The organism is Sinomonas albida (assembly GCF_004919045.1).
GTDB lineage: Bacteria > Actinomycetota > Actinomycetes > Actinomycetales > Micrococcaceae > Sinomonas > Sinomonas albida.
On sequence record NZ_SWDW01000019.1, the window covers coordinates 1 to 56,000 of the forward strand.

The window sequence follows — 56,000 nt, forward strand, 5'->3', positions numbered from 1 at the left end:
CCTCGCACTCGGGCGCACCGCCTACCGCCCGCCCAAGGGCCTGCGACGCTACATCGAATACCGCGACGGGACCTGCCAGTTCCCCGGCTGCGCCCGCCCCGCCCGCACCGCCGAGCTCGACCACCTCGTCGAATGGCAGGACGGCGGCACCACCGACGCCCAGAACCTCCAAGCCCTGTGCGCCAAACACCACGCCCTCAAAAGCCTGCGACTCTGGAACCCCGCCCGCCTCCCCACCGACCCCGACGACACCATCGCCGACACCCTCTGGACCTCGCCCCTGGGCACCCGGACCGTCACGGGACCGACCGGCCACCAACTCCAACCCCCGCCCCCGGACCCACAACCTCTCGAACCACCAGCCCACCAAGTGACTGATCACCATCCGACCTATCAACCGGACGAACCCGAGCCACCCCCGTTCTGAGCCGAGTTCTGAGCCGGGTCGCGGTGGCGGGTGGCCGATGCCTGATGGCTGGTCGGACCTTGGCGCGCCCGGTCGCCCGTCGCCCGGTCGCCCGTCGTCCGTCGTCGCCGGTCGTCGGCCGTGATCGACCCCGGTCGCGGCACTACAAACTTTTGACAACCTTGTACAAGAATTTCATACTACGGGGAGGGCCATTCGAGGCGGTCCGTTAGTCGACGACCCGGAGAACTGATGGCAGCCACCCTCACAGACGTCGCGAAGCTGGCGGGCGTTTCGCTCGCGACGGCGTCGCGCGCGTTCGGTGACCCCGCCCGGCTCGCAGCCGAGACGCGGCAGAAGGTCCTCGCGGCGGCGGAGGGGCTCGGCTACGCGGCAGCCGCGTCAACCGGCTCTCGGACGTTCGCGGTGATTGTCCCGGACATCTCCAACGCCGTGTTCGCGGCCCTCCTCAAGTCCGTGCAAGAGCGCGCATGGCCGGGACGCCACCGGATGGTCCTGGCCGACACGTCGGAGTCCACGGAGCGCGAGCGCGAACACCTGGCCTCCCTCGCGGGTGCCGTCGATGGAATCATCGTGTGCTCTCCGCGCCTCCCCGCCGAGGAAATCCGCCGGCTCGCGGGCCAAACCCCGCTGGTGGTCGTCAACGGCGAGGCCGCCGACGCCGCGCGCGTCCTCATGGACGCGGACGAGGGCCTGCGCCAGGCCGTCGAGCATCTCTACGCCCTCGGCCACCGCCGCCTCGCGTACGTGCCCGGGCCGCCGTCGTCGTGGGCCAACGGTCAGCGGCTCGCTACGGTGAGCAGCCTGTGCGAGGAGCGGGGCGTCGAGCTCACCGCCGTGGGCAACCAGAGCGCGACGGTCGACGGCGGCCTCGCGGCGGCGGCGTCCGTCGTCGCGAGCGGCGCGACGGCCGTCATCGCGTACAACGACCTCGTCGCGGTCGGCCTCCTGGCGGGTGCCCGCAAGCTCGGCGTCCGCTGCCCCGAGGACCTGAGCGTGGTCGGTATCGACGATCTCGACATCGCCGCTGCCGCCGAGCCGGGACTCACGTCGGTGCGCGTCGCGATTGAGCACAGCGGCGCCGTCGGCCTGGACCTTCTTCTCGAGCAGCTCGCCGGCAGGCACCGCGCCACGCAGCCTGTCCACCTAACCTCGCAGCTCATGGTGCGCGGCTCCACTTTCGCCGTACGCGGAGCCAGCCGCCCCTGAACGGAGGCCGGACATGATCCGCAAGACGGCCGCCGTCGACCTCGACCCCACCATGGAGGACTGCTGAACATGACCGAAGTCAAGGCTGCATCTGGGCTTTCCCGGCTTTCCGCCGCGTACGACGGCGCCCCTCGCCGTCGACCGTCGCGTTCGGGCATCGTCCACCTCGGCTTGGGCAACTTCCACCGCGCGCATCAGGCCGTCTACACCCGCGCGGCGCTCGATGCCGCAATGTCCGGTGGTCAGGCGGGAGCGGACGAGTGGGGCATCATCGGCGTGGGGAGCCGGTCCGCGTCGGTGACCGACGCGATGAAGGCCCAGGACCTCCTGTACACCGTCGTCGAGATCTCGCCAGGAGGCGAATCCTTCTCGATACCCGGCGTCCACACCGACGCGTTCACGGCAGCCGCCGAGCCCGAACGCGTAGTTTCCTCGATCGCTGCGCCGAGCACGCGGATCGTATCCCTCACGGTGACTGAGAACGGCTACTTCTACAGCCCGCGCACGGGGCACCTCGCCGTTGACGATCCCGCGATCCAGCACGACCTCGCCGACGCCGCACGGCCCGCGACGCCGATCGGACAGATCGTGCGCGGACTTCAGTCCCGCGCCCGCGCACACGGAGAGCCAATCACGGTGCTGAGCTGCGACAACCTCGCCGACAACGGGCATCACACGGAGCGGCTCGTGAAGGAATTCGCCGGGCTGCTGCCCGAGGCGGAGGCCTCAGGGCTGATCGCCTTCCTCGAGCAGCGCGTCACGTTCCCTTCGACCATGGTGGACCGGATCGTGCCGGCGACGACCGACCACTATCGGCGCCTCGTCGCGGACGGGCTCGGGTACCGGGACGACGTCCCCGTGCCCGCGGAGCCGTTCACGATGTGGGTCCTCGAAGACCGCTTCGCGGCGGGGCGCCCGGCGTGGGAGGCCGGCGGGGCCGTGTTCTCCGACGAGGTCTCACGGTATGAGCAGCTCAAGGTGCGGCTCCTCAATGGGACGCACTCGCTCATCGCCTACCTCGGCGCGCTCTCCGGCGCGGCGACCATCCCCGAGTCCGTGGGCAAGCCGTTCATCGAGGCGGCGGCCCGCCAGGTGCTGCGCGCCGAGTACCTCCCGAGCGTGACGGCCCCGCGCGGCGTGGACCTCGCAGCATACGAGGAGCAGCTCTTCGAGCGCTGGCGGAATACGGCCCTCGGGCATCGCACGAGCCAGGTCGGCACGGACGGCTCGGTCAAACTGCGCCAGCGCATTCCCGAACCCGCGGTCGCCCTGCTCGACGCCGGGACGATGCCGCACCTCCTCGCGCTCACGACCGCCGCGTATCTCGCGTGCCTGGCCCCGCTCGGTGGCTTCGATCCGGGCCCCCACGCGGCCGCGATGGTGGACCCCGCGCGTCCGGCGCTCGCCCGGGCCGCCTCCGAATCCTCGACGGCCCACGACCTCGCGCGGCGAGTGCTCCACGACCAGCACTTGCTCGGCGGGGAGCTCGCGGGCCGCGACGAGTTCATCGACCGAACCGCGGAGCTCCTCGACGCGATCCTTCGCCACGGTGCCATGGCCGCGACGGCCGAAGCGGCGCAGGGCTAAGGGGACGGGGCTCAGTTGGCGGGGGCTGAGGTGACGAGGCTGAGGCGAGGCCAGCCGACGCGGCCACGGCCTAGTGTGAGGCCGCCGTCGTCAGCGCCTCGGTGAGCCGCCCTCCTTCGGACTCGAGCCAAGTGAGGCGACGACGGATGCGCTCCCCCGCACCGTCCCGCCACATGCGGAGCCAGCCGCCGCCGTCGTGCTCGGCGCGATACTTCATGAGATACCAGCTGCGCTCGGTGCGGCGGATCGCAGTGGGCACGAGGCGGGCGCGATCCGCGGCGGAGAGGCCGTAGGCGTCCGCGATGAGGCGCGTGCGCGCGGCGGAGTCGACGCCCCGGAGCGGCCACGTCCGGTCCTCGTCCGGGGCGAACGGGGCCCACCACATGCAGAGGTTGAAGACTTCGTCGACGCGGGTCGCCGGTTTCGCGAGGTCGAAGTCGATGAGGGCGACCGCCTTCCCCTCCCTGAAGACGACGTTCTCCGGCGTGATGTCCAGGTGGCCCACGAACTCCGGCTCGGCCTGCGGGGCGGGCGGCATCCCGGGGATCTCCGGCGCGGCGACCGCTTCAAGCATCGCGGACGACGGCGCGAAGCCGGCCATGGCGTCATCGAGGCGCCGCACTAGCTTGGCCAGGGAGACGAGGCGTTGCTCGTCGGCGAGCCAGGCCGGGTGTGGCCGGCCGGCGACCTCTCCCTCGATGTAGGTCAGGATCTCGCGGCCCTGTTCGTCGAGGCCGAGATAGCGCGGGGCGCCGTCGAACCCCTGGCGTTCGAGGTGCTGCAGGACCCCGTGGACGAGCGGCGAATGCGGGCCGAGTGGCCTCCGCACCGTGTCCCCGACGCGCACGATGCCCTCGGTGACGTCACCGCCGGGGAGGGGTGTTTCAGCTTCTGATCGGGCCACGCCCTCAACGCTAGCTTGTCGGACCAAGGCTTTAGCCTCGAATCAGCAGCCACAGCCAAGGGGGAACAAGTTGGCCCAGCATCAAACCGGTACCACGAAATTCGGCGGCAAAAGCTCGACGGTGCAGGCGTTCCTGTCTGTCCACGCCAGACTCACGGAAGCGATTCACGCAATGTGCGCGGCCCAAGGACCGGACGCCCTCAAGAACCATGCAGCCGACGCACTGGAGTGTCTCTTAGGCAGCGACGCAGCATCCCCTGGCCCCCTTGACCATCTGCTCGGTCTCCGAATACAGGAACACATCTCCTTGTTCGGTCCCATGACCTTCGTCAAGGCCGTAGCTGCAGAATACGAGATCGACGTCAGCGCCAAGGACTCGACTACGGCGACATCGCAGATTACTCGCACTGAGACCAACTAGCTGAGCGCACTAACTAACCATTTTGAACCGGTCCCAGGCCCACTCAAGCAGATCAGACCTTGGACGCTGCGACTTCGAACGAGGAATAGACATCAAGGGGCGTCGATGCATTTCCTGCAGTCCGTAGCGAAACATGGGGCCGTCCACCTCGGTCAATAGGTCAGGTCTAATTTCCACGACTAAGTCTGGTCGGATACCAAGTAGCCGTGAATCAAAAGCTGCGTGGTGAAACTTGCACATGGCCATGCCGTTGACCACTGAAGCAATCCCAAGTTCCTCGCGGTCAGGAACGATGTGGGCAGCATCTAGCAGCGTCGGGTGACCAAGGTTGCAGACTGCACATCGCTGCTGGTAAGCAGCGAGAACCTGAGTCCGAAAAACACCTTGGAAAAGCCGATGCCGCGTCCTTACATCGAGGTAGCGGCGAACATGCTCCTCGGCGAACGAGTCGGTTGCCGCCGAAACGGCTTCTGCGCTCACAAGAAATTGGTGGTGCTCAGGCTCTTCGCCGATGACATAGACCGGAAAGTGAGGTTGAAAAAGCCCCTTCGCGACCCCCACAAACCAAATGAGGGGCACACGCTGCTCCATGGCCGATCGGAGCGCACGGTTCGTGGCGGCATTTGGATCTATACCATCCCACTTGTATCGGAGCAGAACATCCTCGTCGTAAACGCCGTCATCGTACGACCTTTCGATACCCTCAGGCCTGAAAGTCGTCGTGATCGAGAGAGCCGCGCTAAACCCAGCGGGCTTCCTGATGCCTTTGAATCGGTCTTTCAAGGGAAGGTGTTCGCCCTCAAGAACGAAATCATGAAGTTCGGCGTACGAAATAGCACCCGAGCCGTCGTTCGATCGAGCAGCAAGCCACTCCATCACCTGATGTCGAATCTCATCTTCTGAAAGACCGAAACGCGCGATCATGCGACCAGGCTAGTTCATTGCTTCGAAGCGGATGGCACGTGAGCTGTTAGCTAGAGCTAGCTACCCCTTCTCCTGCCGGGCCCGTTCCATCCGCTCCCGACGCTCGCGCTCTTCGCGATGGCGCCGGATCTGCTCGTGAATGAGCTGCTCCTCTTCGGTGAATCGGAGGGCGTTGGCTTCATCGCCCGAGTCGCCGGGGCCGGAGGCCTCCTGCTTGGAGGGGTACTCGACCGGCTGTTCTTCGTCGGCAGAGTCGGGAGCGTTATCGTGCGGCTCACTCATGCGCACACTGTAGACCTGCTTTCGCAAACGCAAAATAGGGCTCGTGAGATAGCTCGGGCGCCGCGAACAATGGCTACATCTAACGGGGATCCAGCGGCGCGATTCCGTCTCGGGCGGGCGGTGATGCGGCTGGACTGGCTGCAGTCTTGAGCATGCTCACCATGAGCCGCACCGCCGCCACGTTGGCGCTCTCTCCAGCGCCGTGTGCAAGCGTATTTCCCAGCGACTCCATGGCATCGCGAGCGGTGAGCATGTGCACGCCATGAGCCGAGGCCCGCTCCGGTCCAACCGAGGTATTGCGGCCGTGGATCATGACGAGCGGAATCACCGCGACGTGGTCCCCCAGCATCGCCTGATAGCGTTCGGCCGCCGTGTGCATCCAATTCGCCGTGCCGCGTCCGTAGCCGTCCGACCTGACGATGAGGTCCCTGAACCCGGCCGAGCGCCATTCGTAGGAACCCCAGCGGTACAGCTTCGAATCGATGAGGAAGACGACATTCCCGAGAACGACGGCGTGATCGACGTCCGCGTCGACGTTGCCGGGGAATTGCAGGCCGTGGAACACCATCGTCCCGGGAATGCAGAGAAGCAATTCCAGAAGCGCCGCGGTGCTTTCCTCGCCTCTCGCCCCGGCCTCGGCAGGCCCTTGTCCGAAGCGAGCCGCGGCCTCACGAATCTGACCCGGCGTGCCGAAGATCCGCGGCGCCCGCTGCTGGCGCACGGCTCGCGAGCGGGCGGCCGCAGTATTTGTCCCTGCCCCGTTCAGTATCCGAATGAGGACCGCCAGCCCGATGGGCACGACAAATGATCCTGCCATCGCCGGAAGTTGGCTTGCCTTGGCTGCAATCTGGACGCTCATCACCATCAGGCCGATCATGATCGCGACATCAAGGCCGACGAGGATCGACGTACTCAGCCAAATCCGGCGAACTGCTGATCGATATTCCGGCGTTGGCTCTATCCGGACCTGTCCGAATCGCCTATACCAGTCCCACTCAGATGGCCGAATCCCGTATTGAGCCATCAATTGCACGGTGTACCCCAAAATGCCCCCTCCCCCAAACGCGCCCTGAGGCGCCTGAGGGGAGAGTCTAGGCAGGGTACACCACCGGCGATAGGGTCAATCGACCCCTCGGTGCGGCGCACGGCACGGACGTAGCCAACGCCGGGGGTTACGGAAGGGGCCTACTGCTCCTTGCCGTGGTGCGCGGGGTCGTCGCTCGAATCGCCCTCGCGCAGGTCCGCGTCCGGCACGTCGATCCCCGCCGCCGCCTGGTCCATGCCGGGCACGCTCGAGGGGACGTCGTCCTTGTCCGGCCGGTCGCCGTGGACCTGCTCGCGGATGAGATGCTCCTCCTCGCTGAAGCGAATGTCGTTCGCCTCGTCCCCGGAGTCGCGCGGCTCGTCGTCGTACTGCCTGCCCTCGAAGTTCTCACTCATGGAGCAGCCCTACCCGGCGCGGAGTCGGGTCAACCATCCCCAGCCGGGTAAGGGCCCGATGACGGCGGGACGCCTCGACCGGCGCCGCGGGACACGGAAGGTACGAGCGACAGGAGGACGCAAAATGAACGTTCTGGACGATTTCACGAGCCGCGTCGAGCGGTGGCCGCTCCTCGACAAGATCGGCGATCCTGTCCGGTCCGTCGTGCAGGCCGCCATCAAGCCGAAGGCGGTCCGCAACACGCTGAGCGGTACCCCGCTGGGCCATCCCCTGCACGCGCTCCTCACCGATTTCCCGATCGGCGCGTGGAGCCTCGCCTCCGTCCTGGACCTGCTCGGCGGCGAACGGGACGAGCACGCCGCCGATCTCCTCGTAGGCACCGGCCTCGTGGCCGCGATCCCGACCGCAGCCGCCGGGCTGACAGACTGGGCGGACACCCACGGCTCGACGAGCCGCCTCGGCGTGGCCCATGCGGCCCTCAACGTCACAGCCCTCAGCCTGTACGGCGCGTCGCTCGTGGCCCGACGGGCCGGCAGCCGCACCGCGGGCAAGGGCCTAGCGTTCACGGGGCTCGGCATCCTCTTGGCGAGCGGCTACCTCGGCGGGCATCTCGCCTACACGAAGGGCGTCAAAGTCAGCCGCACGGCATGGCACGAGGGCCCGACCGATTGGGAGGACGCCCTCGCCGAGTCGGAGCTCGATGACGGAAAGCCCCACCTCGCACACCTCGACGACATCCCGATCCTCGTCATCCGGGACGCCGGACGGATCGTCGCGATCGACAACGTCTGCACCCACGCGGGCGGCTCCCTCGACGAGGGAACGGTCAAGGACGGCTGCGTGACCTGCCCGCTCCACGGCAGCACGTTCCGCCTCGCCGACGGGAGCGTGGTCCTCGGCCCCGCGAGCGCGCCCCAGCCCAGCTACGAGGCGCGGGTCCGCGAGGGTCGCGTCCAGCTCCGGGCGCGGCCGTAGTCAGAGTGCGGTCGGTGCGAGAGCAGACGTTTCATGCGAGAGCGCACGCTTCGTCGCGTTGAGAGGTCCGCTTTCGCAACCAACGTCCGCTTTCGCGGGATGGTGCCCCAGACGGCCGACGACGGCGGCGTAGGTCCGCCGTCGTCGGCCTGCCTGCCGCGTTCCCTAGCCCGCGCTCTCTAGCCGGCGCTCCGGGTGCGCCGCTTGGGTGCCGGCTTGTCCTCGGAAGCCGACTTGTCGCCGTCGTCCGCTGTGCCCTTGGCCGCTTTCCGGCGGCTCTCGACGCTGCGGCGCAACGCCTCCATGAGGTCGAGGACCTCGGCACCCTCGCCCTCCTCGGCGGCCGGGGCGCCGAAAGTGGCCTCGGTATCCACGGAGTCCCCCTGCTCGAGCTTGGCCTCGACGAGCTGGCGCAGCTGGAGCTGGTACTCGTCGGTGAACTCCTCGGGCGTGAAGTCGGTCGAGAGGCTCTCGACGAGCGACGACGACATCTTGAGCTCCTTGTCGGAGATCTTCACGGCCTCGTCGAGGATGGGGAACTCCGCCTCGCGCACCTCGTCGCGCCACAGCATCGCCTGCAGCACCATGACGTTCCCGCGCACGCGCAGTGCCCCGAGGCGCTGCTTCTGCCGGAGCGAGAATTTGACGACGGCGGTGAGCTCCGTCTGCTCGAGCGTCTGCCTCAGGAGCTGGTACGGCTTGACCCCAACCTTCTCCGGCTCGAGGAAGTAGCTCTTCTCGAATAGCATCGGGTCGATCTGCGAGTCCGGCACGAACTCGACCACCTCGATCTCGCGGCTCCGCTCGACGGGAAGCGAGTCGAAGTCCTCGTCAGTGAGGACGACCGTCTGCCCACCCTCCTCGTACGCCTTGGCGATGTCCGCGTACTCGACGACCTCGCCGCAGATCTCGCACCGGCGCTGATAGCGGATGCGGCCCCTGTCCTTGTCGTGGACCTGGTGGAGCTTGAGGTCGTGGTCCTCCGTGGCGCTGTACACCTTCACGGGCACGCTGACCAGGCCGAAGCTGATGGCGCCCTTCCAGATAGACCGCATGAAACCCAGTGAACACCGGAACGCGGGCTTTGGCGAGGAGGCTTTCGGGTAATTCGCGGGCAAGGCTGTTAGACAAGGGAGCGGATGACGACGCGCGGGCGACGTCGCCACTGCCGTCGCCACGGCTGTCGCTGCCCCAACTCGCCACCGAGGAGATCCGATGCGCGTCCTGTTCGTCTCGACCCCCGGGCTGGGGCACCTCTTCCCCATGGTTCCGCTCGCGTGGGCCCTGCGGGCCCGCGGCCACACGATCCTGGTCGCCACAGCGTCTGACGCGCTCGACGGCGCCGCGTCCGCCGGGCTTTCCGCCGTCGATGCGTCCCCCGGCTTCGACAGGCGAGCACTCATCGCGCGCCTCCGGGAGGAGCAGCCCGAACTCGTGAAGAAGCGATTGCAGATGCGGCTCACCTCGCTCGAGGAGGCGAGCGGCTTCTTCGCCCGGATGACCGAACGCCTGGTCGACGGCGTAGTGGACGCCGCCCAGCGCTGGCGCCCCGACGTGATCGTCCAGTCGCAGGTCCAGGGCGCCGGGCTCGTCGCGGCGGGCAGGCTCGGGCTCCCGCTCGTCGAGCACGGCTTCGGCTTCGCCCGCACGCCCAACATCTCGCAGAAGATCTTCGAGAAGGCCACCGGTGCGTTCGAACGTCATGGCGTCTCCGCGCTGCCTGAATCGGCCACGATCGACGTCGCGCCGGCGAGCATGATCGATGGCCACCCGAGCGGCTGGCCCATGCGCTACGTCCCGTACAACGGCGGTCGCGTCCTGCCGGACTGGCTCCTCGAGCCCGAGCGGCGGCCGCGGATCGCGGTGACGCTCGGGACGATCGCCCCCGACTTCGGCGGCGTCGATCCGATCCGCCGGCTCATCGAGCTCGCTCCGTCGGTGCCGGCTGAGTTCGTGCTGGCGACCGGCAGCGCTGACCTCTCGGGGCTGGGCACGCTGCCACCCAACGTCCGCGCCGCAGGGTGGGTACCGCTCAACGAGCTCCTGCCCTCGTGCGCGGGCATCATCCACCACGGCGGCGCAGGCACCACGCTGACGGCCGCGGCGTGCGGGACGCCTCAGCTCGTCATGCCGAGCGGGGCCGACCGACACATCAATGCGGCTGCGGTCGAGCGCCGCGGGGTCGGCATCAGCTTGGAGCCCGAGGTCCCCGTGACCGCCGAGATCCTGCACCGGCTCCTCGATGATCCCGGTCTCATGCGCACCGCTGCGGAGGTCCGCGCGGAGATCGCCGCCATGCCGGCGCCGGCGGAGGTGGCCGAGCACGTCGAACGGCTCGTGTAGCGCGCTGCACCGGGAGGGGAACTTGTTGCGACGCCGCTCGAGAGGGTCAGACGCCGCTCGAGAGGGTCAGCAGGAGGCTCGCGCTGTCGGTGAGGCGCTGTCCGTGAGGCGAGGCACAACCGATGCGCGTTTCCCGGATTTTCGTTTTCCAAACCGCCGTTCGCAGTCTGCAGAATAGGCCCATTCCGGGCTGAATTGGCTTGAATCTCGGGGCCGCGCTGCGAAATATAGACGTAGCGCTTACCCCAGAGCGCCCGGCCCGGGCTACCGCCCGAGCCGTTCCGACAGCGGAGGTGGGTAGCATGCCCGCCGGAACGGAGGACAGCATGGGAGCAGGCGACAAGGTCAGCAACAAGGCCGAAGAGCTGGGCGGCAAGGCAAAGGAAGCCGCCGGACAGGCCACCGACAACCCGCGCCTCGAGGACGAGGGCGTTCGCGACCAGCAGTCGGCCGGAATGAAGCAGGCTGGCGAGAAGGTCAAGGACGCAGCCGAGCACGTCAAGGACTCCTTCAAGAAGTAGTCCAAGCTCGCAAGCCACTGCCGCCCGCGTCGCCGTTTATCCCCTCGGCGACGCGGGCGGCAGTGCGTCTGCGGACGGTGCCGACTGCCGTTCCTACAGCTAGGCATGTCCTACAGCTAGGCGTGGACGATCAGCAGCATTCGGTCTCTTCGCAGCAGCCGTCGTCGCAGCAGCCCGTTGTTCTCATTCCGCCACCTCCCTTCGGTCGGCTCGGGGTATATCAGCTCTGGGGAAGCAGCTCCGCGATCAGGTTCTCGATCCGTCCCCGGATCTCGTCGCGGATCGGGCGGACGGCGTCGACGCCCTTCCCCGCGGGGTCCTCGAGCTCCCAGTCCTCGTAGCGCTTGCCGGGGAAGATCGGGCAGGTGTCGCCGCAGCCCATCGTGATGACGACGTCGGACTCTTTGACCGCCTGGATGGTGAGGATCTTGGGCGTCTCGCTGCGGATGTCGATGCCCTCTTCGAGCATCGCCTGGACCGCGGCGGGGTTGACCCGCTCGGCCGGTTCGGAGCCAGCCGAGCGGACCTCGATTCGCCCGCCGGAGAGGTGAGCCAGGTAGCCCGCGGCCATCTGGGACCTGCCGGCGTTGTGGACGCAGACGAACAGGACAGAGGGCCTGCCTTCAAGGGTTTCTGGGCTCATGAAATGACTTCTTTCTCGGGCGTGGAGGCAGTGATGCCAGCGGGATAGAGCAGACGGATCAGGATGAACCCCAGCGCCCCGCCGATGAGCTGGGCGAGCATGAACGCAGGCGCGGAGGCTGGGGCGATCCCCGCGAACGTGTTCGTCACCGTGCGGGCGAGGGTCACGGCGGGGTTGGCAAAGCTGGTCGAGCTCGTGAACCAGTAGGCGGCGGCGATGTAGCCGCCTACCGCGAACGCCACGCGATCCGCCCGGCCGGAGCGGACCGTCCCGAACACGACGAGCAGCAGCCCGACCGTCGCCACGATCTCGCCCAGCCACAGCCCGGAGCCCGTGCGGGCGTGGGACGACAGGGCGACGGCGTCGAGACCGAACATCGCGTTCGCCACCACGGTCCCGGCCAAGCCGCCAACGAACTGGGCGAGAATCAAGGCCCCCGCCGTGCGCCAGTCGACGAGGCCCAGCATCTTCTCAACGAGCGTCACGACTGGGTTGAACGAGGCCGAGACCGGCTGGAGGGCGACGATGAGGGCCACGAGTGCGGCGCCCGTGGCCAAGCTGTTCTCGAGCAGCGCGAGCCCGGTGTCGTTCGGAGAGAGCCGCGAGGCCATGATCCCCGAACCCACCACCGCGATCACGAGGAACGCCGTGCCCGCGAGCTCCGCGATCGCCCGGCGCGCCAGCAGGCTCACTTCGCCGTCCCGCCGATCATGGCGGCGAGGTTGCCCAGGGCCTCGGTGCGGGCCCGGTAGTAGACCCAGACCCCCCGCTTCTCGCGCTCGAGCAGCCCGACCTCGTGGAGCAATTTCAGGTGGTGGCTGATCGTCGGCTGGGAGAGGTCGAACGCGTCGTTCAGGTCGCACACGCATGCCTCGCCTCCCTCATGCGAAGCGACGAGCGACATGAGCCGCAGCCGCACCGGATCGCCCAGCGCCTTCAGCACGACCGAGACCTGCTCGGCCACCTCCCCCGACATGGGCTCCCGCGAGAGCGGGGAGCAGCATGCGACGGCCTGCACGGGGGTCAGTCCCAAATCCATAGACACAGGTAAATATTTACACCCATCGATGTCTATGGACAAGAGCCCAGAGCCTGATCACAAGAACCCTGCCCGGGGACCGTCCGGGAGCCGGCCCCGAAGATCACCCAGACAACCCACCCCAAGCCCCCTTCACGCGCGTCGCTTCGCGTGACATCGTGGCGCCATGGCAGCCAAACGCGAGAAGGTGACCGTCGAGGGCCGCGAGCTGAGCCTGTCCAACCTGGACAAGGTCCTGTACCCGGACTCCGGTACCACCAAGGGAGACCTGCTCGAGTACCTGCGCACCGTCGCCCCGGCGATGATCCCGGCCGTCCGCGACCGGCCCGCCACCCGCAAGCGCTGGGTCCACGGGGTCGGAACGCCGGAGGAGCCGGGCGAGGTGTTCTTCCAGAAGAACCTCGACGCTTCGACTCCGAAATGGGTCAAGCGCGTCACGCTCGAGCACCGCCACTCGACCAACACCTATCCCCTCATCAACGACCTGCCGACGCTCATCTGGCTCGGCCAGATCGCTTCCCTCGAGCTCCACGTGCCGCAGTGGCGCGTCGACGCGCGGGGACGGATGCGCCACCCCGACCGCTTGGTCATGGACCTCGACCCCGGCCCGGGCGCGGGCCTTCGGGAATGCGTCGAGGTGGCCCTGCTCATCAAGCCGATCCTCGACGAGATGGGCCTCGACTCCGTCCCGGTCACGAGCGGAAGCAAGGGCATCCACCTGTACGCGAAGCTCGACATGAAGCAGTCATGGGAGCAGGTCTCCGCCGTGGCCCACGAGCTCGCGCGATCGCTCGCCGCCGACCACCCCGACCTCGTGGTGAGCGACCAGAAGAAGACGCTGCGCGAGGGCCGCGTGCTCCTGGACTGGAGCCAGAACAGCGGCCAGAAGACCACGATCGCCCCGTATTCGCTCCGCGGACGGGCCCAGCCCATGGTCGCCGCGCCGCGCACGTGGGAGGAGATCGCCTCGCCGGATCTAGCACATGTGCGCTATGACGAAATGCCGGCCCGGCTCGAGAAATACGGGAACCTCTTCGCGCCCGTCCTCGCGGACGACATCCCGCACGACGACGCCAGCCCGGGCGGGAAAGATGCCGGCGAGGACGACGACGGGACCCCCCACCCGCCGTCGTCCGCTTCGGCCGGGGGCACCCGCGGTGGGCAGGACCGACTCACCGCGTACCGCGCCAAGCGCGACGCCTCGGCGACGCCGGAGCCCGTCCCCCTCGAGGCGCCGGAGCCCGGCGAGGGGAACACGTTCGTGATCCACGAGCACCACGCGCGGCGCCTGCACTGGGACCTGCGGCTTGAGCACGAGGGCGTGCTCGCCTCGTTCGCGCTGCCTCGCGGCGTACCCACGGACCCCGGACGCAACCATCTCGCGGTGCACACGGAGGACCACCCCCTCGAGTACCTCACGTTCTCGGGGACGATCCCGAAGGGCGAATACGGCGCCGGCGAGATGTCCGTCTGGGACACGGGCACCTACGAGGTCGAGAAGTGGCGCGAGGACAAGGAGATCATCGTCCTCCTCACGGGGAGGCCGGGCGGCGGCCTCGCGGACATTGAGGGCGGGAAGCCCGTGCGGCTCGCGCTCATCCGCACCGACGGCGGTGTCGGCGGCGAGAAGGACAACTGGCTCATCCACCTCATGAAGGACCAGGCGAAAGGCCACTGGCGGCGTGGGGCGCGGCGCGACCCCGATGGCGCCGGCGCGCCGAACAGCGCCCCGACCGATACCCCCGCCCCGCCCTCCGCGAAGTCCACGGCCCCCGTCGAAGAGCCGGCAAAGTCCGCGGGCGGGCGGCCGCCTTCGGCCATGCTCGCCCAGATCGGCACCGCAGGTCTGGTGCGCGGCGGCGACTGGGCGCTCGAGATGAAGTGGGACGGCGTCCGTGCGATCGTGGACGCGCGCGGCCCGCTCAAGCTCCTGAGCCGCCGCGGACTCGACACGACCGGGACGTACCCCGAGCTCGCAGGCCTCGCCGAGCTGGGCCCCGCGATCCTCGACGGCGAGATCATCGCAACTGACGCCAGGGGCCGGCCCTCGTTCGGGCTCCTCCAGCAGCGCATGGGGCTCACCGATCCGACCGACGTCAGCGCGGCTCGGCGCAAGGTGCCGGTGCGGATCGTCCTGTTCGACCTCCTGGAGTGGGAGGGGCGCGACCTCACTCCCCTTCCGTTCAGCGAGCGCCGCGCCGCGCTCGAGCTCCTCGCCGAGGGCGGCCTGCCCGAGAACGTGCAGCTCTCCCCGCTCTTCGATGACGACATCCAGCACGTCCTCGACGCGTCCGCCGAGCACGGCATGGAGGGCGTCATGGCCAAGCGGCTCGCATCCCGCTACGAGCCCGGGCGGCGCTCGGGCGCGTGGCTCAAGATCAAGAACGAGCACAGCCAGGAGGTCGTGGTGGGCGGGTGGCGCGAGGGCAAGGGCGGCCGCGAGGGCACGGTCGGCTCGCTGCTCCTGGGCATCCCCGAGGACGACGGCGGGCTCCGCTACGTCGGGCGCGTGGGCACCGGCTTCACGGAGCGCGATCTCGCGGACATCGCGGCGAAGCTGCACCCCCTCGAGCGCAAGACCATGCCTTTCTCCGACATCCCGCGCGCCGACACCGCGGACGCCCACTGGGTGACCCCGAAGTACGTCGGCGAGGTCCGCTACGGCGAGTGGACGCAGGACCGGCGCCTCCGGCACCCCGTGTGGCGCGGCTGGCGGCCGGACAAGGAACCGAGCGAGGTGCGGGTGGAATAGCGCCCGAGATCCTGGGCACGGCTGAGCGCCGGAATTCGGCACCACGGAGGTGCGAAAAGCCCACCACTGAATTTTGCTGATACCTCTGCGAATTTCACGGAGGGGCGGCGGGAAATCACCACTGAGTTCGTCGCGGTCGCCACGGAGGCCAGCAAACATGCGGGCGACGGCTCCATCAATTAAGCCGACGTTTCCCCGAACAACATATTCCTGCGGCGCGGCAGACAGCGGAAATTAAGACAAATTCCCGCACAATCTGGTGGCTTCGGCCGAATTCCCCGTTCCCTGCCCCAGGAGAAACCCATGAACGATCCGACGGCCACGGCCGATCGCCCAGCGCCGCAACCCACCGTCTCGCGGCCCGAATTCTTCCGCGCCACGGCCTCGGTCTGGCTCGGCACCACGATGGAGTATGTCGACTTCGCCCTCTATGGGCTGGCCGCTGGCCTCGTGTTCGGCGACCTGTTCTTCCCCGGCACCGATCCCGCGATCGCTCTGCTGTCCGGCTTCGCAACCTACGCCGTGGGCTTCCTGGCCCGCCCGGTCGGCGCGATCGTGCTGGGCCGGGTCGGGGATCGGCACGGCCGCAAGGTGGTGCTCGTCGCGACGATCATCCTCATGGGCGGCTCGACGACCCTCATCGGTGCCCTCCCGACGTTCGCCCAGATCGGCGTCGGGGCGCCCGCGTTGCTCGTCTTCCTCCGGATCTGCCAGGGCTTCGGGGCCGGCGCCGAGCTCTCGGGCGGAGCGATCATGCTCGCGGAGTCCGCACCGAGCCGGATCCGCGGCTTCGTCTCGGCGTTCATCGCGCTCGGCTCCAACAGCGGAACGCTCATCGCCTCGGGGGTCTGGCTGCTCGTCACCCAGCTGCCCAAGGCGGACCTCCTGAGCTGGGGCTGGCGGATCCCGTTCCTCTGCAGCATCCTCGTCACGGTCGTCGCGCTGATTCTGCGCCGCGTCATGAAGGAGAGCCCGGTCTTCCTCGCCGAGAAGGAGCGCCGCGCGCAGCTCGCCGAGGGCGCCCAGACGAGCGCCCAGACGCCGGCGGCGGCTTCTGACGTCCGCGGCTTCTTCGCACGGAATCGGGCCTTCTTCGTGATGCTCGGCCTGCGCATCGGCGAGAACGGGCCGTCCTACCTCGCGCAGACCTTCGTGGTCGGGTACGTCACGAAGGTGCTGGTCCTCGACAAGTCCCTTTCGGCGTCGGCCGTCTTCGTCGCCTCCCTCATCGGCTTCGCCGTGATCCCGCTCGCCGGCTATGCCTCCGATCGCTTCGGCCGGCGCATCACGTACCGCGCTTTCTGCATCGCGCTCGTGGCGTTCGCGTTCCCGGCCTTCATGCTCATGGACACGAAGAACCCTGGGATCGTCTTCGCGACGATCGTGGTCGGCATGGCTCTCGCGAGCCTCGGCATCTTCGCCGTCCAGGCGGCGTACGGCGTCGAGCTCTTCGGCGCCACCAACCGCTACACCAAGATGGCGATTGCGAAGGAAGTCGGCTCGCTCCTCTCGGGCGGCACCGCACCGCTCTTCGCCTCCGCACTGCTCGTGCAGTTCGGACACTGGTGGCCCATCGCGGTGTACTTCGCGGTCACGGCGGCGATCGGCCTCGTGACCACGTTCTTCGCCCCCGAGACGCGTGGCCGGGACTTGACCCTCGTCGCCGACGCCGTCTAGGCAGGCACCATGCGCATCGCGATCGACTGCGACCCCGGGAACGGGGTCCCCGGCGCCAACACGGACGACGGCCTTGCCCTCGGCCTCGCCGTCACGGCTCCCGAGCTGCAGCTCGAGCTCGTGACCACCGTTGCGGGGAACACCCCGGCGGACGTCGGGGCCGCAGTCGCCCGCGAGCTCTTCCGCGAGTGGCGCGTGGACGTGGCGGTGGTTGCGGGGTCCCGCGCGCCCCTCGTGCGGGACCCGGCGCCGTGGCGGCGCCTCCTGGACCGTGAGGACCTGAGCGAGGAGCACCGGCGGCTGTGGGACGGCATCCCTCGGCCGCTAGCGGCGGGCGGGGGCGAAACCGACGACGGCGGCCTTGCCGCCGCGCGCGCTCTGGCGCGCCTCGTGCGCGCGAACCCGGGCGAAATCACCGTCGTCGCCCTCGGACCGCTCACGAACCTCGCCCGCGCGCTCCGGCTTGACCCTGCCTTTGCACGGAACGTAGCGGGGATCGCCATCATGGGCGGGGCGCTCTCCGTGCCCGGGCGCGCCGTCGACACGAACTTCGGCTACGACCCGCACGCCGCCCACGCCGTCCTCACAAGCGGCGCCCGGGTCACGGTCGTACCGCTCGACACGACGATCAGCACGATGCTCACTCCCCGCGACCTCGACCGGCTGCGCCGCATCGGCTCGCCGATTGCGGAGTCGCTTGCGCGGACCACCGCGCCGTGGCTGCGCTACTCGGCCGAAACCCGCGGCATCCCGGGCTGTTGGCTTCACGACGTGCTCGTCGTCGCGATGCTCGTGGACCCATCCATCGTCACGAGGCGACGCGGGCGGCTCTCGGTCTCGCTTGACGAGGGCCCCGCGCAGGGCGCGGCGGCGTTCTTTCCCGGAGACGATCCCGACCGCGACGATCTCGGCGGCGACGATCCCGACCGCGACGATCCCGACCGCGACGATCCCGGGGCGCCCGTGGCGCTCGTCGACGGAGTCGACAACGCAGGGCTGCTCGAGGTCTTCTTCGGTGCCTTGACCCGCTGAAGGGCCGCGGTCAATCGGTTGGCGATGGCGTCGGCTCGCGCGATGCCGTGCCGTGGTCGGTGGGCTGCCCCGCTGCTTGGGGTCCAGCGCCACCGGCGGCAAGTCGTCGGGCGGCCAAGGCCTCAGGCAGCAATATTGCGGCGCATCCGGTCGAGCAGACGGCGGAGCAGCCGGGAGACCTGCATCTGGCTCACCCCGAGCTCGGCGGCGATCTCGCTCTGGCTCATCTCGTCGACGAAGCGCATCTTCACGAGTCGGAGGTCATCCTCGGAGGACCCCTCGAGCGCGGCCGCGACAAGCTGCCGCTGCTCCACGCGCTCGAATCCCGGGTCGGCGACGGAGACGACGCGCGCCATCCGCTCGTCGTCGGAATCGCTCGAGTCATCCAGCGACTCGATGGCCGTGCCGACGAGCGCCGCATCGACGCTGAGCGCCTCGGCGACCTGCTCAGAGGGGGCCCCCGTCGCTTCGCTCAGCTCCGCAAGGCTGGGCTCGCGGCCGAGCTCCTGGACCAAGCGGCCGCGGGCGTCCTTGACCCCCAGCCGAAGCTCCTGCAGGGAGCGGGGCGGGCGCACCGTCCACGACTGGTCCCTCAGATGGCGCTTGATGGTCCCGACGATGGTGGGGACGGCGAACTGAACAAAGCCGTGGCCCACTCCCTCGCGGTAGCGCTGCGCGGCCATCACGAGGCCGAGCCGCGCCACCTGGCGCAGGTCCTCCGCGTCATGTCCCGGAACGCGGTAGCGACGCGCGAGAGCGTCCGCGACGCCGAGGTGCTCGACCACGAGAGCGGCCGGGAACACGCCGGCCTCGGCGGTCCCTTCCCGCGCGTCGGTCACCTCACCAAGACCCCCAGCGAGGATCTTCAACCGACCCTTTGACTCACTCACAGCGACCTAGCCTCTCTACCCGCATGGTGCGGGACTCGGTGTTGCAACCGTTCATGAAGGGGCCGCGGGATGCGGGCCCCAAGCCTGTGCCGGGTTTGCCGGAAACGAGACAGACCGTTCTGTCCTCTCCAAGGTTATATATGGAGACAGACAGGTCTGTCTATAGCGGTTGGGTGAACTTTCCGACCGGAGACAGACCGGTCTGTCTCCGGTGCTACAATCGTCCGCATGGACGGTCGAGATCGCGGCCGGGCCGAAGAGGCCGCCGCACGCAAACCTGCCCGCGAACGGATCCTCGAGACCGCGTACGGGCTCTTCGCTGCACGGGGCGTGCGAGACGTCGGCGTCGACGAGATCATCAGCCACTCAGGATCCGCCAAGGCAACCTTCTACCGGCACTTCCCATCCAAGGAAGCACTCGTGCTCGCCTATATGGACCGCTGGTACCAGGTACGCCACGACATGATCGAGGAGGCGATCGAGCACACGGACACGCCGGATGATGCCATCCTGACCGCCTTCAACGTCCTCGACGACTGGTTCAGCCGTGGCGCGGACGAGGTCAACACGTTCCTCCATGTCCTCACCGAATTCGGCCCCAACCACCCCTTGGGGCGTGCGGCAATGGAACACCTCGCGGCCATCCGGGGGCGTCTCGCGGCCCTCGCGACACGCGCCGGCCTGGACGACCCCGAGGGCTTCGCCTGGTCGTTCCACATCCTGACCAAGGGCGCCATGGTGGCCTCGATCGAGGGCGACCATCACGCGGCGCTCCGCGCCCGCAACCTCGCCCGGGCGCTCATCGAACAGCACCGCCCGAACCCGGAGCGACGGCTTGGATTGGAGCGACCGTCGGAATCGGCGGGCGACCGCGAATTCCTCCGCCAGCTCGACGACGCCAACGGCGACCCGCCGCGCCGGCTGGACGACGCCAACGGCGCCGGGGCCTTGCGCGAGCTCGACGACGCCAACCGCTAGGACCCCTGGGAGCGACGGATTGCGTCAAGCCGAACGCGATTCGGGCGACCGCCGACGAATCCGTGCGGCTGCCCCTGTTTCATTTCCGCGACAGCGGGTAGTGATCAGACAACGGAACGGTTGTTGGGACAGCGGGCGCCGGAACGTTAGGGAGACTGGGGTGCGAGGGTCCGAGCCGAATGGCTCGGGCCCTCGCTGCTGTCACAACGCAACTACCTTTCCGAAAAATTGTTGAACAATCCTCGCGTTTGGGGCATGCTGGTTCCATCACAGCATCCTGAGACGGAGGTCACTCGTGCCCAGCATCGACCGCGAAGGTATTGATCTCAACAGCGACGTCGGCGAATCGTTCGGCAATTGGACATTCGGCGACGACGCCGCCATCTTCGCGAGCGTCTCGAGCGCCAACGTCGCGTGCGGCTTCCATGCCGGCGATCCGAGCCACATCCGCGCAACGTGCCGCGCCGCGGCCGAGGCGGGCGTCACCGTGGGAGCGCACCCCGGCTACCGCGACCTCGCGGGCTTCGGCCGCCGCTTCATCGACATGGACCCGGGCGAGCTCACCGACGACGTCATCTACCAGATCGGGGCCCTCCGCGCGCTCGCGCAGGCGGCCGGCACCGAGGTCCGCTACGTCAAGCCGCACGGCGCGCTCTACAACACGATCGTCCACCACGCGGCCCAGGCGGCCGCCGTCGCGCGCGCCGTCGCCGAGGCCGACCCGACGCTGCCCCTTCTGGTACTCCCTGGCTCCGAGATCCAGCGCGCAGCAGAGGCCGCGGGCCTCCGCACGGTCGTCGAGGCATTCGCCGACCGCGCCTACACGCCCGAAGGCACGCTTGTCTCGCGCCGCGAGCCGGGCTCGGTGCTCCACGACCTCGACGCGATCGTCGAGCACGTGCTCCGTATCCTCGACGGCAAGGTCCGCGCAATCGACGGCACGGTGGTCCCGATCGACGCCGGGAGCATCTGCGTGCACGGCGACACCCCCGGCGCCGTGACGATGGCGGCCCGCATCCGCGCCGCGATCGCGGGCGTCGGGGTCGAGATCAGGAGCTTCGCGTAGGCCATGCCCGCTTCTGAGGCCGCCGCGGCGGCGACCCAACACCGCCCCGAAGTGGGCACGGCGCCGGGGCGCGGCGCTGTCGTCGGCATCCGCCCGTCCGGCAGCCGCGCCGCCCTCGTCGAGCTCGACTCGCTCGGCGCGGTCCTGAGCCTCGCACGCCAGCTCGACGCCGAGCCGCTGTCCGGCCAGCGCGACGTGGTCCCCGCCGCCACGACCGTCCTTGTCTCGGCCGACTCCCCCGAGTCGCTTGCCGCGATCGTGCGGCGGGTGCGCTCGCTCGACCTCGGCCCGGGCGAGCAGCGGGCCGGCGAGCTCGTGGTCATCGAGACCGTGTACGACGGCGCTGACCTCGACGAGGTGGCCCGGCTCACCGGGCTGAGCCGCGAAGGCGTCGTCGCCGCGCACTCGGGGCAGGTGTGGGATGCCGCGTTCGGCGGCTTCGCGCCCGGCTTCGCCTATCTTGCGGGCGACGGCGCGCTCGACGTCCCGCGCCGGTCCTCGCCGCGCACTGCGGTCCCGGCGGGATCGGTGGCACTCGCCGGCACGTATTCCGCGGTGTACCCGCGCGAGTCGCCGGGCGGGTGGCAGCTCATCGGCCGGACGTCCGCCGTCATGTGGGACCTCGAGCGCGCCAATCCGGCGCTGCTCCGGCCCGGCGACCGCGTCCGCTTCGAGCCCGTGCGGGAGGCGGCGACGCTTGCCGAGCGCGCGGCTCCGGCGACGGCGGGCGCGGATATGGGCGAGACCGAGGATGCGGACGCGCCGTCGTCCGAGGAGCCGGGCCTCGTCGTCGTCAGCCCTGGCCTCCAGTGCACGGTGCAGGACCTCGGGCGCCCGGGCCTCGCCGCGCTCGGGGTGGGCGCCGCTGGCGCGGCCGACCGCGCCGCGCTCCGGCGGGCGAACCGGATCGCGGGCAACCCGCCGGGGGCGGCCGCCCTCGAGGCGCTCCTCGGCGGGCTGACCGTGCGCGCCGCGCGGGACCAGGTCCTGGCGGTCACCGGCGCGCGCGTGCCGCTGCGGATCGCCCCGGCGCAGGGCGCTGATCCGAAGGGAGGCGCGGACGACGGCGCGCGGTCCGGTTCTGCGGGCCAGAGGCAGCCCCCGCTCGACGCACCGTTCGCGCTCCTCGCGGGCGAGACGCTCACTCTGGGCACGCCCGCGGCGGGGCTGCGCAGCTACGTCGCTGTGCGCGGGGGTTTCGCGGCGCCCGAGGCGCTCGGGAGCCGCTCGACGGACACGCTCGCCGGGATCGGGCCCGAACCTCTCCGGGCGGGGGACGCGCTCGCGATCCTGCCGATCGGGGGCGCGCACGTGGTCGGCGCGCCCGAGGTCCCGCCGCCCCTGCCCGAGGGCGTGGCCGTGCTGCACGTGGTCGTGGGGCCCCGGGACGACTGGTTCACGGACCGCGCCCTGGACGACTTCCTCTCCGCCGAGTGGACCGTGACCCAGCAGTCCAACCGCGTGGGGCTGCGCCTCGATGGGCCGCGGCTGGAGCGGAGGCGCGACGGCGAACTCGCGAGCGAGGGCACCGTGCTCGGCTCCATCCAGGTCCCACCGAACGGCCAGCCCGTCCTCTTCCTCGCCGACCATCCGGTGACGGGCGGCTATCCGGTGATCGCCGTCGTCGTCGATGCCGACCTCGACAGCGCGGGCCAGCTCCCGCCCGGCGCGCGCGTGCGCTTCGCGGCCGCGACCGCCTCCGCCAGAACATCCGCCCAGCCCCTAGGAATCACCCATGCGTAAAGTCCTCATCGCCAACCGTGGCGAGATCGCCGTCCGCGTGGCCCGGGCCTGCGATGACGCGGGCCTCGAAAGCGTCGCCGTCTACGCGGACCAGGACGCGGACGCCGTCCACGTCAGCGCGTGCACGGAGGCCTACGCGCTCGGCGGCACCTCCCCCGCGGACACCTACCTCGACGCGACGAAGCTCCTCGCCGTCGCGGCGCGTTCGGGAGCCGACGCCGTCCACCCCGGCTACGGCTTCCTGTCCGAGAACGCCGACTTCGCCCAGGCCGTCCTCGACGCGGGCCTCACGTGGATCGGCCCCTCGCCCGAGACCATCCGCCTGCTCGGGGACAAGGTGAGCGCGCGTGCCGTGGCCGTGCGTGCCGGCGCACCGCTGGCCCCCGGCAGCGACGGGCCGGTTGCGAGCGCCGAGGAGGTCCGGGAGTTCGCCCGCGAGCACGGCCTGCCGGTGGCCATCAAGGCCGCGTTCGGCGGCGGCGGTCGCGGACTCAAGGTCGCGAGGACCTTGGACGAGATCGAGGAGTGCTTCGACTCGGCGGTACGCGAGTCCCGGGCCGCGTTCGGCCGCGAGGAGTGCTTCGTCGAGAAGTTCCTCGACAAGCCGCGGCACGTCGAGGCCCAGGTGCTCGCGGACACGCGCGGCAATGTCATCGTGGCCGGGACGCGCGACTGCTCGCTCCAGCGCCGCCACCAGAAGCTGGTCGAGGAGGCGCCCGCGCCGTTCCTCAGCGCCGAACAGCGGGCGCGGGTCCACGAATCGGCCAAGGCGATCTGCCGCGAGGCAGGCTATGTGGGCGCGGGGACGGTCGAGTATCTCCTCGACCAGTCGGGGACGCTGAGCTTCCTCGAGGTCAACACGCGCCTCCAGGTCGAGCATCCCATCACGGAGGAGACCTCGGGCCTGGACCTCGTGGCCGCGCAGCTCGCGATCGCGGGCGGCGGCACGCTCCCGGCTCTCGAGGACCCCGAGCCGCGCGGGCACGCGATCGAGTTCCGCATCAACGCCGAGGACCCGGGGCGGGGCTTCCTGCCCTCGCCCGGGACCGTGGAACGCTTCGCGGCGCCGACAGGTCCGGGGATCCGCGTGGACTCCGGCGTGCGCGACGGATCGGCGGTACCGGGCCAGTTCGACTCGCTCCTCGCGAAGCTCGTGGTCTGGGGCTCGGACCGCCAGCAGGCGTTGCGACGGGCCCGCCGCGCGCTCCGCGAGTTCGAGATCCGCGGGGTCGCCACGGTGCTCCCGTTCGACCGCGCCGTCGTCGAGAGCCCGGCGTTCGCGGGCGATGACGGGCTCGGCGTCTACACGACCTGGATCGAGTCGGAGTTCGCGGCGGAGCTCGCCGCGAGCCCCGAGTTCACCCCCGCCGCGGCCGACGGCGGGCGGCGCACCTTCGCGGTCGACCTCGACGGCCGGCGCGTGATGCTCGGCGTCCCGGAGGCGCTTTTCGCGGGGCTGGCGGCCACAGGTGCCGGCGCCACGCCCGGCGAACAGGCCGGCGCGGGCGGCCCCGCCGCGGAGGCCGCCGTGACCGCCGGGATGGGCGGGACGATCGTGAAGTGGCTCGTCGAGCCGGGCACGGCAGTCGAGGCGGGGGCCGCCGTCGTCGTCCTCGAGGCCATGAAGATGGAGACGACTGTCCAGGCGCACCGCGCCGGGACGGTCGGGGAGCACGCCGCGAACCCGGGCGACGCCGTCTCCCCCGGGGACGTCCTGACCACGATCTCGTAGCTCGCCGCCGGCCGTGCGGGTCTTAGGGGTGCGGGTCTTAGGGTGGTGCCATGACGTCTGAGGAGGTTCTGGCCGGCCTGGAGGCCGAGGCCCGCGCGACCAAGCACGCCGAGACGAGCTCTTGGGTCGCGGCCCAGCTGCGGCAGCGGATTGCGGCCGGCCAGCTCGCCCCGGGTGCGAAGCTCGCGGAGGAGTCCCTCCGCGATGCCCTCGGAGTCTCCCGGAACACGCTGCGCGAGGCGTTCGCGACGCTGCACGCCGAGCGCGTCGTCACCCGAATCCCCAATCGCGGCGTCTTCGTCTCCCACCCCACCGCGGAGGACATCCGCGAGATCTACCGCGTCCGCCGGCTCGTGGAGCCCGCGGCGCTCCTGTGGTCGCCACCGGCACCGACCGGGCCGCTCGCGGCGATCGTGCGCGAGGCGCGGCGGGCCGCCGAGTCCGAGGACGTGCCCGCCATGGCGAACGCGAACCAAGAGTTCCACCGCGCGCTCATCGCCCGTGCGGGGAGCGAACGCCTGGACAGCTTCATGGAGCAGATCCTCGCGGAGATGCGCCTCGTCTTCGCGACCATGGGTGCCCACCCGCGCTTCCACGCCCCGTACGTCGAGGACAACGCCCGCATCCTCGAGCTCCTCGAGGCCGGCCGCGCCGCGGACGCCGCGGCGCTCATGGCCGACTATCTCGACCGCGCCGAGCAGCAGCTCCTCGCCGCCGTCGCGGGCTGACCCAGGCAGCGCGTTCCCGACCTTCTTTGGATCGCGTCTCCGACGACACGCCGCGGGACGCGCCGATTCCGGCGATTCCACCGCCTCAATGAAGGTCAGCAACCGAGCGGCGCCCAAGATCTTCCGGGATTGTTCAACGAAAGCCTTGATTGATTGTTGAACAAAAGGCTATGCTCTGGATCACACGCGCTCTTCGGCGCACACCCCTTCGCACGACCGAACCCATTTTCGGAACGGATAATCATGCTTGTACTCATCGGGGTACTTCTGGTGATCGTTGGCTTTGCGATCCGCCTGAACCCACTCGTCGTCGTGACTGTCGCCGGCATCGTCACTGCACTCCTGGGCGGGCTCAACCCGCTCCAGATCCTCGAGGCCTTCGGCAGCGGCTTCGCGAGCAGCCGCTCGGTCACGATCTTCGTCGCCGTGCTGCCGGTCGTCGGCATCATCGAGTATTTCGGGCTGCAGGAGCAGGCCAAGACGCTCATCGGCAAGCTCGCCAAGCTCACGGCAGGCCGCGTTCTGCTCGGCTACCTCGCCGTCCGCCAGATCACCGCCGCGGTGGGCCTCAACAGCATCGGCGGCCACGCGCAGACCGTGCGCCCGCTCGTCTTCCCGATGGCCGAGGGCGCGGCGCTGCGCCGCTACGGCCACGTTCCCGAGCACATCAAGGAGCGCATCAAGGGCCATTCGGCCGCGGCGGATAACGTGGGCGTGTTCTTCGGCGAGGACGTCTTCGTGGCCGTGGGCTCGATCCTCCTCATCACGACGTTCGTCGACACGACCTACCACCTCCACCTCGAGCCGCTCCAGCTTGCGCTGTGGGCCATCCCGACCGCGATCGCCGCGTTCCTCATCCACGGCTTCCGGCTCCTGCGCCTCGACAAGCAGCTCGACAGGGAATACGCAGAACTCGAGAAGGCCGAGCCGGCCACCGCAGGAGAAGCCAAGTGATCAATGTCGAAGCCGTCTACTGGCTCATCGGAATCCTGTTCATCGCGTGGGCCGTGCTGATCGTTCGGGACGCGAATCACCCCCGCCGCTGGGGCAGCTCGGCCTTCTGGGGCCTCCTGGGCCTGTGCTTCTTCTACGGCACGTGGGTCCAGGCCGGGACCGCGCCGGGGTGGATCCTCGGCATTGCCGTACTCGTGCTCGTGGCCCTCGCCGCGACGAGGCAGCTCGCGGACGGAAGGGCCAAGACCTCGACCGGAGAGCAGCGCGAGGCCTTCGCCGCGCGCTTCGGCAACAAGCTCTTCATCCCGGCGCTCACGCTCCCGGTCGTAACAGTCCTCCTCGTGCTGCTCGCGCCGGTCCTCACCATCGGCAAGACCCCGATCCTCGATCCCAAGAACACGACGCTCGTGGCCCTGGCGATCGGCGCGATCGTGGCCGCCGTCGTCGCTCTCGTGATCCTCCGGCCGAAGCACCCGCTCACGCCCGTGTTCGAGAGCCGCCGCATCCTCGAGTCCATCGGCTGGGCCGCGCTCCTGCCCCAGATGCTCTCGACGCTCGGCATCCTCTTCACGAAGGCCGGCGTCGGCACCGCGGTCAGCACGCTCGTGACCGGCGTCATGCCGAAGGGCTCGCTCCTCGCTGCCGTCATCGTCTACTGCGTGGGACTGTTCGTGTTCACGGTCCTCATGGGCAACGGCTTCGCCGCGTTCCCGATCATGACGGCCGCGATCGGCTGGCCCGTGCTCGTCCAGCAGTTCCACGGCAACCCGGCGATCGTCTTCGCGATCGGCATGCTCGCCGGCTTCTGCGGGACGCTGTGCACGCCGATGGCCGCAAACTTCAACCTCGTGCCCTCGGCCCTGCTCGAGATGAAGAACAAGTACGGCGTCATCACCGCCCAGCTCGGCACGGCGTTCCCGCTGCTCGTCGTCAACACCGCCCTCATGTACTTCCTCGCCTTCTAGGAGAACCGTGGACTTCGACCTCCTGCCCTCGGCCGCGGAGCACTGCGCCGCCGTCGTCCTCGACAACCTGAGCCGCGCCTACCCGCACTCGGCACACCACACCCAGCGCTCGGCAGGCGACCGCCCGGTCCCGTCTGAGCTGCACCCCGCGTTCTACACGTCCTTCGACTGGCACTCGTGCGTGCACATGCACTGGTTGGGGGTCAGCGTGCTCAGCGCGGCGGCGGGCGGGGCGTCCGGCACGGCTGCCGACGCAACAACAGCCGACGACGGCGGCCCTCACCTCGAGCCGGGCACGGCGGCGAGGCTCCGGCACGCCTTGGCCGACAACCTCACGGCGGAGAAGCTCGCCGTCGAGGCCGCGTATCTCGCCGACAACCCGTCGTGGGAGCGGCCGTACGGCTGGGCGTGGCTCGTGCGCCTCGCGGCGGCGTGCTCCGCGTCCTCGGACCAGGAGATCCGGGGCTGGGGTCAGAACCTCGAGGGGTGCGTCGACACGGTGGCCCGCCTCGCGACCGAGTGGCTGGCGAAGGTCGAGCACCCCGTGCGGCACGGGCTGCACACGAACTCGGCGTTCGGCGTCGCGCTCCTGCTGGACGGGTTCCGCGCACTCGGCCGGACCGACGCCGCCGAGGCCTGCGAGGCAGCCGCGCGTGCGTGGTTCGGCTCCGACGCCGGCTGGGCCACGGAATGGGAGCTCAGCGGCCAGGACTTCCTCTCCGCGGGCCTGAGCGAAGCGGACCTCATGCAGCGCGTGCTCGGCCGTGACGACTTCGCGGCGTGGCTCGAGCAGTTCCTCCCGGGCCTCGAGGCGAGCTCGCGCATGCTCTCCGTGGTCGGCGTGACGGACGAGTCCGACGGCTACATGGTCCACCTCCACGGCCTCAACCTGACGCGCGCGGGCCAGCTCTCGCGCGTGGTGAGGGCGCTGCGGGAGGGGGCGTCGCCGTCGTCGTCTGTTTCGCCGAGCGAGCCCGTGCTCGCGGCGGCGATCGAACCCCTCCTCTCGGCCGGTATCGCGGCCCTCGACAGCGGCGACTTCATGTCGACGCACTGGCTCGCGAGCTTCGCATGGGACGCCCTCGAGTCGCGGAGCGCCCTGCAGCTCGCCTGAACGCCGAACTCGCCTACGGCGACGGCTGCACCACCATCGCCGACCCGCCGCCGCGCCGGACGGGCTCGGCCGCGGCGAGTGTCCGGCCGTCGGGCAGGAACTCGATCGCGGTCTCGGCCCCGATCTCCGCGGCCGAGGTAAACGCGTCGCCGGACGGCTGGAACACGTGGCCGTACGGGGTCAGCTCGCTCCCGTATTTCGCGATGAAGGCCGGCTCAGCGGTGACCTTCGCGGTGTTGCGCTGCGACGCACGCGGCGCGGCGATCGCCTCGGGAGTGGTCATGCCCCGGTCGATCCGGTTGAAGATCGTCTGCAGCACGGTCGTGATGATGGTCGAGCCGCCGGGCGAGCCGAGTGCGAGGAACGGCTTGCCGTCCTGGAGCATGATGGTCGGTGAGATGGACGAACGCGGGCGCTTGCCGGGATCGATCCGGTTCGGGTCCGTCGGGCTGTAGACCGCCGAGAAGTCCGTGAGCTCGTTGTTGAGGATGAAGCCGCGCCCCGGCACGACCTGGCCCGAGCCGCCCGTCTGCTCGATGGTGAGCGTGTACTCGACCACGTTGCCCCAGCGGTCGGACACGGTCATGTTCGTGGTCGAGATGTTCTCGGTGTCCTTCTCACTCGCCGGAGCCGCCGCGGCCATGGGGCAGACGCCGTTGTATCCGGTCACGTCGCCCGGCGGGACAGGCTTCGTCGCCGCATGCGTGGGGTCAATCGAGCACGCGCGCTGTTTGCCGAAGAGCGGGTCCAGAAGCGCCTTCGTCGGCACGTTGACGAAGGCGGGGTCCCCCACGTATTTGCCGCGGTCGGCGAACGCGAGCGCACTCGCCTCGAGGTAGTGGTGCAGCGCGTCCGGATCGTTCATCCCGGCCAGGTTGAACTGATCGAGGATGTTGAGCGATTCGCCCACGGTCGTGCCGCCGCTGCTCGAGGGCGCCATGCCGTAGACGTCGTAGCCGCGGTAGTTCACGTGGGTGGGGTCGCGGTCGATCGTCGTGTAGTTGGCGATGTCCGCGGCCGTCATGGACCCGGGCGGCACTGGCAGCGTCGTGCTGGGCGACTTGAGCGGGTTCTGCACGACGCTCGCGATCTCGGACGCGAGCGGCCCGCGGTAGAACGCACCGATCCCGTCCTTCGCGAGCAGGCGGTAGGTCGCCGCGAGGTCGTGGTTCTGGAAGATCGAGCCGACCTGCGGAGCGTCGCCTCCGGGGAGGAAGAGGCTCGCTGTCGCAGGGAAGGCCTCGAAGCGGGCCTTGTTGTCGAGAGTCTGCTGGCGGAACGTCGGGTCGACCACGAAGCCGCGGTCCGCCACCTTGATGGCGGGCTTGAGCGCCTCGCCGAGTCCCACGGTGCCCCATCGGTCGAGCGCGCGCTGCCACGTCGCGGCCGTCCCGGGCACCCCCACGGACACGCCGCTCGTCACGAGCTCGGGCGTGAAGTTGTACGGCTTCCCGGTGGCGGGGTTGATGAACGCGTCGTGCTTCATTGCGGCGGGCGCGGTCTCGCGGCCGTCGATCGACTGCACGGTGCGGGTCTTCGCGTCGTAATAGGTGAAGAAGCCGCCGCCCCCGATTCCCGAGCTGTACGGCTCGGTCACGCCGAGGGTCGCGGCGGCGGCCACCGCGGCGTCCACGGCATTCCCGCCGTTGCGGAGCACCTCGAGCGCCGCACCGGAGGCCTCGGGGTCCACGGTGCTGACGGCGCCGCCGTAGCCAACGGCGGTGGGAGTCTTGGTGTTCTGCCGCGGGTCCGCGGACGCCGGGCCCGCAATCGCCGCGCTCGAAACTCCGAGCGCGACGGCGGCCACGGCGGCGGCCAATTGGTGTCGGATCGTCCTCACAGGTCCTCCCAGAAAAATCCAAGCGTGCTGACAGGGTGTGACCCAAGCTACTTGGCGTCTGGGAGGGGCGTCAGCCCCGGAAGCAATCGAGTTTCTGATGCCTGGACGCATGAACCGGGCACGGCTCCTGTTCGTTCCTCCCTCGGAGGAGAGTCTCGAGGAGGGCCGATGGCGGAGCTGAACAGCATCCCCGTGACCACGCTCGCCGGGCGGGAGACGACGTTCGGCGAATGGTCCGACGACGTCCGGCTGGTGGTGAACGTCGCGAGCCGGTGCGGGCTCGCGCCGCAGTACGAGCAGCTCGAGCAGCTGCAGCGGCGCTACGGGGACCGCGGCTTCACGGTGCTCGCGTTCCCCAGCAACCAGTTCCTGCAGGAGTACCGGGACAACGAGAAGATCGCCGAGTACTGCGCCGCGACGTGGGGCGTCACGTTCCCCGTGATGGCCAAGGTGCGGGTCAACGGCCGGACCGCGCACCCGCTCTACCGGGAGCTGGTCAGGACCCCCGACGCCGAGGGCAAGGCCGGTCGGATCACGTGGAACTTCGAGAAGTTCCTCGTGCTGCCGGACGGCATAGTGCACCGCTTCCGGCCGCGCGTCCTCCCCGACGATCCGGCCATCGTGGCGCTCATCGAGTCCGCACTCGCGCGCGAGCCGCGTTCCTAGCTGCGCCCGTCACCCTTCCTGGCACTCAGATGTCTACGAGCACCTTGCCGACTGCGCCGCGCTCCACGGCATCGTGGGCAGCCGCCGTGTCCTCGAGCCGGAATCGCGTGAGCGGGAGGCCGTGCTCCTCTCCCACGCGGAGCGCGCCGTCGGCGAGCGCCGCGGAGACGGCCGCCACGGCGTCGGCCTTCTGCTGGTCGGTGACGGTGTAGGTGAGGACGAACTGGAGCCGCACGTTCTTGGCCATGGCCTGGCGCACCGGCATCGCCACGGTTTCGTCCGAGGCGCCGGCGTAGGCGGCGATGGTCCCGCCGGTCGTGATCGCCGCCAGATCCGCCGCCACGTTGGCCGCGAGGTTGACGTCCACGATCACGTCGACGCCGTGGCGTGCGACCCGCCGCGCCTCCGCGGCAACGTCCTGCGTCCTGTAGTTGAGGACGACGGCGGCCCCGGCCTGAGCAGCAAGCGACGCCTTCTCCTCGCTGCTCACGGTGGCGACGACGGTTGCTCCTGCCCACCGGGCGAGCTGGATCGCGGCATGGCCGACGGCGCCCGCTCCCCCGGTCACGAGAACCGTCCGCCCGTCGAGCGTCCCCTTGGCGAGCCGGGCGGGACCGTGCTCGCTCGAGGTGAGCGCCCGGTGCGCGGTGAGGGCCGGAATGCCAAGGGAGGCCCCGGCGTCGAACGTCTCGGAGTCCGGCAGGGGAACCGCCTTGCGGGCGGGCACCACGACCGCCTCCTGCGCCGTCCCCTCGGAGCCTCCGAACGCGACGTCCCACAGCCACACGCGTTGCCCGACGCCGAGCCCGGAAACCCCGGGACCCACCGCCTCGACGACGCCGGCGCCGTCCTGGTTCGGCACGTGCCAGCCGTCGAGGGTCGCCGCGTAGGTGCCGCCGGCCCGGGCCTTCCAGTCTGTGGGGTTCACGCCGGACACGGCCACGCGCACGCGGACCTCCCCCTCGCCTGGCTCGGGAACCGGGCGGTCCCGGAGGACGAGGACGGAGGAATCGCCGGTGCGCTCGTACATGATCGCCTTCATGTGCCGATACTCCCCCGAATCGAGGCGCCTACGCAGCCTCTGGCGGAGGTTTCCGACCTTCTTCAAAGGCACGATCGGTCGATGCGCGGCGTGTCGGGGCCCGACGCGCCGCGAGGCGATCTCATTCCAGGTCGAAATCTGAAAGGCCGCCCGAGTCGCTGTCGCGAAACCGCGAGGGTTTCCAGAAGAACTCGTCAGTCTTGGAAGTACTCGATCCGTGCACCGATTGAGTTGAGCCGCTCCGCGAGGTCCTGGTAGCCGCGCTCGATCACGTAGATGTTGCGGAGCTCGCTCGTGCCGCGGGCCGCGAGCATGGCCAGCAGGATGCAAGCCGCGGGGCGCAGCGCCGGCGGGCACCCGACCTCGGCAGCCCGCCACTTCGTGGGGCCGTTGACGTAGATCCGGTGCGGGTCGAGGAGCTGGATCTGGCCGCCGAGTCGGTTGAGCTCGGTGAGGTAGATCGCGCGGTTCTCGTAGACCCAGTCGTGGATGAGGGTCTGACCGGTCGCATTGGCCGCGATGACCGCGAAGAACGGCAGGTTGTCGATGTTGAGCCCGGGGAACGGCATCGGGTGGATCTTGTCCGCGGGAGCGTGGAGTTCGGACGGGAGCGTCGTGACGTCCACGAGCCGCGTCCGGCCGTTGCGGGCCACGTACTCGCCCGAGATTTCGAGCTGCTGGCCCATCTGCACGAGCGTCGCGAGCTCGATCTCCATGAACTCGATCGGCACGCGCCGCACGGTCACCTGCGAGTTCGTCACGATCGCGGCCGTGATGAGGCTCATGGCCTCGATCGGGTCCTCGGACGGGCAGTACTCGATGTCCTGCTCGATCCGCGAGAGCCCGCGGATGCGCAGCGTCGTGGTCCCGACGCCCTCGATCTCGACGCCGAGGCTCTGGAGGTAGAAGCACAGGTCCTGGACCATGTAGTTCGGGGATGCGTTGCGGATCACCGTGAGGCCCTCGCGGTGCGCGGCGGCCATGATCGCATTCTCGGTGACGGTGTCGCCGCGCTCGGTCAGGACGAACGTGCGGTCGTGGCCGTCGGCCTCGGGGGCCCGCACGGAGTAGAAGCCGTTCGACGCCTCGACCGCGAGGCCGAAGGTCCGGAGCGCCTGCATGTGGGGTTCGACGGTGCGGGTGCCGAGGTCACAGCCGCCCGCGTACGGAAGCTTGTACTCGCTGCGCTCGTCCAGGAGCGGGCCGAGCAGCATGATGACGCTGCGGGTGCGGCGGGCGGCTTCGACGTCCATTGCGTCGAGGTTGAGCGTGGCCGGGCGGCGGATCTGGAGGTCACGCGGCTGCTCTCCGAGCGCGCCCGGGAGCCACGTGCACTCGACGCCGATCGAGGTCAGGACCTCGACGATCCGGTTGACCTCCTCGATGCGGGCGAGGTTGCGCAGCGTCGTGGTGCCGCGGTTGATGAGGCTCGCGCACAGGAGCGCGACGCCGGCGTTCTTGGAGGTGTTGACGTCGACGGCTCCGGAGAGCCGGCGCCCGCCCTCGACCCGGAGATGGGTCATCTTGGACGGACCGATATTGAGGATGCGCTGACCGAGGATGTCCTCGATCCGCTGGAGCATCTTGAGGCTCAGGTTCTGCTTGCCCTGCTCCATGCGCGCAATGGCACTTTGGCTGGTGCCAAGTTCCGCAGCCAGCTGCCCCTGCGTCCATCCCCTGTCGCTGCGCACTTCGCGCAGAATCGCCCCGACGGTCTCAGCAGTCTGTTGTGCCATACCGCCAAAATATCACAGATGCGATAGATGGCCGCAAATCGACACGTTTTTGAGACATCTGCCGGTCTAGACCGCCCGGTAACACATATTCATGAGATAACGCAAGCTCTCAGGGCTCGTTGACGACCGAAAGCACGTTACCCGCGGGGTCCTTGAACCAAGCAATCCCGTTGCCTGCCTTGCCGTTCGGGTCGCGGAGGATCCCGTTCTCGTCGAGCGGCATCTGCTCCGAACTCGGGTACAGGTCCGTCCTGATCCCGAGCTCATGCAGCGACGCGACCGCCGTGTCCACGTTCGGCACCACGAAGTTCAGCACCGTGTGCGTGGCCGGGATGTGGTCCGGCTTCGGGTACGCGAAGACCTGCGCGCCGCCGGGGAGCGTGAGCCGCAGGCCGCCCATGATGTCTTCCGAGGTCAGGCCCAGTGTCCCGACGTAGAAATCCCGCGCCTTGTCGACGTCGTCGATGCTGAAGCTCGAGAACGATCCAGTGATCTCAACCATCGTGGGCTCCTCTGCTCATGGTCCTCTGGGTGATCCCCGGGGAAAGGATTCCACCGGCGCGCAGGGAGCACCAGAGGCGGCATTGACCGATCTGGCGAGGCGCCGCCGTCGTCCGCTCCGCCGGCGCCCGGCCGCCGTCGTCCGCTCGGGCTAGCCCCACGCGACGTTCCACGTCCCGAGGACGACGGCGGCCCCCACCGCGAGCGCCGCGATGCCCACTCCGGCGGCGACCACCCAGGCGTCGATCCGCGAGAAGCTCGACTCGCGGGCCCACGTCCGCGGCGCCGCCCGGCCATCCACGACGCTCCCGAAGCCCCGCGCCTCCATGGCGACGGCGAGCCGCGTGGCCCGCCGGATCGCCACGACCAGGAGCGCGAACGCCTGGCCGAGGAACGTCCGGAAGCGCTCCACGGGGCTGTGGCCCGTCCCGACGCCACGGGCCCGGCGCGCGAGGCCCAGCGTGCGCCACTCGTCCACGAGGAGCCCGACGAGGCGCATGCCCGCGAGGGCGCCGAGGACGAAGCGGCTGGGGAGGCGGAGCTTCTGGGCGAGGCCGTCGGCGAGGTCGGTCGGGTCGGTCGAGAAGAGCAGGAAGACGCCGGGGAGCGCGATCGCGAGGCCGCGCAGCCCGATCGCGGCGCCCGTGAGCACGGAATGCTCCGTGAACACGGCCGGGCCGAGGTGGACCCACACCGGTCCCGTCTTCACGCCGAGCAGGGCGGTCGAGTACGCGGCGACGGCGGCCGCCGCGACGAGCGGCCACGTGCGGCGCGCGAGCGTCCCGACGCGCACGCCGAGGAGCGGCACGAGGCACAGTTCGCACGCGAGCGCGACCGAAGCCGAGACCCAATCGACGCTGAACAGAAGCGAAACCGTGATGCACAGCGCGGCCGCGAGCTTCGCGACGGGGTTGGCCCGCGCGAGCACGGAGTTGGCGACGTCGGGGGTGAGAAAGTCAACGCTCACGCGACGGCCCCTCTCCAGCCGCACCGCGCAGGGCCGCGGGCAACACCGCGCTCACGCGACGGCCCCCACCCGCGACGCATGGCCGCCGTCGACCCGGTACACGGCGTCCGAGAGGGCTGCCGTGAAGTGCTCGTCATGCGTCACAGCGAGCAGCGACGTGCCCTGGTCGATCAGCTCGGCGAGGAGCCGCACGAGCTCGGCCCACGTGAGCGCGTCCTGTCCGAACGTCGGCTCGTCGAGCACGAGGATGCTGGGACTCGTCGCGAGCATCGTCGCGACGGAGAGCCGCCGCTTCTCCCCGCCCGAGAGCGTGAACGGGTTCGCCTCGGCGAGCCGCTCGAGCCGAAGCCGCTGCAGGAGCCCGTCGACGATGCGGCGCGTCTCGCCCGGCGCGAGCTTCGCGACGCGGCGCGGCCCGAACTCGAGCTCGTCGAGGACGCGCGGAGTGAGGAACTGGTGCTCAGGCTCCTGGAACACCGTGCCGATGCGGCTCACGAGTTCGCTCGACCGCCAGCGGTGCGGGCTCGACGCGGCTCCGCGGGCCAGCGGCGGGAGCGCCTCGAGGGTGCCGCCGACGGCGGGGAGCAGCCCCGCGAGCGTGAGCGCGAGGGTCGACTTTCCCGCGCCGTTCGGGCCCGTCACGCTCGTCGCGTGCCCGGCGCGGAGGGTGAGCTCGATGCCGTCGACCACCGGCGGAGCCTTGGGCGAGCGGCCGGCGGCGAGCCCCCGAGCGCTCAGCAGGGCCGCCCCGACGCTTGCCGTCTCGGGCGCAGATGATCTGTACCCGAGACGGGGGCGGACGACGTCGGCGCGCACCACGCCGCTCGAGGGGTCGCCGCCCGCAGGGCGCACCACGCCGCCAGGTGAGTCGCCTCCCGAGGGGCGCCACGCTCGGACGGCGCGCCCGTCGTCGTACTCCTCGCCGGTGAGCGGATGCCAGCCGGGGACCCAGACGCCCGCGGTGGCCAGCCGCCGTCGTACGTCGGCCTGGCCGAGCACGCGCTCGGGCGAGCCGTCCGCGAGCAGGCCGCCGCCCTCGCCGAGCACGACGACGCGGTCCACGAGCTCGGCCCACACCGAGACACGGTGCTCGACGACCACGAGCGTGGCGCCCGTGCGATCCAGACTGCGTCGCACGGCCGCGCGGACCTCGTCGACGCCGTCGGGGTCGAGGTTGGCCGTCGGCTCGTCGAGAAGCACCAGGCCTGGCTCCATCGCGAGGATTCCGGCCAGGGCGAGGCGCTGCTTCTGGCCGCCCGAGAGCGCCGCCGTGGGGCGGTCGAGCGGGAGCTCGAGGCCCACGTCCGCGAGCGCGCGATGGACGCGCGGCCAGATCTGCTCGCGCGGAACGGCGAGGTTCTCGCAGCCGAACGCGACCTCGTCGCCCACGCGGGCCATCGCGATCTGGCCGTCCGGGTCCTGGAGCACGAGCCCGGCGCGGCCCCGCGCGTCGGGTGCGCGGACGCCGTCGACCGTGAGCTCGCCGTGCTCCTCGCCCTCCTCGGCCGCGCCGAGGACGCCCGCGAGCGCGTGCAGCAGGGTCGATTTGCCCGCCCCCGACGCGCCGAGCAGGAGCACCCGCTCGCCGGGCGCGATGTCGAGGTCGAGGCCGCTCACCGCGAAGGCCTTGCGGCCCGCGTGCCGCCAGCCCCAGCCGCGGGCCCGGACCCTGGCGGGGCCAGAAGGGGACATGCCGGGGTCCTCAGACGTCCGCCGTGCGCCCTGCGGCGAAGGCGGAGAGGGCGCCCGTCTTGGCCAGTGCCTTGACGGCGAGCCAGCTCAGCAGGCCGGCGATCACGATGCCCGAGACCACCGCGAAGACCGTGTAGGCGACCTGCCAGCCGAACTCCCAGTCGACGAAGAACTGGATGACCTCGCTGACACCGAGGGCAAGGCCCGAGAGCGCGCCCGCGAGCAGCGCGACTCCGAGGTTCCAGCGGCGGTAGCGGAAGATCGCGAATCCCAGCTCGGCGCCGAGGCCCTGGACCAGGCCGGAGAGAAGCACGGTGACGCCGAACTGCGAGCCGAGCAGCGCCTCGACGACGGCCGCGACGAGCTCGCAGAACAGCGCCGCTCCCGGTTTGCGGATGATCAGGCCGCCCAGGATGCCGGCCAGGAGCCAGCCGCCCGAGTAGAGCCCGCTGAGCGGGGCGAAGGCGGCCGTGACGACCTGGATTCCCGTGTAGCCCTGGTCCCAGAGCCAGAAGATGACGCCGCACGCCACGGAGACGACCGCGGCGACAACGATGTCCACGACGCGCCAGGTATAGACCGGCTTGGTGCTGATGCTCATTGGTTTCCTCCCACTGGAGTAGGAGGGGCGGCAGCAATCGCTGCCTGAGAACTCGACTTCCTTCGCCGGTATTAGCCGGAGCAGGTTCGAGGGTCTGCGGTGGTCCGCACTCTCAGCGCCCTTCGCCGGTGATGGCCGACGGCGGCGCTCCCCTGTCGTATGAAGTGCCGCCAGTCTACCGCTAGGCTGGGCCGAGAGCTCTCATGGGCTGGCTGCACCAGATGCCGGAACCCGCCAAACGCGAAGGAGACGGACGTGACCATTCTCATCAAGCTGCTCGGAACCGCCATCAGCATCGGCGCAGGCTTCGCGGCCACGAAGGTCCTCGACTCCGTGTGGGAGAAGAGCACGGGCAACAAGCCGCCGAAGGACGCAACCAACATCGAGGCCAGCCTTCGCGACACGTTGGTCTTCGCACTCGTCTCCGCCTCGGTGGGCGCCGTGGTGAACGTCTTCACGCAGCGGTACACGCAGAAGGCGATCGCGCGCTTCAACAGCACGCCGGACCAGGTCTAGCCTCTTCGCTCCGGGGCACGGGGGTCGACTCCCGCGGGTCGCTGCCGACCTCCCCCGCTTCTGATCCAAGTTCCCCCAACTTCAGCGGCCTGTTACCTCGTCGACCCGCGGGAATCCGGGCGAGTGCCGCCTTCATAGGCCTAGAAGCTGGGGAGATGGGCGCACTAACTGGGGAACCGGGTTCAGAAGCCGGAAAGGCTACGCCTCGAGTTCCTCTTCCTCGGCGCGCTCGACCCGGGCCACGACGTCGTCGAGCTCGTCGACGGTGAGGGCCGTCTTGTCGACGTGCTTGGTCCGGTAGCCTGCCCGGCCCACCATGTGGGCCGAGACCGGAACGGTCAGGAGCTGGAAGATCCACGCGACCACGAGGAGCGGGACGAGCTCCCACGAACGCAGCTCGAGCCCGAGCGCCGTGAGCAGCAGGAGCGAGCCGAGCACCTGCGGCTTGGTCGCGGCGTGCATGCGCGTGAGGAGGTCCGGGAAGCGCAGGAGCCCGATCGCGGCCCCGAGCGAGAGCAGGGCACCCGCGACCATGAGCACGCCTGCCACGATGTCCACGGGGTCGGTCATGGCCGCCTCCGACCCACCGCGAAGCTCGGCCCCGTCCAACGGGCCCAGACAGAGATCCCTGCGAAGCCGCTCCCGGTCATGGCCGCCTCCGATCCTGCACGAAGCGCGCCACGGTCACGGAGCCGACGAAGCCGATCAGCGTGATCGCTACGACGAGTGCGAGGTTGTTGGTGTTGTGATGCCCGGCCATGTCCACGATGAGGCCTGACGCGAGCACCACGAGCAGGACGTCCGCGGCGAGCACGCGGTCCAGCAGCGCGGGGCCCTTGATCATCCGCACCACAGCGCCGAGTGCGGCGAACGCAAGCAGGACGCTGCAGACAATCAGAACTCCATCCAAGAACGTCACGATGGCTCCTCCCCACTCTCCCCCGGAAGCGCCGACGACACCCGGCGCAAGTGCTCCTCCTCGCGCAGCAGCCGCAGCTCCTCCTCGGTGCCCATGACCCGGATCAGCTCGGCCTCGGCCGCGAGCACCGAACGCCGCAGCCGCTCGGCGGCGGCGCGGTCCGGAACGTCGATGCCGTGCACGTAGAGCGTCGCGTTGGCCCGGTCCACGTCCACGACGAGCGAGCCCGGGATGAGCGAGATGACGTGACCGGTGGCGGTCACGAGCAGATCGGAGTGGCTCCGGAGGGGCACCGCGACGACGGCGCTCGTGGCGCGCGGGCCCGCGGTCAGCGCGAGGCGAAGGATGTGCAGGCTCGCCACGACGAGCTGGCCCAGGAACGAGAACGCGAAGCGTACTGCGTGCAGGACATTGAACCGCCCGCTCAGGTCGACGGGCGGCAGATACAGGAACCGCGTCACCACGAGCGCGAGCACGAGCCCGAACACGAGGTTCCCCGGGCTGAAGTCCTGCCACAGCGCGCCCCACACCACCACGAGCCAGGCGAGCAGCGGCAGCTCGGTCCGCAGCGAGATGCGCGGGGCGGGGCTCATGGCTTGGCCCCCGTCTGGGGCTGGCTGCCCGGCGTCTGGCCACCCGGAGCCTGGCCGCCCGGAGCCTGGCCCACCGGCAACGCGCCGCCCGGAGCCTGGCCGCCCGGCAACGCGCTGCCCTGGGGCTGGTTCAGATGCGACGCCGCAAGCTTCGCCGCGTCGGACCCCAGCACGGCTGAGATGTACGGCGTCCGGTCGAGCATTTCCTTGGCTGCGGCCTGGCTCACCTGGAACAGCGGGCCCGCGAACACGGTGAGGGCGAGGCCGAGGCCCACGAGCCCGGCCGTCGCGCCCACCATCGCCGCGGGCATCGAGGCGCGCCGCGCGGGGGCGAGGAGCGCTGGGTCGGGGTTGTCGGCGTCGTCCGCGGTGCGCCAGAAGGCGCGGCCCCACACGCGCGCCATCGCGAGGAGCGTCAGGAGGCTCACGGCGACGCCGGCGACGACGACGGCGAGCGCCATGGGCGTGCCGAGCGCCACGCCGGCCTGGATCAGCCCGAGCTTCCCGAGGAACCCGGACAGCGGCGGGATCCCGGCCAGGTTCATGGCCGGGATGAAGTACAGGAGTGCGAGGAGCGGCGAGAGCTTCGCGAGCCCGCCGAGCCGGTCGATCGACGCGGTCCCCGCCCGCCGCTCGATGAGCCCAGCGACGAGGAAGAGCGAGGTCTGCACCGTGATGTGGTGCATGACGTAGAAGACGGTCGAGGCAAGCCCGATGACCGAACTCATCGCGAGCCCGAACACCATGTACCCGATGTGGCTCACCAGGGTGAACGAGAGCAGTCGCTTGATGTCCGTCTGGGCGAGCGCTCCGAGGATCCCGACCACCATCGTCAACAGCGCGACGACCATGAGCGGAACGTTGAGGGCGTCGCCCGGGAACAGGAGCGTCTCGGTGCGCACCATCGCGTAGACGCCGACCTTCGTGAGCAGGCCGGCGAACACCGCGGTGACCGGGGCGGGCGCGGTCGGATACGAGTCCGGGAGCCAGAACGAGAGCGGGAAGACTGCGGCCTTGATCCCGAAGCCGATGAGCAGCATGACGTGCAGCAGCACCTGCGTCTCGGGCGAGAGCTGGCCGAGCTTCACGGCGAGATCGGCCATGTTCACGGTGCCGGTCGCGGCGTAGACTATCGCGATGGCGATGAGGAACAGGAGCGAGGAGACCACACTGACGACGACGTACGTCACCCCCGCGCGGATCCTCGCCGTGGTGCCCCCGAGCGTGAGCAGGACGTAGCTCGCGGTGAGCAGCATCTCGAAGCCGACATAGAGGTTGAAGAGGTCGCCCGCTAGGAACGCGTCGGAGACGCCCGCGATGAGGATCAGGAAGCTCGGGTGGAAAACCGAGATGGGCCCGTCCTTGTCCCCGTCGGCGATGCCCTGGGACACCGCATACACGAGCACGGCGAGGCTCACCGCGCTCGAGACCACGAGCATGAGCGAGGAGAACTGGTCCACGACGAGCGTGATCCCGAGGGGCGGGATCCACTCACCGATCGGCACCGCGACCGTCCCACCGCCCCACACCGAGGCGAGGAGCCCGACCTCGAGCGCAAGCGTGAGCGCGACCACGCCGATGCTCACGATCCGCTGGGCGCGTTCCTGCCGCAGGAGCAGGAAGGTCACCGCTGCGCCGAAGATGGGAAGGACGACGGCGAGCGGCGCCAGGCTGGCCAGGTTCACTCGGGCTCCTCCTCGTCGTGCGGGCCGGCGGCGAGCGGCACGGCATCGCCGAGCACGGCATCGTCCGGAAGGTCGGCTGCATGGGGCGCCGCCGCGAGCGCGGCGCGATCGGCCTCGGCAGCCTCGACGAGGCTCGGGAACTCGCTCAGATCGGCGGGCACGTCCGCGTCCTCCTCCGGGACCCAGCCGGACTGGGCCGCGACGCGGCGGTCCTCGAGGTCGTCCGCGACCTCGTCGGCCCGGCCCAGCTGCCACGTCCGGTAGATGAGCGCGAGCATGAATCCCGTGACGGCGAAGGAGATGACGATCGACGTCAGCACGAACGCCTGCGGGAGCGGGTCGCTGTACGAGCGCGGATCCGTCCCCTTGGAGAAGAACGGCGCCAAGCCCGCGTAGCCGCCTGTTGTCAGCAGCAGGAGGTTCACGCCGTTGGTCAGCATGAGGAGCCCGAGCAGCACGCGGGTGAGGCTCCGCTCGAGGAGCAGGTAGATCCCACAGGCGAACAGCACGCCCGAGATCAGGAGGAGCGTCAGATTGGGGCTCATGCGCGCTCGCTCTCCCTCGATGAATCCGCGCGCGCCGCGCCCCGCCCGGCGGCTTGCGGTTCGGCGCCCTCGCGCGGGCCGCCTTCCCGCTCCCGCCGGCCACGCAGCTCCCGTGTCGCGTCGGCCCGCGTGCGGTCCTCGATCTGCTCGTCGATGCGCGAGCCGAGGCTCCGCAGCACATCGATCACGAGCCCGACCACGATCATGTAGACCCCCACGTCGAACAGCGTCGAGGTCACGAACTTCACGTCGCCGAAGACGGGCAGCCACATCGTGAGGATCGCGCTCTGCAGCACCTGGCCGCCGAGGAGAAGGGGGACCCCTGCGGCGAGCGCCGCCGTCGCGAGCCCGACGCCGAGGAGGATGCCGGGGTTGAACGGCGCCGCCTCCCGCAGCTCGAACCGGCCGCCGGCGAGGTACCGGATGGTGAGCGCGATGCCGGCTACGAGCCCGCCCGCGAAGCCGCCGCCCGGCGCGCTGTGGCCCGCGAGCAGGAGATACAGCGAGAACAGCACCATGCTGTGGAAGATGAGGCGCGTGATGACCTCGAAGATGATCGAGCGCCGCTCCGGCGCCAGCGTCCGCCCGGCCACGAGCCACGGGTCCCGCTCGACGGTCGCGAACGTTCGGGCCACTGACAGCTCGGCCGCGCTGCGCGGAGTGTGCTCCACGGCCCTGACCCGGCCGACGCTCCCCGTCTCGACCTCGTGCGCGGGCCCGAGCCCGCGGCCGCGATGGCTGATGAAGATGAGGCTCGCGATGCCGGTCGCCGCGAGGACGAGCACCGAGATCTCGCCGAGCGTGTCCCACGCACGGATGTCCACGAGCGTCACGTTCACCACGTTCGTGCCGCCGCCCTGGCTGTACGCGATCTCGGGGAAGCCGAGCGACACCGGGGCGGACTTGCGGGCTCCCATCGCGAACATCCCGGCGAAGACCACGACCGTGCCGAACATGACGGCGATGATGATGCGGGCCACCCGGTAGGCGCCGCCCGTGCGGTCCCGCAGCTGGGCTGGGAGGCGCCGCATGCCGAGCACGAACGCGACGAGCACGATCGTCTCGACCAGCAGCTGCGTCATCGCGAGATCCGGCGCGCCCTGGAGCGCGAAGATGAGCGCGATCCCGTAGCCGGTCACGGACACCATGAGCACGGCGAGGAAGCGCTTGTTCGCCCGGACCGCGGCGAGCGCACCGATCGCGATGCCCACCCCGACCACGGCCTGGAGCGGGGAGTTCGGGTCCACGAAGAACGTCGTGCCCGGGATCGCGGGCCGGGTGACGAGCATGACGACGAGGGGCAGCACGGTCGCGACCGAGAGGATCACCGCGAGGTAGAAGAAGAGCGAACCGCGCTGAGTCCGGCCGGTGACCCAGATGGCCGCGTCGTCGACGGCTCCGATCGTGGCGCGGTACAGGCGCTCGGCGTCCGGGAGGCGCGAGACTCCCACCTGGACGCGGTACACGGCGTCGCGGAGCCAGAACAGGAGGGCTCCCCCGAGCCACGCCGCGACGGAGAGCGCGAGCGGCAGGTCCAGCCCGTGCCACGCCGCGAGGTGCTCGGACGAGCCCGCGTGCGGCGCGGCCCACGCGTCGACGGGCGCGGGCCACACGCCATAGACGAGGCCGAGGACTCCGAGGATCGCCGGGGCCGCCACGAAGACCGGCGTCACGGGCTTGAAGGGCGTGTCGGGGAGGCCCGGCTTGCGGGCGAACGCACCCCACACGAAGCGGGCGCTGTACGCCACCGTGAGAATCGAGCCCAGCACGAACCCCACGAGGACGACGGCGCCCCACGGCTCCCCGAGCACGGCCTCGCCGCCCGCTCCTCCCGCCCAGAACGCTCCGAATACGGACTCCTTCGCCACGAAACCGCCGAAGAGCGGGAGGCCGGCCATCGACGCTGCCGCGAGGACGGCCACGACGCCGAGCCCGCGGGCCTGCGGGAACACCCCGGAGAGCCGCCGGACATCGCGCGTCCCGGTCTGGTGGTCCACGATTCCGACCACGAGGAAGAGCGTCGCCTTGAAGAGGGCGTGCGCGACCACAAGCGCGAGGCCCGCGAGCGCCGCGTCCGGCGTCCCGAACCCCACGACCGCGATCATGAACCCGAGCTGGCTCACCGTCCCGAACGCGAGGAGCAGCTTGATGTCGGTCTGGCGCAGCGCGCGGTAGCCGCCCACGAGCAACGTCGCGAGGCCGAAGCCCAGCACGACGGGCCGCCAGTAGGGCGTGTCCGCGAAGCCGGGCGCGAGGCGGGCCACGAGGTAGACCCCGGCTTTGACCATCGCGGCGGCGTGCAGATACGCGGAGACCGGCGCGGGCGCCGCCATCGCCGCGGGCAGCCAGAAGTGGAACGGGACGAGAGCCGACTTGCTGAGCGCGCCGACCAGGACCAGAAGCGCCCCCACGGCCATCGCACCCGACGTGGGCGCCGCCGTCGTCAGCTCGCCCGCACGCGCGAGGATCGCCGAGATCCTGTAGGTGCCCGCAGCGTTGCCGATGACGATGAGCCCCACGAGCATCGCGAGCCCACCTGCGGTCGTGACCACGAGCGCCTGCACCGCCGCGCGGCGCGCGGCCAGGCGCGCCCGCGCGAAGCCGATGAGGAGGAAGGAGAGGACGCTCGTCAGCTCCCAGAAGACGAAGAGCGCGATGAGATCGTCTGCGGCGACGAGCCCGAACATCGCGCCGGCGAACGCCAGGAGCTGACCGCCGAAGCCGCCCAGCCCTTCGTCGTCGTCCTTGAAGTACCGGGCGCAGTAGGCGAGGACGAGCGCGCCCACGCCGAGGACCAGGAGTCCCATGACCCACGCGAGGGGATCGAGCCGGAACGCGAAGTCGAGGCTCAGGCCCGGCACGTAGGTGAACGTCTCGTCGAGACCCGCACCGTAGGCGGCACCGTGCTGGGCCGCGAGCCACACGAGGGAGAGGGCGGGTACCGCTGCGAGGAGGAAGAACGCCGATCGGCCCCACCGCCGGAAGATCCAGGGCGCACCAGCCGCCACCGCAAAGTGCAGGGCGAGGACTGGTACCACGAGGCGCCTCCGCTGGTTCGGGTGCTATCGAGTCAAAGAAGTTGGGGTCGGGCGAAAATGAGTTGGGTTCATCCCCACGCAGATCCATCACTGGAAAATGCCGGTGCGAGCAGCGCTGCCAGTCTATCAACGGCTAGCATGCGAGCTATGACGACTGCCGCGCAGCAGCCATCGGAGCTCGAGCTCCACACCGCACCCGTCAAGAAGGGCCAAGTGCTCGCGTGGGCCTCGTGGGATTGGGGTTCCGCCGCGTTCAACGCCGTCATGACGACGTTCGTCTTCACCGTGTATCTGACCTCCTCCGCGTTCGGCGGCGCCGATCACGCCTCCTCCGTGCTCGGCGCGGCCCTCGGCATCGGCGGGTTCCTGATCGCGGTCTTGGCACCCGTGTCGGGCCAGCGCTCGGACGAGGGCGGCCGCCGCAAGCTGTGGCTCGGGGTGCACACGGGCGTGGTCGCCCTGCTCACGGGCCTGTGCTTCTTCGCCTTCCCGCGGACCGAGTTCCTCTGGTACGGCGCGAGCCTCATTGCGGCGGGCCACGTGTTCTCCGAGCTCGCGGGCGTGAACTACAACGCGATGCTCCAGCAGATCGCCAGCCCCCGGACGATCGGCCGCATCTCGGGTCTCGGCTGGTCCGCGGGGTACTTCGGGGGCATCGTCGCCCTGCTGCTCGTCCTCGCACTCTTCGTGCAGCCCGCTTTCCACTGGTTCGGCGCCTCGACGGCGGAGAGCCTCAACATCCGTCTCGTCGCCGTCTTCTCGATGCTGTGGATCATCGCCTTCTCCCTGCCGGTCCTGTTCGCGGTGCCCGAAGTACGACGGCGCCCGGCGGCTCGGCTGGGCGTCGTCGCCTCGTACGGGCTGCTGTGGCGACGCGTCGTGGCGATCTACCGCACGAGCCCGCACACGCTGTACTTCCTGGTGGCGAGCGCGGTCTTCCGGGACGGGCTCGCCGCAGTGTTCACGTTCGGCGGCGTCATCGCGGCGGGGACGTTCGGCTTCACGCTCAGCCAGGTCATCTTCTTCGCGATCTTCGGCAACGTCGTCGCGGCCGTCGGGGCCATCACGGGCGGCTTCCTCGACGACCGGATCGGGCCCAAGCGGGTCATCATGGGCTCGCTCGTGGGACTGCTCGTGGCGGGATCCGCCATCCTCGTGCTCGGCAACGGAACGTACTCCGTCTTCGGGTTCACGTGGACGGGCTCGCTGACGTTCTGGGTCTTCGGGCTGTTCCTCACGCTGTTCGTCGGTCCGGCGCAGGCCTCCGCTCGGGCGTACCTCGCGCGGCTCGCGCCGGACGGGGAGTCCGGCGAGCTCTTCGGCCTCTACGCGACGACGGGCCGCGCGGTGAGCTTCCTCTCGCCCCTTCTGTTCAGCGCGTGCATCGCGATCGCGACACCGCTCGTCGCCGAGGGCCAGGCGCAGCGGTGGGGCATCCTCGGGATCATGGTGGTGCTCCTCGCGGGCCTGCTCGTGCTGGTCCCGGTGCGGCCGCCGTCGAAGGTCGCGACCGCGGTCGTGCCTGAGAGCTGACGCACCGGCCGGCTGTCACGCACTTGGCGGCGACGCGGCCTCTTCGTCTTCGAGGACGACGACGAACGGTGCCCCGGTCTTGTCCCTCACCTCGTCGAGGCCCACCCCGGGCGCGAGCCGGCGCAGCGCGAGGCGAGGGGCGCCGTCGTCGTCTGTCGGGGCCGGCGCCGCGGCGACGCCCTGGCCCCCCTGGACGCCCTGGACGCCCTGGACGCCCGCAGAGCCTGTCACGACGTCGAAGACCGCAAGGTCCGTCACAATGCGGTCCACGACCCGCCGCCCGGTGAGCGGGAGCGTGCACTCGGCGACGATCTTGGGTGAGCCGTCCTTCGCGACGTGCTCGGTGAGGACCACGATGCGCGGCGTGCCCGCGACGAGGTCCATGGCCCCGCCCATACCCTTGACCATCTTCCCTGGGATCTGCCAGTTGGCGAGGTCGCCCTCGGCGGAGACCTGCATCGCGCCGAGGACCGCGACCTTCACGTGCCCTCCCCGGATCATCGCGAACGAATCGCTCGAGTCGAAGATGCTCCCGCCGGGCAGGACCGTCACGGTCTGCTTGCCAGCGTTGATGAGGTCCGCGTCCTCCTCGCCCTCGTACGGGAAGGGGCCCATCCCGAGCAGGCCGTTCTCGCTCTGCAGGGTCACCCGGACGCCAGGGGGAAGGTTGTTGGCGACGAGCGTCGGGATGCCGATCCCGAGGTTCACGTAGTCGCCGTCGTTCAGTTCCTGGGCCGCGATGGCGGCCATCTCGTCTCGTGTCCACGGCATCGTGGGTTCCTCCTAGGGCCTTGGTTGGGGATCAGGCGTGGGCGACGGCCGCGGGCCGGAGCCGGACGGTGCGCTGCTCGATGTCCTTCACCCTCGGGCGGGACTGGACGAGGTGCTGGACGAACACGCCCGGGGTGACGATGTGGTTGGCGTCGAGCTCGCCGGCGCCGACGATCAGCTCGGCCTCGGCGATCGTCACCTTGCCGGCCGTGGCGACGACCGGGTTGAAGTTCCGCGCCGTGTACCGGTAGACGAGGTTCCCCTCAGTGTCCGCGGTGTGGGCGTGGACGAGCGCCACGTCGGCGACGATGCCGCGCTCCTGGACGTACACCTGGCCGTCGAACTCCTCGTGCGGCTTGCCCTCGGCCACGACGGTGCCGACTCCGGTGCGCGTGTAGAAGGCGGGGATCCCGGCGCCGCCGGCCCGGAGCCGCTCGGCGAGCGTGCCCTGCGGGACGAACTCGACCTCGAGCTCCCCCGCGAGGTACTGCTGCGCGAAGAGCCTGTTCTCACCGACGTAGGACGCCACGACCTTGCGGACCTGGCCGGACTCGATGAGGATCCCGAGGCCCTTCCCGTCCACGCCCATGTTGTTCGAGACGACCGTGAGGCCCTGCGCCCCGGAGTCCCGCACGGCCTCGATGAGGTCCGCGGGGATCCCGCTCAGCCCGAAGCCGCCGACGGCGAGGATCGCGCCGTCCCGCAGTGCGGCCCCCACGGTCTCGCGGGCGCCCTCCCTCAGCTTTGCCATTGCCAGCGCTTCCTCTCGCTCACCACTTTGTGGACGGGTAGATTCCTCTGGAGAACGTAGGAGAGTGGCACAATACGGCGCAAGGGCATTGCGCGCCAAGTGCACACTGTGGACTCAGTTCGATTCTTTGCCCACATTATGGGCATGGCAAGGAGGTCGTGTGAGTGCCAACTCAGCAGTCCCGGGCGCGCAGGTGGTCGGCAGGGTGGCCAGACTTCTGCGCCTCGTCGGCGGCCATCCCTCCGGCGCGTCCACGACCTCGCTCGCGCACGAAGCCGGGCTGACGCGCCCGACGGCGCATCGCCTCCTCACGTCGTTGGCCGCCGAGGGGCTGCTGGACACCGACCCGCAGTCCGGCCAGTGGGTGCTCGGCACCGAGCTCTACCTCCTCGGCTCCATCGCGGCCTCGCGCTTCTCCTTCGAGGAGCTCGCGCGCCCGAGCATCCGAAGGCTCGCCGAGGCGTCCGGCGAGAGTGCGTTCTACAGCATCAGGCAGGGAAGCGAGACGATGTGCCTTCTCCGCGAGGAGGGCAGCTTCCCCATCCGCTCCTTCGTGCTCCGGGAAGGAGTCCGGTTCCCCCTCGGCGTCGCCTCGGCAGGCTTGGCCATGATGGCGTTCCTGCCAGCCGGCGAGCAGGAGGCGTTCCTCGGACGATGGAGCGAGCACGCGGGCCAGTTCGCGGCGGGCCACACCGAGGCCACCGTCCGGCATGAGCTCGAGCAGACTCGGCTGCGCGGTTACTCGGTCAATCCCGGGCTAGTCCTCGAAGGCAGCTACGGCATGGGCGCGGCGGTGTTCGACGGGAACGGAAACCCGGTCGGCGCGGTCTCCCTCACGGGCATCGAGCCCAGATTCCGCGCCGACCGCCGCGGGCTTCTCGGCAGGCTCCTCATGGAGGAAGCCCACCGCATCAGCACGAAGCTGACCCGCTAGGCTCCGCCGGGCAGGCCCGGCGCGCCGGACTCCGCCGGCTGGTAGACCCGGCCCGTCCTCACATGACGGGGCGCGATCGCGCTCGTCGCGTCGAGTCCGAGGAGCTGGAGCGCCCGCCGGTACTCGGTGCGCAGGATCTCGACGGCGCGCTCAACGCCGCGCTCTCCCCCGGCCATGAGGCCGTAGAGGTACGCGCGGCCGATCATGACGGCATCCGCGCCCCGCGCTATCGCCGCGATGATGTCCTGGCCGTTGCGCACCCCGCTGTCGAGGAGCACGGTGGCGTCCGGGCCCACCGCCTCGCGAACCGCCGGAAGGACGTCCAGCGTGGCGGGCGTGCGGTCCAACTGGCGGCCGCCGTGGTTCGACACGATGACGCCGTCCGCGCCGAGCCCGACTGCGCGTTGCGCGTCCGCGGGGTTGAGCACCCCCTTCACGAGGAGGCGGTGCGGCCACTCCGCCCGGAGCCAGGCGAGGTCGTCCCAGTCGAGGCCCGGGTCGAACAGCATCGCCGCGACGTCCTTGGAGGTTCCCGGGTAGTCCCGGAGAGACGCGAAGTTGATGGGCGCCGTCGTGAGCTTGTTGGCCCACCAGTACGGGAAGCGCGCCATGTCGAGGAACGTCTGCACCGTGAGCGAGGGCGGGATGGTGAGCCCGTTGCGCGTGTCCTTGTGCCGGCCGCCGCCCACCGCGGTGTCGATCGTGAGGACGACCGTGGTACACCCTGCCGCGAGCGCGCGCCCGACCATTTCGGTGTTGAGGGCCCGATCGTTCGTGAGGTACAGCTGGAACCAGTTCTGCCCGCGCGGCGCCGCGTCGCGGACCTCCTCGATGGTCGACGTGCCCACGGTCGAGAGCGCGTACGGGAGCCCATTCCGCTGTGCGACCCGTGCCACCGCGGCCTCGCCCTCGTGATGCATCATGCGCGTGTAGCCGGTCGGCGCGAACACGAGCGGGAACGCGATGCGCTCGCCGAGGAGCTCGGTCGAAAGGTCCGGGTCCGCCACCGAGTTCAGGCCCTCCGGGACGAACACCGCGCCCCGGAACGCGTCGAGGTTGCGCTGGGCCGTGACCTCGGCCTCGGCCCCGCCGTCCACGTAGTCGAAGACGGCCCGCGGCGTGGTGCGGCGGGAAATGCGGCGGAGGTCCTCGATCGTGAGGGCCCTCTCGAGTCGCCGCTGCACCGGATCGAGCACGGGCGCGCGGAACTGGAGGAGCTCGCGCACCTCGGAGACGCGGGGGAGCTGGCGGCGCACGCGGATTCGCGCGTCGGGCGCCTCGCTCGCCGCGGGGGCGCTGACGACGGCGGGACCCTCGCCTGCCGCTGGAGCGTCCGCGGCCGTCTGCATCTGACCGTCTGGCCGGTCTGTGGGGCTCATGCGAAGACCTCCTGGTTCACGATGTTCCGCGGCCGCCGCCCGGCGACCACGTCTGCGACGTTCTGGGCCGTCCGGGCCTTGAGCTCCTGCTGCGACTCCTCGCTGTACCACGCGGCGTGCGGCGTGAGCACGGTGTTCGGGAGCGCGAGGAGCGGGCTGTCCTGCGGGAGCGGCTCCTGCTCGAAGACATCCAGCCCGGCGCCCCGGATCGCCCCCGAGCGGAGCGCCTCGACGAGCGCCTCGGTGTCGACCACGCCGCCGCGGCACGTGTTGACGAGCACGGCGCCGGGCTTCATGGCCGCGAGGACCCCCGCGTCGATCAAGTGCCGAGAGTGGGCATTGAGCGGAACGTGCAGCGAGACGACGTCCGAGCGCTCGATGAGCTCGGCGAAGCTGACCGCCTCGGTGCCGTCCGCCGTCGTCGTCCCCGGTGCGTGCAGCGGGTCGAAGCCGATGGTTCGGTAGCCCACGCCGCGGGCCTTGCGCGCCGTCGCGGCCCCGATGAGCCCCAAGCCCACGACGCCGAACGTGCGTCCGGCGACCCGGTGGAGCGGCTGGACGGGCTCGAGCGAGTAGTTCCCCGCGCGCAGGGCCCGGTCGAGGCCCACGGTGCCGCGCGCGAGGCTCAGGGCGAGCGCGATCGCGTGGTCGCTCACGTCCTCGGTCCCATAGTCCGGCACGTTGCACACGGCGACGCCGTGCTGCGTGGCCGCCTCGACGTCCACGTTGTCGACGCCGACGCCATATCGGCCCACGGCCTTGAGGGTCGGAAGCGCCTCAACGACGGCGCGGGTGATCGGCGCGTACTGGACGATGAGCGCCGCCGCGCCCTGCGCCGCGGCGATGACCTCGGCCTCGGTCCGGCATGCGGCGCGGACCAGTTCAAGGCCCTCCGCTGCCGCGACCGCCTCCTCCTCCGCCACGGCTCCGTGGTCGACGTCCGTGATGACCACGCGGGGCTTCGAGTCCACCGCGACCTCCTTCTCGCTCACTTCTCATGTGCTCCAGTCAGCTTAAACCAGCAAATCGTATAGGAGATATCCGATATCCTGATCGTTTCCTGAGTCCGGATAGTCCGTCAGGCATCGGACTAGAGTTGTGGCATGAACGTGGAGGAGACGGAGCTCCCCGGTTTCGGGGTGCGCAAGGACTTCATGACGAAGTCAGGGCGGCGCATCGGGGTCGTGGCGCACCGCGACGGGGAAACAGAGCTCATCATCTCGGCCTGGGACGATCCAGACACCTGCCAGGCCTCGATCCCGCTCACGGGCGACGAGGCCTCGGCCCTCGGCAATCTCCTCGGGAGCCAGCGCATCGTGATGCAGCTCACCGAGGAGCACAAGGAGGTCCCGGGCATCGTGACCCGGCAGTTCAGCATCCTCCCCGACTCGCCGTACCGGGACCAGCCCATGGGCAAGGCTGCGATCCGAACGCGCACGTCGGTCTCGATCGTCGCGATCATGCGCGAGGGCGAGGTGCTCCCGTCCCCGGGCCCGGACGCGATCCTCCATGCCGCGGACCTCCTGGTCGCCGTCGGCACGCAGGAGGGGCTCGACGCGACGGCGATGATCCTGCGCAACGGGTAGCCCATGGATCCGATTGCGCTCACGCTCATCGAACTCGGGGCCGTGATCTTCGCCCTCGGTTTCCTCGCGCGGCTTGCGGGTCGGATCAGCATGTCCCCCATTCCGCTGTACCTGCTCGGCGGCCTTCTCTTCGGTGCCGGCGGGGTCGTTGACCTCCACGGGGTCCGGGAATTCGCGCATCTCGCCGGGGAAATCGGCGTGATCCTCCTCCTGCTCCTCCTGGGACTCGAGTACACGGCGAAGGAGCTCTTCACCGGCCTGCGCCGCTCGTGGCAGGCCGGGGTCGTGGACGCCGTGCTCAACTTCCTCCCCGGCGCGGGGGTCGCGCTCCTGCTGGGCTGGGGCGGCGTCGGGGCGCTCGTGATGGGCGGCGTCACGTACATCTCCTCATCCGGAATCGTCGCGAAGGTCATCACGGACCTCGGCCGGCTCGGCAACCGCGAGACGCCGACCATCCTCTCGATCCTCGTGTTCGAGGACCTCGCGATGGCCATCTACCTGCCGATCCTCACTGCCGTTCTCGCGGGCGTGGGCTGGCTGGGTGGGCTCCAGACGGTGGCGATCTCGCTCGCCGTCATCACGATCGTGCTCGTCGTGGCGCTGCGTCACGGGCACCGCGTCTCGAAGGTCGTCCACAGCGAGAACTCCGAGGTGTTCCTGCTGAACGTCATGGGCCTCGCGCTGCTCGTGGCCGGGCTTGCCTCCGCGATGCAGGTCTCCACGGCCGTGGGCGCGTTCCTGCTCGGCATCGCCATTTCAGGCACGACGGCGGACGTCGCCTCACGCCTGCTCGAGCCCCTGCGCGACTTGTTCGCGGCGATCTTCTTCGTAGCGGTTGGACTCAACACTGATCCCCTGTCCATCCCTCCGGTCCTCGGCTGGGCCGTCCTCCTCGCCCTCGTGACGGCGATCACGAAGATGGCCACGGGCTGGTGGGCCGCATGGCGTGCGGGTGTCGCTATCCCCGGGCGGGCGCGCGCGGGGGCCTCACTCATAGCCCGCGGCGAGTTCTCGGTGGTCATCGCGGGACTCGCCGTGACGTCCGGCGCGATCACCGGAGAGCTCGCGGCCCTCGCGGAGGCGTACGTCTTGCTGATGGCCGTCATCGGCCCCCTCGCGGCTCGGTTCATCGAGCCCGCCGTCAAGGCGCTCCGGCGCCCCCGCAAGCCCAAGCGGGAGACCCCGGCCACGGTCGGCTGACCGTTCTGGGCCCAGGGTCGCGAGCTTAAACGCCCTGGCAACATCCTTGAAACCTCGCCCGGCGAGCATGGAGTAATGGACGCCCCGCGCACGGCCCAGATCACCCCTGCCCGCGACTCGCACCCGGCCCACGCCGATCTCGCGTGCGAGGTCTGCGGACGCTACCCCGAGCCGCCCAAGGTCCGCCTCACGCTCGCGAATGTGGCCGCGATGCTGCCCATCGAGCTCGCGGTGCACGCCGCCGTCGTCGGTACGGAGTGGCCGCTCCCGCTCAAGGTGCTGCTCCTCGCGGCGACGACCACGGCGCTCGTCATCTGGGTTGCGGAGCCAAGTGTCCGGCGGCTCCTGCGCTCGTGGCTGCACGCGCCCGCCCTCAGGCGTCGCCGCGCGCTCGAGGTCGCGCCGGCCCTGTGGCGGGCGCGCGTCACGCTTCCCGACATGCCGGGGGCGCTCGAGCGGATCACTCGCGCGCTCGCGAAGCTCGGCGTGAACGTCCTCTCCATCCAATCGCAGCCCGTGACGGGCGGCGTGGTCGACGCGCTCGTGCTCTCGGCTCCGGGCGGGCTCACCGAGGACGATCTCCACGATGCGCTGGCCCACGGCGGCGGTGCGGGCCCGCGCGTGTGGCCCACCACGCCGCTCGCGCTCGTCGACGGCCCGACGCACGCGCTGAGCCTCGCCGCGCGCGTCGCCGCGAACCCTGCCGAGCTCCCGTACGCGGCGGCCGAGCTCCTGGGCGCCGAGCGGGTCTCCGCGGACCGGCCGCTCGACCCCGAGGCCGTGGCTCGCGGATCCATCCTCAAGGTCCCGGCCTCGCCCGAGCCGCTCGTGCTCGTTCGGCCGGGCGAACCGTTCACGCCTGCCGAGTCCGCCCGCGTGAGCCGCCTCGCGGAGCTCGCCGAGGCGAGCGCGCTTCGCGGATAGCCCGGCTGGCCCGGCTAGCGCCCGCTAGCGCCGACTAGCGCCGACTAGCGGGCGATGATGACGTCGAGCGTGCGCGGGCCGTGGACGCCCTCGACGCGCTCGAGCTCGATGTCGCTCGTCGCCGAGGGGCCCGAGATGAGCGTGAGCGGGCGCGTCGTGTCGAGCCGCGCGAAGCCCTCCGGGACGATCCCGACGATCGTCTCGACCGGCACGACGCACACGTGATGGTCCGGCACGAGTGAGATCGCCCGCCGCCCCTGGTCCGGCGAGCCGTCCAGCACGATCGTTCCGGTCTCCGCGATGCTCACGGCAGAGGACGTCACCACCGCGTCCAGGCCGTCCAGACGGACGACGGCGAGAGGTGCCTCACGCGAGTCCCGCACCGCGCGCTCGTCGAGGCTCGGGTCAAGCCACTCGGCGGGGAAGCCCTCCGGGACCGCGAACTCCTTGCCCTCGAGCCGCGCTCGGACCGCGGCGGCCACGTTCCCCCGCGGAACCACCTCGACGCGGGCCTTGTAGTCCTCGAGGCGGTCGACGAGGAGTTCCACGAGGGCGTCCTCGTCGAGGCCCGACTCCGTGCGGTACTCCGCGAGAGCTGACGGCTGGACGGCCGCCGGTTCGGCGCCGAGCGCCTCCCGGACGCGTCCCAGAATCTCTTCGCGCGCGCTCATTGAGCCTCCCCTTCCGTCGCGCCGTCACTCGTCGCGCCGCCGGTCGCGGGGCCACGCGTTGATCCGTCACCGTCCGCGGGTGGGGCGTCCTTCTGGCGCTTCTTCCACCAGCTCCGGAACGATTCGCTCGGCGGGGCGGGGATGTCGCGGCTCTGGGTCCAGCCGGCTCCGAGGCCGGGGAGCCGGGAGATCTTCCCGTCGCGCCCGGCGAGCGCACGCGCCACCGGGAGGCCCTTCTCGAGCAGCCCGAGCCGGTCCCCCGAGGACAGCGCCCAGGACGCCGCGCCCAGGGCGACATCCATCTGGGTGGGGAGGCCCCGCCGTCGTCCGCTGGACTTCGCGCCGGCGCGGTCCGCGCCGCCAGGACCCGCATCCCGGCCGTGTTTCGCTTCCACGTCCTCGCCGCGCAGGTGCACGAGGATCTCGGGGATGTTGATCTTGACGGGACACGCGTCGAAGCACGCGCCGCACAGCGAGGACGCGTACGGGAGCGACGAGTTCTCCTCCGCCTCGACGCCGGTCAGGAGCGGCGAGAGGATCGCGCCGATCGGGCCGGGGTACGTCGAGCCGTAGGCATGGCCGCCCGTGCGCTCGTACACGGGGCACACGTTCATGCACGCGGAGCAGCGGATGCAGTGCAGCGCGCTGCGGCCGTGACGGTCGGCGAGCGCGCGCGTCCGCCCGTTGTCGAGCAGGACCACGTGGACGTTCTGCGGCCCGTCCCCGGGAGTCACGCCGGTCCAGAGCGAGGTGTACGGGTTCATGCGCTCGCCCGTCGAGGAGCGCGGGAGCAGCTGCATGAAGACCTCGAGGTCCTGCGCCCGCGGGAGCACCTTCTCGATGCCCATGACCGTGATGAGCGTCTCCGGGAGCGTGAGACACATGCGCCCGTTGCCCTCCGACTCGACGACGCCGAGCGTCCCCATCTCCGCGATGCCGAAGTTCGCGCCGGAGATTGCGACCTTCGCGGACAGGAACTTCCGGCGCAGGTGCGCGCGGGCGGCCATCGCGAGGCGGCGCGGCTCGTCCGTGAGTGCCGGGTCGACGTCCGGCATTTCGCGCAGGAAGATGTCCCGGATCTCGGTCCGGTTCTTGTGGATCGCGGGGACCAGGATGTGGCTCGGCTTGTCGTGCCCGAGCTGGACGATGAGCTCGGCGAGGTCCGTCTCGAACGCCGCGATGCCGCGCTCCTCGAGGTACTCGTTGAGTCCGATCTCCTGCGTGGCCATGGACTTGACCTTGACGACCTCGTCCGAGCCGGTCTCACGGATGAGACCCTCGACGATCCGGTTCGCCTCCGCGGCGTCGCGCGCCCAGTGCACCGTGCCGCCGCGGGCGGTGAACTGCTCCTCGAACTGCGTCAACAGCTCGGGCAGGCGCGACATCGCCTCGGTCTTGATCGCCGAGCCCGCGTCGCGGAGCGCCTGCCAGTCAGGGAGCTCCGAGACGACGCGCAGGCGCTTGTCGCGGATCGTATGCGTCGCGTGGCCGAGGTTCTCGCGGAGCTGGGCGTTGCCGAGCTCGCGGTGCGCGGCCTGGGGGAAAGGCTCGACGGCGGAGATG

At 70.2% G+C, this 56,000-nt stretch carries 54 protein-coding genes and 1 riboswitch (1 of these 55 running past the window's edge); of the genes, 25 read left to right on the forward strand and 29 right to left on the reverse strand.

Annotated elements, in window-relative coordinates:
* The 3 genes from E6A26_RS16055 to E6A26_RS16065 form a co-directional block, all read left to right on the forward strand.
* A partial coding sequence (locus tag E6A26_RS16055; RefSeq protein WP_136612214.1) for an HNH endonuclease signature motif containing protein occupies positions 1-427 on the forward strand: 427 nt, incomplete at its 5' end.
* Between the two features lie 231 nt (positions 428-658).
* The gene (locus E6A26_RS16060; RefSeq protein ID WP_136612215.1) at positions 659-1,636 is read left to right on the forward strand and encodes a LacI family DNA-binding transcriptional regulator; all 978 of its coding nucleotides are present in this window, start codon (positions 659-661) and stop codon (positions 1,634-1,636) included.
* Between the two features lie 69 nt (positions 1,637-1,705).
* Positions 1,706-3,223, forward strand: a complete 1,518-nt coding sequence (locus E6A26_RS16065; RefSeq protein ID WP_136612216.1) for a mannitol dehydrogenase family protein — start codon at positions 1,706-1,708, stop codon at positions 3,221-3,223.
* 70 nt (positions 3,224-3,293) lie between these two features.
* Here E6A26_RS16065 and E6A26_RS16070 read toward each other — a convergent pair whose 3' ends face one another.
* A complete protein-coding gene (locus tag E6A26_RS16070) occupies positions 3,294-4,127 on the reverse strand; it encodes a phosphotransferase (RefSeq protein ID WP_136612217.1) in 834 nt (277 codons plus the stop codon).
* A gap of 70 nt (positions 4,128-4,197) precedes the next feature.
* Between E6A26_RS16070 and E6A26_RS16075 the strand changes: the two genes are divergently transcribed.
* On the forward strand, positions 4,198-4,548 hold the full coding sequence (locus E6A26_RS16075; protein ID WP_136612218.1) for a hypothetical protein: 351 nt from the start codon (positions 4,198-4,200) through the stop codon (positions 4,546-4,548).
* 9 nt (positions 4,549-4,557) lie between these two features.
* Here the strand turns inward: E6A26_RS16075 and E6A26_RS16080 are convergent, their stop codons facing one another.
* From E6A26_RS16080 to E6A26_RS16095, 4 genes are all read right to left on the reverse strand, one after another.
* Entirely contained in the window at positions 4,558-5,472 is a 915-nt protein-coding gene (locus tag E6A26_RS16080; protein WP_211129198.1) for an HNH endonuclease, read from the reverse strand.
* Between the two features lie 60 nt (positions 5,473-5,532).
* The gene (locus tag E6A26_RS16085) at positions 5,533-5,754 is read right to left on the reverse strand and encodes a hypothetical protein (RefSeq protein ID WP_136612219.1); all 222 of its coding nucleotides are present in this window, start codon (positions 5,752-5,754) and stop codon (positions 5,533-5,535) included.
* A gap of 79 nt (positions 5,755-5,833) precedes the next feature.
* Positions 5,834-6,799, reverse strand: a complete 966-nt coding sequence (locus tag E6A26_RS16090; RefSeq protein ID WP_136612220.1) for a nuclease-related domain-containing protein — start codon at positions 6,797-6,799, stop codon at positions 5,834-5,836.
* Positions 6,800-6,939: 140 nt separating this feature from the next.
* On the reverse strand, positions 6,940-7,194 hold the full coding sequence (locus tag E6A26_RS16095) for a hypothetical protein (protein ID WP_136612221.1): 255 nt from the start codon (positions 7,192-7,194) through the stop codon (positions 6,940-6,942).
* Between the two features lie 124 nt (positions 7,195-7,318).
* Between E6A26_RS16095 and E6A26_RS16100 the strand changes: the two genes are divergently transcribed.
* Positions 7,319-8,170 (forward strand): Rieske 2Fe-2S domain-containing protein, encoded by an 852-nt coding sequence (locus E6A26_RS16100; protein WP_136612222.1) that lies wholly within the window; start codon positions 7,319-7,321, stop codon positions 8,168-8,170.
* 179 nt (positions 8,171-8,349) lie between these two features.
* Here the strand turns inward: E6A26_RS16100 and ku are convergent, their stop codons facing one another.
* Positions 8,350-9,225 carry a non-homologous end joining protein Ku gene (gene ku, locus E6A26_RS16105; protein ID WP_136612223.1) on the reverse strand — a complete coding sequence of 292 codons (876 nt, stop codon included), beginning with the start codon at positions 9,223-9,225 and terminating at the stop codon, positions 8,350-8,352.
* 160 nt (positions 9,226-9,385) lie between these two features.
* On the opposite strand from ku, the gene E6A26_RS16110 reads away from it, so the two are divergent.
* Complete coding sequence (locus E6A26_RS16110; protein WP_136612224.1) at positions 9,386-10,513, forward strand: nucleotide disphospho-sugar-binding domain-containing protein; 1,128 nt, start codon at positions 9,386-9,388, stop codon at positions 10,511-10,513.
* Between the two features lie 326 nt (positions 10,514-10,839).
* The gene (locus E6A26_RS16115) at positions 10,840-11,034 is read left to right on the forward strand and encodes a CsbD family protein (RefSeq protein WP_136612268.1); all 195 of its coding nucleotides are present in this window, start codon (positions 10,840-10,842) and stop codon (positions 11,032-11,034) included.
* A gap of 220 nt (positions 11,035-11,254) precedes the next feature.
* Here E6A26_RS16115 and E6A26_RS16120 read toward each other — a convergent pair whose 3' ends face one another.
* From E6A26_RS16120 to E6A26_RS16130, 3 genes are read right to left on the reverse strand one after another with little or no spacing between them, the layout of a single operon-like run.
* Positions 11,255-11,677: an arsenate reductase ArsC gene (locus E6A26_RS16120; protein WP_136612225.1), complete on the reverse strand. Its 423-nt coding sequence runs from the start codon at positions 11,675-11,677 to the stop codon at positions 11,255-11,257.
* Positions 11,674-12,369, reverse strand: coding sequence for an aquaporin (locus tag E6A26_RS16125; protein WP_136612226.1), 696 nt, complete (start codon positions 12,367-12,369; stop codon positions 11,674-11,676). Before E6A26_RS16125 ends, E6A26_RS16120 begins: the two co-directional genes overlap by 4 nt.
* Positions 12,366-12,716, reverse strand: coding sequence for an ArsR/SmtB family transcription factor (locus E6A26_RS16130; protein WP_136612227.1), 351 nt, complete (start codon positions 12,714-12,716; stop codon positions 12,366-12,368). The genes E6A26_RS16125 and E6A26_RS16130 overlap by 4 nt, the downstream gene beginning before the upstream one ends.
* Before the next feature lie 166 nt (positions 12,717-12,882).
* On the opposite strand from E6A26_RS16130, the gene E6A26_RS16135 reads away from it, so the two are divergent.
* The 3 genes from E6A26_RS16135 (at position 12,883) to E6A26_RS16145 (ending at position 18,177) form a co-directional block, all read left to right on the forward strand.
* Positions 12,883-15,468 (forward strand): ATP-dependent DNA ligase, encoded by a 2,586-nt coding sequence (locus E6A26_RS16135; protein WP_136612228.1) that lies wholly within the window; start codon positions 12,883-12,885, stop codon positions 15,466-15,468.
* A 303-nt stretch (positions 15,469-15,771) separates the two neighbouring features.
* Positions 15,772-17,145, forward strand: coding sequence for an MFS transporter (locus tag E6A26_RS16140; RefSeq protein WP_136612229.1), 1,374 nt, complete (start codon positions 15,772-15,774; stop codon positions 17,143-17,145).
* Between the two features lie 9 nt (positions 17,146-17,154).
* Positions 17,155-18,177 (forward strand): nucleoside hydrolase, encoded by a 1,023-nt coding sequence (locus E6A26_RS16145; protein WP_136612230.1) that lies wholly within the window; start codon positions 17,155-17,157, stop codon positions 18,175-18,177.
* A 122-nt stretch (positions 18,178-18,299) separates the two neighbouring features.
* Here E6A26_RS16145 and E6A26_RS16150 read toward each other — a convergent pair whose 3' ends face one another.
* The gene (locus E6A26_RS16150) at positions 18,300-19,016 is read right to left on the reverse strand and encodes a sigma-70 family RNA polymerase sigma factor (protein WP_168928767.1); all 717 of its coding nucleotides are present in this window, start codon (positions 19,014-19,016) and stop codon (positions 18,300-18,302) included.
* Between the two features lie 279 nt (positions 19,017-19,295).
* On the opposite strand from E6A26_RS16150, the gene E6A26_RS16155 reads away from it, so the two are divergent.
* The 8 genes from E6A26_RS16155 to E6A26_RS16190 all read left to right on the forward strand — a co-directional run bounded on the left by E6A26_RS16155 (position 19,296) and on the right by E6A26_RS16190 (position 28,347).
* The gene (locus E6A26_RS16155; RefSeq protein WP_136612232.1) at positions 19,296-20,045 is read left to right on the forward strand and encodes a TetR/AcrR family transcriptional regulator; all 750 of its coding nucleotides are present in this window, start codon (positions 19,296-19,298) and stop codon (positions 20,043-20,045) included.
* A gap of 295 nt (positions 20,046-20,340) precedes the next feature.
* A complete protein-coding gene (locus E6A26_RS16160) occupies positions 20,341-21,111 on the forward strand; it encodes a LamB/YcsF family protein (RefSeq protein WP_234865588.1) in 771 nt (256 codons plus the stop codon).
* Positions 21,112-21,114: 3 nt separating this feature from the next.
* Positions 21,115-22,854: a 5-oxoprolinase subunit B/C family protein gene (locus E6A26_RS16165; protein WP_136612233.1), complete on the forward strand. Its 1,740-nt coding sequence runs from the start codon at positions 21,115-21,117 to the stop codon at positions 22,852-22,854.
* Positions 22,847-24,586 (forward strand): acetyl/propionyl/methylcrotonyl-CoA carboxylase subunit alpha, encoded by a 1,740-nt coding sequence (locus E6A26_RS16170; protein ID WP_136612234.1) that lies wholly within the window; start codon positions 22,847-22,849, stop codon positions 24,584-24,586. The genes E6A26_RS16165 and E6A26_RS16170 overlap by 8 nt, the downstream gene beginning before the upstream one ends.
* Before the next feature lie 50 nt (positions 24,587-24,636).
* Complete coding sequence (locus E6A26_RS16175) at positions 24,637-25,314, forward strand: GntR family transcriptional regulator (RefSeq protein ID WP_136612235.1); 678 nt, start codon at positions 24,637-24,639, stop codon at positions 25,312-25,314.
* 243 nt (positions 25,315-25,557) lie between these two features.
* Positions 25,558-26,268, forward strand: coding sequence for a DUF969 domain-containing protein (locus E6A26_RS16180; RefSeq protein WP_136612236.1), 711 nt, complete (start codon positions 25,558-25,560; stop codon positions 26,266-26,268).
* Positions 26,265-27,233: a DUF979 domain-containing protein gene (locus E6A26_RS16185; protein ID WP_136612237.1), complete on the forward strand. Its 969-nt coding sequence runs from the start codon at positions 26,265-26,267 to the stop codon at positions 27,231-27,233. The genes E6A26_RS16180 and E6A26_RS16185 overlap by 4 nt, the downstream gene beginning before the upstream one ends.
* Positions 27,234-27,240: 7 nt before the next feature.
* Positions 27,241-28,347 (forward strand): DUF2891 family protein, encoded by a 1,107-nt coding sequence (locus tag E6A26_RS16190; RefSeq protein WP_136612238.1) that lies wholly within the window; start codon positions 27,241-27,243, stop codon positions 28,345-28,347.
* A gap of 13 nt (positions 28,348-28,360) precedes the next feature.
* On the opposite strand, the gene ggt is transcribed toward E6A26_RS16190, so the two are convergent.
* Positions 28,361-30,187, reverse strand: coding sequence for a gamma-glutamyltransferase (gene ggt, locus E6A26_RS16195; protein WP_234865590.1), 1,827 nt, complete (start codon positions 30,185-30,187; stop codon positions 28,361-28,363).
* 168 nt (positions 30,188-30,355) lie between these two features.
* Here ggt and E6A26_RS16200 point away from each other — a divergent pair, with 168 nt between their 5' ends.
* A complete protein-coding gene (locus E6A26_RS16200; RefSeq protein ID WP_136612240.1) occupies positions 30,356-30,853 on the forward strand; it encodes a glutathione peroxidase in 498 nt (165 codons plus the stop codon).
* Positions 30,854-30,878: 25 nt separating this feature from the next.
* Here E6A26_RS16200 and E6A26_RS16205 read toward each other — a convergent pair whose 3' ends face one another.
* The 6 genes from E6A26_RS16205 to E6A26_RS16230 form a co-directional block, all read right to left on the reverse strand.
* Positions 30,879-31,895 (reverse strand): NADPH:quinone reductase, encoded by a 1,017-nt coding sequence (locus E6A26_RS16205; protein ID WP_136612241.1) that lies wholly within the window; start codon positions 31,893-31,895, stop codon positions 30,879-30,881.
* A 194-nt stretch (positions 31,896-32,089) separates the two neighbouring features.
* The gene (locus E6A26_RS16210; RefSeq protein ID WP_136612242.1) at positions 32,090-33,631 is read right to left on the reverse strand and encodes a UDP-N-acetylglucosamine 1-carboxyvinyltransferase; all 1,542 of its coding nucleotides are present in this window, start codon (positions 33,629-33,631) and stop codon (positions 32,090-32,092) included.
* A 109-nt stretch (positions 33,632-33,740) separates the two neighbouring features.
* On the reverse strand, positions 33,741-34,133 hold the full coding sequence (locus E6A26_RS16215) for a VOC family protein (RefSeq protein WP_136612243.1): 393 nt from the start codon (positions 34,131-34,133) through the stop codon (positions 33,741-33,743).
* Positions 34,134-34,283: 150 nt separating this feature from the next.
* Positions 34,284-35,099, reverse strand: coding sequence for an energy-coupling factor transporter transmembrane component T family protein (locus E6A26_RS16220; RefSeq protein WP_136612244.1), 816 nt, complete (start codon positions 35,097-35,099; stop codon positions 34,284-34,286).
* A gap of 51 nt (positions 35,100-35,150) precedes the next feature.
* Entirely contained in the window at positions 35,151-36,791 is a 1,641-nt protein-coding gene (locus tag E6A26_RS16225; RefSeq protein ID WP_136612245.1) for an ABC transporter ATP-binding protein, read from the reverse strand.
* Positions 36,792-36,801: 10 nt separating this feature from the next.
* Positions 36,802-37,392, reverse strand: coding sequence for an ECF transporter S component (locus E6A26_RS16230; protein WP_136612246.1), 591 nt, complete (start codon positions 37,390-37,392; stop codon positions 36,802-36,804).
* Between the two features lie 40 nt (positions 37,393-37,432).
* Positions 37,433-37,556, reverse strand: a riboswitch (TPP riboswitch).
* Positions 37,557-37,647: 91 nt separating this feature from the next.
* On the opposite strand from E6A26_RS16230, the gene E6A26_RS16235 reads away from it, so the two are divergent.
* Positions 37,648-37,908, forward strand: a complete 261-nt coding sequence (locus tag E6A26_RS16235; RefSeq protein ID WP_136612247.1) for a DUF4235 domain-containing protein — start codon at positions 37,648-37,650, stop codon at positions 37,906-37,908.
* A 198-nt stretch (positions 37,909-38,106) separates the two neighbouring features.
* Here the strand turns inward: E6A26_RS16235 and mnhG are convergent, their stop codons facing one another.
* The 6 genes from mnhG to E6A26_RS16265 form a co-directional block, all read right to left on the reverse strand.
* Entirely contained in the window at positions 38,107-38,478 is a 372-nt protein-coding gene (gene mnhG, locus E6A26_RS16240) for a monovalent cation/H(+) antiporter subunit G (protein WP_136612248.1), read from the reverse strand.
* 76 nt (positions 38,479-38,554) lie between these two features.
* A complete protein-coding gene (locus E6A26_RS16245; RefSeq protein ID WP_234865599.1) occupies positions 38,555-38,818 on the reverse strand; it encodes a monovalent cation/H+ antiporter complex subunit F in 264 nt (87 codons plus the stop codon).
* A 5-nt stretch (positions 38,819-38,823) separates the two neighbouring features.
* Positions 38,824-39,420, reverse strand: a complete 597-nt coding sequence (locus tag E6A26_RS16250) for a Na+/H+ antiporter subunit E (protein WP_136612249.1) — start codon at positions 39,418-39,420, stop codon at positions 38,824-38,826.
* Positions 39,417-41,105 carry a Na+/H+ antiporter subunit D gene (locus E6A26_RS16255; RefSeq protein ID WP_136612250.1) on the reverse strand — a complete coding sequence of 563 codons (1,689 nt, stop codon included), beginning with the start codon at positions 41,103-41,105 and terminating at the stop codon, positions 39,417-39,419. Before E6A26_RS16255 ends, E6A26_RS16250 begins: the two co-directional genes overlap by 4 nt.
* Positions 41,102-41,650 (reverse strand): Na(+)/H(+) antiporter subunit C, encoded by a 549-nt coding sequence (locus tag E6A26_RS16260; protein WP_136612251.1) that lies wholly within the window; start codon positions 41,648-41,650, stop codon positions 41,102-41,104. Before E6A26_RS16260 ends, E6A26_RS16255 begins: the two co-directional genes overlap by 4 nt.
* A complete protein-coding gene (locus tag E6A26_RS16265; protein ID WP_136612252.1) occupies positions 41,647-44,688 on the reverse strand; it encodes a Na+/H+ antiporter subunit A in 3,042 nt (1,013 codons plus the stop codon). Before E6A26_RS16265 ends, E6A26_RS16260 begins: the two co-directional genes overlap by 4 nt.
* A gap of 147 nt (positions 44,689-44,835) precedes the next feature.
* Between E6A26_RS16265 and E6A26_RS16270 the strand changes: the two genes are divergently transcribed.
* Positions 44,836-46,221: an MFS transporter gene (locus E6A26_RS16270; RefSeq protein WP_136612253.1), complete on the forward strand. Its 1,386-nt coding sequence runs from the start codon at positions 44,836-44,838 to the stop codon at positions 46,219-46,221.
* 15 nt (positions 46,222-46,236) lie between these two features.
* Here the strand turns inward: E6A26_RS16270 and E6A26_RS16275 are convergent, their stop codons facing one another.
* Entirely contained in the window at positions 46,237-46,992 is a 756-nt protein-coding gene (locus E6A26_RS16275) for a CoA transferase subunit B (protein WP_136612254.1), read from the reverse strand.
* A gap of 31 nt (positions 46,993-47,023) precedes the next feature.
* The gene (locus E6A26_RS16280) at positions 47,024-47,743 is read right to left on the reverse strand and encodes a CoA transferase subunit A (RefSeq protein ID WP_136612255.1); all 720 of its coding nucleotides are present in this window, start codon (positions 47,741-47,743) and stop codon (positions 47,024-47,026) included.
* A 160-nt stretch (positions 47,744-47,903) separates the two neighbouring features.
* Here E6A26_RS16280 and E6A26_RS16285 point away from each other — a divergent pair, with 160 nt between their 5' ends.
* Complete coding sequence (locus tag E6A26_RS16285) at positions 47,904-48,677, forward strand: IclR family transcriptional regulator (protein WP_234865593.1); 774 nt, start codon at positions 47,904-47,906, stop codon at positions 48,675-48,677.
* Here E6A26_RS16285 and E6A26_RS16290 read toward each other — a convergent pair.
* Both E6A26_RS16290 and E6A26_RS16295 read right to left on the reverse strand, forming a co-directional pair.
* Positions 48,674-50,056 (reverse strand): alpha-hydroxy acid oxidase, encoded by a 1,383-nt coding sequence (locus tag E6A26_RS16290; protein ID WP_234865596.1) that lies wholly within the window; start codon positions 50,054-50,056, stop codon positions 48,674-48,676. The two genes, E6A26_RS16285 and E6A26_RS16290, sit on opposite strands and share 4 nt — an antisense overlap.
* Positions 50,053-51,048 (reverse strand): C-terminal binding protein, encoded by a 996-nt coding sequence (locus E6A26_RS16295; RefSeq protein WP_136612257.1) that lies wholly within the window; start codon positions 51,046-51,048, stop codon positions 50,053-50,055. Before E6A26_RS16295 ends, E6A26_RS16290 begins: the two co-directional genes overlap by 4 nt.
* A gap of 111 nt (positions 51,049-51,159) precedes the next feature.
* On the opposite strand from E6A26_RS16295, the gene E6A26_RS16300 reads away from it, so the two are divergent.
* The 3 genes from E6A26_RS16300 (at position 51,160) to E6A26_RS16310 (ending at position 53,766) form a co-directional block, all read left to right on the forward strand.
* Positions 51,160-51,642: a cation:proton antiporter regulatory subunit gene (locus E6A26_RS16300; RefSeq protein ID WP_136612258.1), complete on the forward strand. Its 483-nt coding sequence runs from the start codon at positions 51,160-51,162 to the stop codon at positions 51,640-51,642.
* 3 nt (positions 51,643-51,645) lie between these two features.
* Positions 51,646-52,842 carry a cation:proton antiporter gene (locus tag E6A26_RS16305; RefSeq protein WP_136612259.1) on the forward strand — a complete coding sequence of 399 codons (1,197 nt, stop codon included), beginning with the start codon at positions 51,646-51,648 and terminating at the stop codon, positions 52,840-52,842.
* A 75-nt stretch (positions 52,843-52,917) separates the two neighbouring features.
* Positions 52,918-53,766, forward strand: coding sequence for an ACT domain-containing protein (locus E6A26_RS16310; RefSeq protein ID WP_136612260.1), 849 nt, complete (start codon positions 52,918-52,920; stop codon positions 53,764-53,766).
* Positions 53,767-53,810: 44 nt separating this feature from the next.
* On the opposite strand, the gene E6A26_RS16315 is transcribed toward E6A26_RS16310, so the two are convergent.
* Both E6A26_RS16315 and E6A26_RS16320 read right to left on the reverse strand, forming a co-directional pair.
* Positions 53,811-54,437 carry a LutC/YkgG family protein gene (locus E6A26_RS16315; RefSeq protein WP_136612261.1) on the reverse strand — a complete coding sequence of 209 codons (627 nt, stop codon included), beginning with the start codon at positions 54,435-54,437 and terminating at the stop codon, positions 53,811-53,813.
* Positions 54,434-56,000 carry the 3' portion of a lactate utilization protein B gene (locus E6A26_RS16320; RefSeq protein ID WP_136612262.1) on the reverse strand. The gene runs 53 nt beyond the window's last position, so only the last 1,567 of its 1,620 coding nucleotides appear in the window; its start codon lies beyond the right edge, outside the window; its stop codon occupies positions 54,434-54,436. The genes E6A26_RS16315 and E6A26_RS16320 overlap by 4 nt, the downstream gene beginning before the upstream one ends.

Coding starts and splice junctions, on each gene's coding strand:
- E6A26_RS16060 (WP_136612215.1), top strand. CDS start 659: ATGGCAGCCACCCTCACAGACGTCGCGAAGCTGGCGGGCGTTTCGCTC.
- E6A26_RS16065 (WP_136612216.1), top strand. CDS start 1,706: ATGACCGAAGTCAAGGCTGCATCTGGGCTTTCCCGGCTTTCCGCCGCG.
- E6A26_RS16080 (WP_211129198.1), bottom strand. CDS start 5,472: ATGATCGCGCGTTTCGGTCTTTCAGAAGATGAGATTCGACATCAGGTG.
- E6A26_RS16085 (WP_136612219.1), bottom strand. CDS start 5,754: ATGAGTGAGCCGCACGATAACGCTCCCGACTCTGCCGACGAAGAACAG.
- E6A26_RS16095 (WP_136612221.1), bottom strand. CDS start 7,194: ATGAGTGAGAACTTCGAGGGCAGGCAGTACGACGACGAGCCGCGCGAC.
- E6A26_RS16100 (WP_136612222.1), top strand. CDS start 7,319: ATGAACGTTCTGGACGATTTCACGAGCCGCGTCGAGCGGTGGCCGCTC.
- ku (WP_136612223.1), bottom strand. CDS start 9,225: ATGCGGTCTATCTGGAAGGGCGCCATCAGCTTCGGCCTGGTCAGCGTG.
- E6A26_RS16110 (WP_136612224.1), top strand. CDS start 9,386: ATGCGCGTCCTGTTCGTCTCGACCCCCGGGCTGGGGCACCTCTTCCCC.
- E6A26_RS16115 (WP_136612268.1), top strand. CDS start 10,840: ATGGGAGCAGGCGACAAGGTCAGCAACAAGGCCGAAGAGCTGGGCGGC.
- E6A26_RS16120 (WP_136612225.1), bottom strand. CDS start 11,677: ATGAGCCCAGAAACCCTTGAAGGCAGGCCCTCTGTCCTGTTCGTCTGC.
- E6A26_RS16130 (WP_136612227.1), bottom strand. CDS start 12,716: ATGGATTTGGGACTGACCCCCGTGCAGGCCGTCGCATGCTGCTCCCCG.
- E6A26_RS16135 (WP_136612228.1), top strand. CDS start 12,883: ATGGCAGCCAAACGCGAGAAGGTGACCGTCGAGGGCCGCGAGCTGAGC.
- E6A26_RS16140 (WP_136612229.1), top strand. CDS start 15,772: ATGAACGATCCGACGGCCACGGCCGATCGCCCAGCGCCGCAACCCACC.
- E6A26_RS16145 (WP_136612230.1), top strand. CDS start 17,155: ATGCGCATCGCGATCGACTGCGACCCCGGGAACGGGGTCCCCGGCGCC.
- E6A26_RS16155 (WP_136612232.1), top strand. CDS start 19,296: ATGGACGGTCGAGATCGCGGCCGGGCCGAAGAGGCCGCCGCACGCAAA.
- E6A26_RS16165 (WP_136612233.1), top strand. CDS start 21,115: ATGCCCGCTTCTGAGGCCGCCGCGGCGGCGACCCAACACCGCCCCGAA.
- E6A26_RS16170 (WP_136612234.1), top strand. CDS start 22,847: ATGCGTAAAGTCCTCATCGCCAACCGTGGCGAGATCGCCGTCCGCGTG.
- E6A26_RS16175 (WP_136612235.1), top strand. CDS start 24,637: ATGACGTCTGAGGAGGTTCTGGCCGGCCTGGAGGCCGAGGCCCGCGCG.
- E6A26_RS16180 (WP_136612236.1), top strand. CDS start 25,558: ATGCTTGTACTCATCGGGGTACTTCTGGTGATCGTTGGCTTTGCGATC.
- E6A26_RS16200 (WP_136612240.1), top strand. CDS start 30,356: ATGGCGGAGCTGAACAGCATCCCCGTGACCACGCTCGCCGGGCGGGAG.
- E6A26_RS16205 (WP_136612241.1), bottom strand. CDS start 31,895: ATGAAGGCGATCATGTACGAGCGCACCGGCGATTCCTCCGTCCTCGTC.
- E6A26_RS16210 (WP_136612242.1), bottom strand. CDS start 33,631: ATGGCACAACAGACTGCTGAGACCGTCGGGGCGATTCTGCGCGAAGTG.
- E6A26_RS16215 (WP_136612243.1), bottom strand. CDS start 34,133: ATGGTTGAGATCACTGGATCGTTCTCGAGCTTCAGCATCGACGACGTC.
- E6A26_RS16225 (WP_136612245.1), bottom strand. CDS start 36,791: ATGTCCCCTTCTGGCCCCGCCAGGGTCCGGGCCCGCGGCTGGGGCTGG.
- E6A26_RS16230 (WP_136612246.1), bottom strand. CDS start 37,392: ATGAGCATCAGCACCAAGCCGGTCTATACCTGGCGCGTCGTGGACATC.
- mnhG (WP_136612248.1), bottom strand. CDS start 38,478: ATGACCGACCCCGTGGACATCGTGGCAGGCGTGCTCATGGTCGCGGGT.
- E6A26_RS16250 (WP_136612249.1), bottom strand. CDS start 39,420: ATGAGCCCCGCCCCGCGCATCTCGCTGCGGACCGAGCTGCCGCTGCTC.
- E6A26_RS16260 (WP_136612251.1), bottom strand. CDS start 41,650: ATGAGCCCCAATCTGACGCTCCTCCTGATCTCGGGCGTGCTGTTCGCC.
- E6A26_RS16270 (WP_136612253.1), top strand. CDS start 44,836: ATGACGACTGCCGCGCAGCAGCCATCGGAGCTCGAGCTCCACACCGCA.
- E6A26_RS16275 (WP_136612254.1), bottom strand. CDS start 46,992: ATGCCGTGGACACGAGACGAGATGGCCGCCATCGCGGCCCAGGAACTG.
- E6A26_RS16280 (WP_136612255.1), bottom strand. CDS start 47,743: ATGGCAAAGCTGAGGGAGGGCGCCCGCGAGACCGTGGGGGCCGCACTG.
- E6A26_RS16290 (WP_234865596.1), bottom strand. CDS start 50,056: ATGAGCCCCACAGACCGGCCAGACGGTCAGATGCAGACGGCCGCGGAC.
- E6A26_RS16300 (WP_136612258.1), top strand. CDS start 51,160: ATGAACGTGGAGGAGACGGAGCTCCCCGGTTTCGGGGTGCGCAAGGAC.
- E6A26_RS16305 (WP_136612259.1), top strand. CDS start 51,646: ATGGATCCGATTGCGCTCACGCTCATCGAACTCGGGGCCGTGATCTTC.
- E6A26_RS16310 (WP_136612260.1), top strand. CDS start 52,918: ATGGACGCCCCGCGCACGGCCCAGATCACCCCTGCCCGCGACTCGCAC.
- E6A26_RS16315 (WP_136612261.1), bottom strand. CDS start 54,437: ATGAGCGCGCGCGAAGAGATTCTGGGACGCGTCCGGGAGGCGCTCGGC.